Consider the following 57,671-nt stretch of genomic DNA (forward strand, 5'->3'; position numbering starts at 1 on the left):
TCCTTGAACATAACCGCTGCCATGATGAGGATCAGGATCACTGCACCTATCATGGTCACTACTCCCTCTTTTTCCTCGGGAATGGGCTTACCTCTTACAAGTTCAAGAAGGAGGAAGAGGAATCTGCCTCCGTCCAGTGCAGGGATAGGCAGCAGATTCATAATGCCCAGGTTAACTGACAAGAACATTGCCAGATTGAGCATTGTCAGTATCACATCCGGTACTCCGCCTGCATCCATAGCACTGGTATAGCTCTCATCAACCATCTGTGCCATACCTACAGGTCCTGACAGCTCCGCCTTATCGGTGCGCCCGGATACAAGGAGCCCTAAAGCTCTCCAGGTTGAAGAAGTCTGAAAGGCAAAATCATACCAGGCATATTTAAGTGTACTGATACCCTTTATCTTGCCCGGCTCGCCAATATAGATACCAATCACATAGCGGCCCCTTCCCATCTCCTCATCTTCATAATAGCTGGGAGTAACTGTAACGGTATGCTCCTGGCCATCCCTGATATAGCTTACTTCTACAGGCTCTCCATCTGTGAGATAGAGGTTCATGGTCACTTCCGCAGCCTGATGAACGGCTCTTCCATTTACAGAAGTGATAAGGTCACCCTCCATGATGCCTGCCTCCCTGGCAGGAGAATCCTCCAGTGAGAAGCCCTTGACTACAGGCATGGTCCATACTGCAAGTGATGTCACGATGACTGCAAGGAGATATCCCAAGATAAAATTAGCTACAGGTCCTGCCAGGACTGTGGCTATTCTCTTCCACACACCGGCATTCCTGAAACTGTGCTCATCATTCTCATCCCTGACGATCTCACCACCGTCCATGCCTTCAAATACACAGGCACCGCCAAAAGGAAGGAGTCTCACCGAATAAGTAGTATCTCCTTTTTTCTTCTTAAAAAGGACAGGCCCCATACCCACTGTAAACTCATGGACCCTTATGCCATTGGCCTTAGCGATAAGGAAATGTCCGCCCTCATGGAATATTACCAGCAGAGCAAAAATCAAAAGGAAAATAATAAACTCGATTATATATTGCATCTTTATCCTCTTTTATCCTCGGCTTTCAAGGAATTCATAGGTTTCCTTCTCAGCTTCAAGAATATCCTCCACAGTGGGATCTGCCACTATCCTGTGATGATCCATTGCAGAGCTGATCATGTCATAGATATCAAGGAAACGGATCTGTCTCTTCAAGAACTTCTTCACTGCCATCTCATTGGCTGCGTTAAATACTGTGGGCATGCTGCCGCCCTCATGAGCAGCTCTGTAGGCCAGAGGCAGCCCCTTAAATACGTCTGTGCGTGGCTCTTCAAAGGTCAGGCTGGCCATAGCAGCCAGATCAAGCCTCTTCTCGCTCATAGGCAGTCTGTCAGGATAAAAGAGCGCATACTGAATAGGCAGCTTCATATCAGGAACGCCCATCTGACCCATAACTGCGCCGTCTACAAACTGAACTGCTGAGTGAAGGATAGACTGAGGCTGGACCACAACCTTGATATCATCTACGTCTACGCCAAAGAGCCACTTGGCTTCTATTACTTCCAGTCCCTTATTGACCAGCGACGCTGAATCAATAGTAACCTTTGCTCCCATATCCCAATTGGGATTCTTAAGGGCATCATCTACAGTGACCTCCTGTAGCTGTTCATAAGTCTTGGTCCTGAAAGGGCCTCCGGAAGCTGTGAGCAGGATCTTCTCTATCTTGGACACAGGCTCGCCGTTTAGAGACTGGAAAATAGCACTGTGCTCAGAATCCACGGGAAGAATGGATACTCCCATCTCCCTGGCAAGAGGCATGATGATATGTCCTGCACAAACAAGGGTTTCTTTATTGGCAAGAGCAATATCCTTACCTGCCTTTATAGCTTCTATAGTAGGTCTGATGCCTATCATACCTACCACTGCGGTAAGCACTGTATCAGCTTCTTCGTCCCTGACCAGCTCCAGGATACCATCCATGCCTGAATATACTGTAACATCCAGGTCACTGACTCTCTGCCTGAGAGCTGCCGCAGCAGCCTCATCAAACATGCAGGCTTTAGAAGGTCCAAACTCCCTGATCTGAGCTTCGAGGAGCTCCACGTTCCTGTTTGCCGCCAGAGCAGTTACTTTAAGCTCCTGTCTGTAATTTCTGACTACATCAAGTGTCTGTGTACCTATAGAGCCGGTAGAACCAAGTAATACAATCTTTCTCTTCATAATTACCTTCCTATAAAACAAATCAACTCATAAGAGTAAGATATCACATGAGAATATCAAATAAAATATACACAAAAGGTGTCACAAATATCACGCTGTCAAATCTGTCCATGATACCTCCGTGCCCTGGGATCAGGCTGCCATAATCCTTGATATTCCTGTCTCTCTTGATAGCCGATGCCGCAAGATCTCCTATTTGTGATATAAGAGATGCCGCAAATGTGATGATCACATATTGGGGAATGGCATCATAGCTGCCGCCTGCAATCTTTACCATAAGAAGACCAAATATCACTCCTGCGATCATGGAGAATACCACTCCGCCCACAGCGCCTTCAATGGTCTTATTGGGGCTAAGGACCGGAGTCATCTTATGCTTACCAAGAGCTCTTCCTGTAAAGTAGGCAAAGGTATCGGATATCCATGCCACAAAAGGCACCCATACGTAATACCTGCCCATCTCACCATTCCTTATAAGGAGCAGAAAAGAGAGCATAAAAGGACAATATACAAAAGCAAATACAGCACTTATGGCCTGTTCTGCCTTAAATCTCGGAAATGTAAGTACATATACTGACATAATAGCAATGAATGCAATCAGTAAAGTAGATAAAAAGCCTCCTGTGGTCTTAAAGTAAATGATAATAAGATAGTGGATAAATACCATCACCATTCCGGTAACAGTTAGTGCACTTATCTTATCGGACTTGTCATTTACAGAAAGAGCCCTTGTCAGCTCATAATAACCAATCTCAGATACAATGAGGCCGATGCCGCCCAATACATAGCCTCCCATAAGGAGAGCAGCCACCAGTATGATCCCCATTACAACACCGCTAATAATCCTAGTCTTCACTTTTATCTCCAAACTTTGCAGCCAGCAACTATACTAGCAAAAATACCTGCCCACCCTTAAAGTGAGCAGGTAACATTATTATAGATACGCTGTCTTATTCTTCACCCTTTACAAGACCACCAAATCTTCTGGTACGCTTATTATAGGCATCAATAGCTTTCTCAAGCTCGGCTCTGTTAAAATCCGGCCATGCTATATCAGTATAATAGAATTCTGTGTAAGCCAGCTGCCATACCAGGAAATTGGATATCCTCTGCTCACCGCAGGTCCTGATCATAAGATCGGGATCGGGAAGTCCTGCCGTATCCAGATTAGATGATATCATAGCCTCGCTTATTGCTTCAGGCTCCAAATTGCCCGTTTTAACATCCTCAGCAATCTTCCTGACTGCTCTGACTATTTCATCTCTTCCGCCATAGTTGATGGCTATGGTGAAGGTCAGTCCGGTATTATCCTTAGTTGCTTCCTCCAGATCATCAATAGCCTTGTTGATGGTGGCATTGAGCCTGGTTCTCTCTCCTATGATCCTGCACCTGACATTATTCTTCATAGACTTCTTAAGAGAAGACTTAAGATACTTGGCCAGGATCTCCATAAGAGCAGTCACTTCCCCATCAGGTCTATTCCAGTTTTCTGTGGAGAAAGCATATACAGTAAGGTATTTAATTCCCAGCTCGTCAGCATCATAAAGGATAGCTTCCACAGCCTTGGCACCCTGAAGGTGGCCGTAATTCCTGGGCATGCCCTTCTGCTTGGCCCATCTGCCGTTTCCATCCAATATTATAGCTACGTGAGCGGGTATCTTTCTTTCATCACTCATATACAATCCTAAACAATCATACTGTCATGATCTCTTTGGTCTTTGCATCAACCATAGAATCAATATTCTTAACAACTGAATCAGTAAGCTTCTGAAGCTCATCCTCAAGATCTGCTATCTCATCCTCAGAAACCTCTGTTCCCTTAAGCTTCTTGAATGCCTCATTGCCGTCTCTTCTGATATTACGTACAGCAACCTTGGCATCCTCGCCCTTCTTCTTAACATCCTTGGAAAGCTGCTTACGACGTTCCTCGGTAAGTTCTGGGAAGATCAGGCGGATAACGCTTCCGTCATTAGTGGGATTGATACCCAGATCTGAAGTCATGATAGCCTTCTCGATCTCCTTAAGCATAGTCTTCTCCCAGGGAGCTATCTGGATGATCCTGGCTTCGGGAACGGATACGTTACCGATCTGCTGGATAGGGGTAGGTGAACCATAATAATCTACACGAATCTTATCAAGAACATGGGGATTGGCTCTTCCTGCTCTGATCGAAGCCAGCTCTTCAGCTAAAAAGTCAACAGCTTTGGTCATTTTCTCATCATAATGTTTGATTCTCTCGTTCATATTCTTCTCCTTACATTACCCCTGTAATCAGGCATCTACTATTGTTCCGTTAAAACTATCTCCTGCAGCCTTAACAATACTGTTTTCTTCCTGCAGAGCAAATACACGCATAGAGATGTGATTGTCCCTGGCAAGGATAGATGCAGTCATATCAACGACCTGAAGGTTCTGAGCAATGACGTCGTCAATGGAGATCCTGTCATAACGCTTGGCATCAGGATTGATGGCGGGATCGGAATCATATACACCATCGATGGCTTTGGCCAGCAGTATAACATCTGCATCGATCTCTGCAGCTCTAAGGAGTGCTCCTGTATCTGTAGAAAAGAAGGGATGTCCTGTTCCTCCTGCAAAGAATACTACCATCTTTTTGGAGAAATACTTATTGGTCCTGTCCTTGGAAAAGAGCTTGGTAAATGATCCGCACTCAAAAGGTGTAAGTACAGCTGTACCCATGCCTGTGCTCCTGAAGATCTCAGAAACATAAATACAGTTCATCACAGTAGCCAGCATGCCGATCTGATCAGCCTTGGTACGATCGATATTCTCGCTGGTCCTTCCTCGCCAGAAGTTACCGCCTCCAATCACTATTCCGATCTCGTTGCCTTTATCAAGGAGTTCCTTGACCTGAACTGCAACCTTTCTGACTGTAGCTTCATCAAAGCCTGTTTTCTTGTCGCCCGCAAGGGCTTCTCCACTGAGTTTTAATAAGATTCGCATTTAACTTTTTCCTTTACGCTTTCATTACGTTCATAATGCCGGGAAGAGTACCCCCCTCCCGGCATCTGATGATAATATACCACAAATATCAATCTCTGTCCTTAAGTCCTTCAAAGAAAGCAGAAGGATTGACATCTGCATATGTCTGAGAGCACATACCTTCAATAACTGCACCATTATTGATCTGTACTGACTGGGACTTGATATTGCCCATTACAATGGCTGTAGTATCAAGGATAACAGGGCCGTGAACATCAATATCGCCCTTTACTGCACCTGCTATAACAGCTGATGTAGCATAGAGGTTACCTATGATAACTGAGCTCTGGCCGATCTTGACGCTGCCCTGTGAATGAACATCGCCGTTGATCCTTGCTGCTTCTGCAAAAACTTCAGCTGCATTGGAGCTGCCTTCGATCTCTCCTGTGATATTGAGCTTGCCATAGCATGTTACGTTGCCTACTACCTTACCGATCAGGTCAAGAGAACCTGTTGTCTGAATATCTCCGTTTACTACCATTCCTTCGGTGATTGATGCTGTCTCGTCTGTTGCAATGCGTTCTGCTTCCATTATTCCATACCCCCCGTCTTCGTAATTGTTGTCATTTATATATGCAGCAGTATCATTCTGTATTGATGTGAAATCATTTACAGATGAGAAATCTACTGCTGGTACACTGATGTCTTCCGAGTCTGATATAGGCTCATAGTTTTCTGTAAAAGTACTGTTGCCAAAGAATGGCTCATTAAACTCAGGCGTGTCTCCTGAAGGCTCTTCTGTCGCAGCAGCCTCAGGTTCAGGCTCAGAGACAGGCTCGAATGATGGTTCAAATGAAGGTTCAAATGATGGCTTCTCATCAAAAGCATCCTGAGCAGCCGGTGTTTCTTCAAACTTCGGAAGGAAAGGATCCTCAGCCGAAAAGCTCCTGTTCTCCTCAGTCTCCGCAGATGCAGCAGGCTCTCCTACGAATGCTGCAACTCCTGTATCCTCTTCCGGCTCTTCAAAACCATTAGAATCATTCGCCTGATTACCGTTACCTGAAAAATCAAATGAAAGTGATGAGAGGTCTGATGCGGGAGCCGTTACAGTATCTTCCGTTCCAAGAGAAGAAAAAACTGTTCCGGTCTTTGTCTCATCCGCAAGATCTACCTTGCTCATACCGCCTTCCATACTTCCAAAACTCAAACCACCCTCCTTAGGGCCGTCTGATACACTCATCCCTGATAGCTGTGAATTATCTGCAGCAGCTTCTGCCTCTTCCTTCCTGACTTCCGGTGCGTGAGCAGCCGGCATCCTGACTCTGTCAAGGTTGCTCAGCATGCTGTCAAGATCGACTTCTTCGACCTCCGAACCTGTCAGTCCGGAATTCTTCTCCGCTCCTTCTCCCTCGCTGATTTCGTCAACCGCAGACGTTATGTCTTTTTTCAGCCCTGAGAAAAATCCCATCTTCATTTCCTCCGTTCTTATTCATGACTTAAATTGCTGCTATGTTGAACCGGTACAGTATCTTCTGTTACCGGGACAAGCTCCGTATCGGGAAGATCTTGTATATATTCCAGTATCTTTGGCAGGGCCTGTGTGACCGCCGCCTTGTCAGATGCATCATGCATCAGGATCATGCAGGTATCATATTCATCTATTCCTGCTATCACATTGGAGACCATTATATCAGAGGAAACCTTATCTCCTGAATAAACATTCCAGTCAAAATATACTATACCGTCTCTGTCAAGATAGTCCTCAAGCTCTTTCATATCCACATTGCTGCGGGTATTGGAACTACCTCCCGGGAACCTGTAATATTTGGTCCAGACACCGGTGACATCGTATATATAGTTCTGCAGCTTGTGCATATCTGCCTGGAAGCTGTCCAGTGATTCATAGAGGCTGTCATAATCATGACTGTAGCTGTGCATTGCTATGGTGTGGCCTTCATCCACGATCCTGCGCAGCACATCCTCATAGCCCTCTCTGCCACATACAAAGAATGTAGCCTTGGCATCATATTCCTTAAGGATATCCAGTATCTCTGATGTCCTGGAGGAAGGACCATCATCAAAGGTCAGGTATATCTTCTTCTTGTCAGGGACAAGGGCAGCTGGTGCTTCCTGCTCTGCATCAGTTTCTGACACCTCATCTGAGAGAACCGTCTCTCCTTCAGCCTGTGACTCATAAGCTCCTGTGATCTCCATCTCATCAAGGCGAGCCTGCAAATGAGATATCCGCTCATTGATCCGGTCATAGCTCAGCTTCATCATAATGCACTGGCTGGCCATAGCTATGATAAATAAAATAAGGGAAAAAGCAATAATAAACTTAAGGACAAAAGCAGGATCGTCCTTTTTGATATCGCCAAGACGTTCATACAAGGGCTTGTACTCCACCCATTTGCCTGATTCATTCTCGGCTTTAAGAGCATCCAGATCGATCTTATCTGTAACAGAAACTTCGCCCCTGGTCACAATAGAGCCTTCAATATAAGTCTCTTCGCGGGATGCAGAACGGTCTCTGTGGGGAGTCTGTGATCTGGCGGCAACAGTGGAAGGAGCTTTCCAGCTCCCTTTAGTCTCATTTCTTGAGTTGTTGCGTCCCCGGCGCACCTCTGCTCTTGATGACATAGCTCTCCCCCATCCATGTACTACCCTAGTATACCATAGTTCCGCATTCATCAAAAGAGCAAATTAGCTACGAAAGAACGTTCATTATTGACTTTACTTTTCTTTATCAGTCTTTAGAGCCTTGTCATTTGTCTCTTTCCTCTTGTTAGTCAGCCAGATCAGGAAGTACTCCCTATAGATAAAATCAACTATTGCTGCAAAAGGAATAGCAAGAAGCACCCCTATAATACCTGCCATCCTGCCCAGGACTATGATGGACATAAGGATCCATACAGATGATATGCCAAGTGCATTACCAAAGAGCTTGGGCTTGATGATATAGCCGTCTACAGTCTGGAGCACTATGGTAAAGATTATGAACCAGAGTGCATGCCAGGGATTATTCAGTACCAGGATAAAACCGCCTATGACAGCACCTGCGATGGGTCCAAAGGTAGGGGCCAGATTTGTCACTGCCACTATCACGGATATGAGCACTGAATAGGGCATCCCGACTATTGTCATAAAGGCAAAATTAATGATACCTACCACAAGGGCATCCATAAGGTCTCCCCAGATATATCCAAGGAGAATGGTATTGCACTTATCAAAAAAGCTTGCTATTTTGTCATATCTTTTTTGTGAAAAAGATAGTTTAGCCAGTTTTCTGACACCGCCCAGGAGATGCTCTTTGTCCCCAAGAAAATAAATAGCCAGTATAAACGAAAGGATAAAACTGAATATTGAAGAACCAATATTGATGGACTTGCCTACAATATTGCCCAGAGAGTCAGGTACAGCCTTGATGACATTGCCGATCATCTCTGTACCGTAGCCCATCACAGTGTCCAGATCAATATTAAATCTGTGAGCATATTCGCTGAAATCTTCATAGAGCCTGCCCGCATGAAAATCACTTTCCGTAAGTGTAGTATAGATGCTCATGACTGAACTCATGAGCTGAGGTATAAGGGATACCAACAGAACCGTAATGATCAGAAGTATAAATAGTACAGTCAGCATAAGAGAGAGTATCCTCCTAAGGCCTTCTCTTCCCAGTTTCCCAAAGACTCTGGCCTCAAAAAACTTCATCAGAGGATTCATCATATACGCCAATATCACTCCCAGTACTACAGGCGCTATATAGTGATAAAACGAAGCGAAAAACCCAAATATCCCACGTATATGCCCCAAAAGCATATAGAAAGTCACGCCTATACAAATGGCAATCGCAGTCTGAGCCCATCTTTCCTTCATCCAGTCTTTGTTAAACTTCATATCTCCCTCCGTTATCCCAGCACACACTATTCTTTGTCAAAAAATCCCAAAAGATCAGTAAGGCTATCCTTGATGCACTCGCATTTGTCTCTGATCTCATCTGTTGCTTCCAAAAGATCGGGCACCATGATCACCTTAAGCCCTGCATCATGAGCAGAGGCCACTCCGTTGTAAGAATCCTCAATAGCCACGCCTTTCTCAGGACTGATGCCCAGCTCTTCAATAGCCTTTAGATAAATATCCGGAGCAGGCTTACTCCTTTTAAGCATATCACCACTGACCACAATGTCAAAGATATCATATAAACCAAGATCCCCCAGCTCCCATTTTATGACATGACCTTTGGTAGAGGATGCAAGGGCCAGCTTTATGCCTTTGGCCTTGATCTCATCAAGGAGCTCTCTTGCACCGGCTTTGACAGGAAGGGTATTGTTCCTTGCATAATCCATAAATACACCCATGACAATATCCTCATAATGATCATAATCAAAGTCTATAAGCGCCCCGGTGGTCATGATCTCTCTGGTCTTTTGTGCGGTAGTACCGATGCATTTCTTATAATTCTCAAGAACATTCCTGTCAAGCTCATACTTATTTACTACTTCTTCCCAGCAGTCCAGGAACAATCTCTCTGAATCCAGGATTACTCCGTCCATATCAAAAATAACAGCTTTTAGCTTCATTGTGTAAACCTCGTTTCATATGTGATATTATGTATTATGTCCTGTAACAGGCAATTTACTTATGCCTGCACAAGACTATTCTACACCAAACAGATCACTACTCCATAGATAGGAAGTATTATGCGTCATAAGAAAATAGCCCTTTTTGTATCCCATATTTATGGTGAATACCAGAAAAACCTTAGCCAAGGCGTCATAGACAGGGCACTGGAATACGGATATCGTACCGAAGTATATGCCACCAACGACGGCGAGAATCTGGGAAGCTTCTCAGCTACAGAAGACTCTGTACTTAGTCTTCCCTCCTATAACGATCTGGAAGGCATCATATTTGCTTCAGGCACCTATGCCAAAAAAGAGCTGCGCGAAAGGATAAGGAACAGACTCTCTGCACTCAGGGATATCCCTGTAATAGAGCTGGGCGAGAGCGAATATACCTTTCCTCATATCTATCTGGAAAATAATGCTACTGCAGGAATACTCACAGAGCATATGATCACTGTGCACGGAGCAGCAAGGCTCTGCTTTTTGGGTGACCAAAAAACAAAAGAAATATCCCTAAAAAGACAGGCTGCTTTTGAAGACGCACTGCTTCGCAACAATATCAGAATATCAGAAAATGATATTTATATCATTCCATCAGATCCAATTTCTGAAGATTTTGATGATGCATTAAAACACTTTACCGTTGGCGGCAAAGAGCTTCCCGATGCCATAATATGCTATAACGATGAATACGCGCTGGCAATCTGGAGAGCTGCCCTTGCTGCAGGATATAATATTCCCACGGATTTTGCAATTACCGGCTGTGACTGCCTGGAATCCGGCCAAAATATGGATCCGCCCCTTACCACAGTCTCATTCCCCATCTATAAGCTGGGAACCGCAGCTGTAGACAGCCTGGTGGACCTTATAAAGGGCAGGGAATTTACTCCTCAGACTGTATTTGCAGAGCCCGTTTACGGTGGTTCCTGCGGCTGCAGCTATCGCAAAAAGAAGCATACCCACGTCTACCCTCACGACCTGGAGCAGCGCATTGCTTCACTTGAGAGTTCAATACTGATATCAGCCAGGATGTCATCCGCCTTTTCCCATGCTGTGGAAATGGATGATGGTCTGGAATATATTGCCAACTTTGCTTCACAGATAGACAAGTGTACAGGCTTTTATCTCTGTCTGACAGAGGGCTGGGATGCTCTCTCCGGCAGGACCAGGCAGCTCACAGAAGGCTCCTCAGAGCCTGCTCCGGAAGGTAGTCTTATGGAGCTTGCTCTGGCCATCCAGAATGGCAAGCGCCTGCCTGTATGCACTTTTCCTTCAGGCACACTGCTTCCGGATTATCTCACAGATGACGGCGATACAGCAAGGATAGTATCTCCTATCTATGCCCACAAGTCGTCCTACGGATATATTGTCATGACCTTTGATGATAATCATATCCAGTACCCCTTCCAGCTTATCCAGTGGCTGGTGAATATATCACAGCTCCTGTATAACCTGAGAAACCGCAAGAATACAGAAGCCCTCAGTGAACGTCTCGAAGAAATCTACATGAAGGATTCTCTGACAGGCCTCTATAACAAGAACGGCTTTGATTATTATTCCGGAGCATTTCTGAGCAGTCTGAGAAAAAATGATGTGATCTCTGCCCTATTTATAGACATGAACGGGCTCAAGCAGATCAATGACACCTACGGCCACAGTGAAGGCGATTTTGCACTTCAGGTTATAAGCCAGGCCATACGTCAGGCCCTGTCTCCTTCCGATCTTGCAGCCAGGATCGGCGGTGATGAGTTTAATATCCTGATCAATGGTGACAGCGAAGATGCGGAGCTCTTTATAGACAGGCTCCATAAATACCTGAGCAACTACAACAAACTCAGCACCAAGCTCTATGATATATCTGCAGGCAGCGGCTATGCCAGCGGAATGTGCAGAAACAAAAATGACATGGAGGATCTCTTCAAGCTGGCAGATCAGGCCATGTACAAGAATAAGAACAAAAAAGCAGGAAGAGAGCAGTAAAAGCTGATCTCTTCCTGTTTTTTTACGTTATCAGCTCATAGGCCGGAGCTCATCTTCCATTATCTGGTCATATTCTTTCTGTATTCTCCGGGAGATACTCCGCATACCGATTTAAAGGTCTTCATGAAATGCTTGTCATTATCATATCCCACGCATTTACTGATCTCTACAATCTTCATATCAGTGTCTGACAAAAGCTTTTTGGCTTCATTTATCCTGATCTCTTTCAAAAAGTTAACAAAATTGCTTCCCGCATATTGCTTAAACGAGAATGAAAAAAGAGAATAGTTCATGGATACATAATTGGATACAACAGCCATATTCAGATCGCTCTGATAATTCTCCCTGATATATTGCATTGCAGTGGCTATCTTTTGTCTGATGCCATTATCATCAGGTCTGGACAAAAGTCTTGAATTCAGATCAAGGACCCAATCGGTAAGCCTGCTCTCATAGTCTTCTATATCAGGTGAGGACAGGGGATCCATCAGTCCTTCCAGGGTTTTCATATCCTCAGGTGTGATATTCTCCCTGTATACATGAGGAATGCCTGACAGAGTATTACGGAGCTCCAGACTAAGTTCATCCACGCTTAGCTGCATGGATGCTGCAGCCTTCACAAGATTGCGCCATCTGGATATGACTTCTTCTGTCTTATCCGTTCCCATCACCTGTATCCTGCCGGTCCTGGCATCTTCGGTAAGAAGATTCCTCGCGCTTTCCTTAAGCTGGTTGGGTACCGCTCTTGCATGATCCTTTTCGCTGCTGACACTCTTCCCCAGAACAAAGGCATATTTCCTTGCATCTACCGCTTCGTCATATGCTTCTTCAAGTTCTTCAAGGCCATGGTGTTCATTGCTGACACCGGGGCAGCAATCTGATAATTCATTTCTAAGGTAGCCTCCCACCCTGTCTGATGGCAGTATCTTGATAGCTCCAAAGGGCAGATCCTTTATAGTGATCTCTTCGCCGTCTTCAACATCCTCCATTGGCGGATAGCAGGCGATCATATAGTCATAATCAGGGAACAGATCTCTGTATCTCTCTATTATCAGTTTCTTGTCAGCTTCAGGCATATTGCCCTCGGCAAGCAGTGACCTGAGCTGCTGCAGCGAAAGCTCTTTTTCCTGTTCCTTGGCCTCTTCTCTGCTGCTTAGCTCCTCTTCAAGCCTCATGAGTACTTCCGTGATCTTGTCTCTGTCAACAGGCTTTAAGAGATAATCTCTGACACCGTTTCTGAGCATCTCAACTGCATATGTAAAGTCGTCATAGCCGCTTATAGCAACCATAAGAGGTGGATGAGGAAGCTGGGAGGCTCTCCTTGCCAGCTCTATTCCATCCATCTTCTGCATCCTGATATCCGTAAAGACAACATCTATACTGCGGCTGGAAATAATATTCAAGGCCTCTTCACCGTTAGAGCATTCAAGTATCATCTCCACAGGCACACCACTTCTTTTGACCATTGTACTGATTCCGTGACGTATCAATTTTTCGTCTTCAACTATAAGTAATGTCTTCATCACTTCCTCCTGTTTACTAGTAATAGGGCCCATATCTCTGCTGGCAGCAGCAAAAGTCCATTAATGGTTACTGACAATTATCTGTCAGCTTATTGGCAGCAAGAATTCGTTACCTGCTTCCGCTCCCTCCACTCCTTCTTGGGAGCTTGATCCTCACTTTGGTATATTTACCATATTCGGAGAATATTTCAAGGCCGTAATCCTGACCAAAGCTAAGTCTGATCCTGTCTTCTACATTCTTAAGGCCTATGCCTGTTCCCTTGCCGCCCTGAAGAGCTACTCCTTCGCCCATAGCTTTCCTTAGTCCATCTAGCTCCTCAGCTGTCATTCCTCTTCCTGAATCAGTCACCTCAACCCAGAAGAGACTTCCTTCCTTGCCGCCCTTGATATAGATGGAGGAGTTTTCGGACAGAGGTTCAATGCCGTGGAGAACGGCATTTTCTACCACAGGCTGTAGAGACATCTTGGGGATCTCCTGGTCCATAAGCTCTTCAGGTATCTTGACCTGCAGATTGATATCAAAATCATACCTTAGATTCATGAGCTTGAGGTAATTTCTGATATAAGCCAGCTCATCTGATAATACCACATTACCGGACACCCACTTCATACTGTATCTCATCATCTTGCCCAGAGCTGTTATGGCATCCGAGAGTTCATATTCTTCATCTATCTCTGCCATCATCTTGATAGATTCCAGAACATTATATATAAAGTGCGCATTGATCTGATTCTGGAGTGATCTGATCTCTGAATTCTTGACCAGAACCTCTCTCTGGACATTCTCCTTCATCAGGCGGTCAATGGTATCCAGCATCTTGTTAAGCTGTTCTCCCAGCTCTGCCATCTCATCATTGCCGCTTTCGTTTGCTCTGACAGAGAGATTACCCTTCTGTACCTGTCTGATAGCCTGCAGATTATCATAGAATCTCTTAAGCATCCTGGATACTATCTGGTTGATAAAAAGTCCTGCAACTACCATCATGGCACTCATCACCAGCACGTACTCCAGCTCTGCTCTTCTAAGCCCCACTATGTCACCGGTCATGTCCCTGACTCCATAGAGATAACCGCCCAGGGGCTTGACTCTGTACCTGGTAATGGTGCAGTATTTATCACCAACCTCGCGATAAAAAACCTCCACATTATCTTCAAGAAGGTCTGCTTCTGCAGAGGGAGCCTTACTTACCTCTTCCAGGATATCCGAAGCATGTTCCCTGCTTTCTCCGCCTGTAAAGAACCTACCATCATCTGCCGCAAAGAATCCCCATTCACCTTCTACAGACTCATAAATAGAAGGGAACATGGTCTCCATGGTCATGGCAGCCTCTATATATCCCAGGTCCTCTTCTTTGCTATCTCTGATCCTTGTCACAAAGCCTATAAGTCTGTCCTTTTGCCTATTGCCAACTGTAACTGTCAATGGATCTATATAACCCATATGCCAGCCTGTTGGATCATCATACTTGGCCCAGGACATATTTCTAAGCTTGTCATTACTGTAGAATATAGGGAGTGACTCCTGCACATTTACACAGGAAAACACTCTTACAAAATACATGAGAGGGATGTTATCCACCATCCTGCCCAGAAAAGCCAGATCAGAATTATAGAAATAATCTGTATCCTCCTTGGAGCTTCCTCTTTTCTTTTTGGCATTTTCAAGGAAATCCGATAGAGTATCATCTGAGCTAAAGAGCTTGGTGGACATTACAACAGAGTCAATATTGGTAGCAATCTGTGCTGCATTGCGCTCCATCTTGTATTTCATGTATGTCCTGCTCTCTTCAATAGCTGTTGTCTGCCTGCGTGCAAAGAGTATGGCGGACATGATAGCTATAGGAATGATAGTAAAGAGAAGGATAACCAGTGTGAACTTGTGATTAAGTTTGATTCGTCTGCTGATCTTCATATGTTCATGATATCACAAAAGGCAGTGTGACCACTGCCTTTTGCTGATAGAGATATATTTGTAATCAAATAAGAGGAACGAAGTAATTACTCCTTTACAGCACCTGCTGATACACTGCTGATGATGTACTTGGAGAATGTGATAAATACCAGGATGATCGGGATCATGGAGATCGCGATACAAAGGTAAATAGCACCGTAGTTCTCTGTTATATCTGTTGAAGCCCTAAGTGATACAACCTGTACGGGAAGTGTGTACTTCTTGGGATCGTTCAGGATGATCATAGGCAGAAGGTAGCTGTTCCAGTTACCGATGAATCCCATGATTGAGAATGTAGCAATAGCAGGGAATACAATCGGAATAGCGATCCTGTGGAACATATACATCTCAGAAGCTCCGTCAATCCTTGCTGCCTCAAGCAGAGAAGGAGACAGTGATGAGATGATATACTGTCTCAGGAAGAATACAGTACCGGTTCCGGCAATAGCAGGAAGTATCAACGGATAATATGTATTGGTCATGTGAAGCGCGCTACAGAGCTGATAGAAACCGATCAGAGACAGTGTACCGGGAATCATCATGAATATCAGTATTACCCAGAAAATTGTGTTGTTGCCCTTGAACTTATAGCATGCAAGGCCAAAAGCTGCCATTGCAGGGAAATAAGCACCAAGTAGTGTTGCAGGAGCTGCAACTATAAGGCTGTTAAGCATTCCCTTAAAGAGGTTGAAATAATCAAATACTACTGCCCAGTTGTGAGCAAGCGCTGTTCCGGGAATCAGTGTAAAGCCCTTTACGATCTCATCTGATGTTCTGGTTGCATTGACTACCATCATCAGGAAAGGCAACAGACAGATCACAGCCAGTATAGTCAGTAGTACATATAATATAGTCTTGACAACATTATATCCAAATGTATGCTTTGCTTTTAACATATTAATCCTCCTTCCTATTGAACAATCTGTACTGAATTACAGATACGATGAGGATTATCAGGAAGAGTGTATATGCTATAGCAGATGCATAACCTACCTGAGTAGTCTTAGCGCCGAAAGCAAATCTGTACAGATACATCATAGCTGTCTGAGAATGCTTATAAGTCTGTGATGTAACAGGAATCATCAGGTAAGGCATATCGAAGAGCTGCAGACCACCGATCAGGGATGTGATGGCTACGTACATCATGATGGGCTTGATCAGAGGAAGTGTGATCTTGCCGAAGATTGTCCATCTGCCTGCACCATCTATAGATGCAGCTTCAAGATAGTCTCTTGATACACCCTGAACACCGGCCATAAGCATCAGGAAAGAGTTACCAAACCACATCCATGTCTGGATGAAGGATATGGACAGTCTGGCCGGCCATTTGGTTCCCAGGAAATCAATAGGTGTAAACTTGGTTCCGAAAGTGTTTGAAAGCTGCTTTAAAATAACATTTACAGTACCATAGTGTGCATCCAAAAGGTTTGAGAACAGCAGCGCTATGGATGTAGCAGCTATAAGGTTGGGCAGATAATAGATAAGTCTGTATACAGACAAACCTCTCATTCTATACTTGACATCACTGAATACCATCATCAGCAAAAATGCAAGTCCTAACTGGGTAACAATATTTACACCCCAGATAATGATCGTATTAAGAAGTGCGCTCCAGAAGAATTTATCCTGGACTACACGAATATAGTTCTTTAAGCCAATAAAATTGATAGTACCGTTCAGCTTCATGATCTTGAGATCCGTGAAACTGAGATATAAAGTCCTGATTACAGGGTAAACACTAAATATAAGAAAAGCTATAACAAAAGGTGCTACAAATACATATCCCCAATTATTATACGCAGTAAGCTTACTGCTCTTTCTCTTTATTGTTTTGCTCTCTTCCATATCTCTCTTCTCCGCAGGTTTGTTTTTCATCGAAGAATTACCGCTTCGATATTACTCGAGGTCACTTAAGAAGTGTACTCTTTACAAAAGATGGGGGACGCATTTACTACGTCCCCACATCTGATTATGTTACATTACAAGTCGGAATGATTATCTCTTTACTTCGATCTCGCCGGCATATGTAGACTCTACATTGTCGTAGAAGTAGTTGATAGCTTCTTCCTTAGTCATCTCGCCTGTCTTGTAAGAAGAGATAGCCTCGCCCCACTTGTCATTCAGGTCAGAGTCATACTTTGTCTCTTTGCTGAAGTCGATGTCCTTAGCGATCTCCATCCACTCTTTGTACAGAGCCTGTCCGCCGAATGCTTCGTTTGTATCATCAGCGTGCTTCTCAAGAAGAGATACCATGGATACAGCGTCACCGCCGAGTCCAAGGTCACCACCTGATGTGTACCACCACTCAAGTGTATCCTCATCAAGGGTCATCCACTTAATGAACTCCCAAGCAGCTTCCTTCTTCTCAGAGTTCTCTGAGATACCGAAGTAAGAACCACCGCCCCAGCCGGGTGTAGGTCCGGGAACGAAGCCCCAGTTACCGAATGTATCACCTGCATGGTTCTGAAGGATCAGGTTACCCCATGTAGGAAGACCAAATGCCATAACTTCTGTTGTCTCTGTGAAACCAAGTGCAGCAGCCTGCTCCATGAAGTCTTCAGTTGCTTCTTCGGAGTCACCGCCCCATACTGCGAGGTCATCAGTACCCCAACGAGTTTCCTCGGAAAGGATCGGAACCTCACCAGCCATTGACTGATACCAAGGTGTTGTCCACTGAGATGCATAAGCTGTAAGGCCTTCGTTGTAAAGAGCACTTGTCAGTTCCATCTTCTCAAGTCTCTCGTCGTTGAGGTTAAGTACACCATCAACAACCCAAGGCTCGTTGTATGCGCAATATCCAAGTTCGGAATCGGAAGCGAACAGTCTGTAGCCCTTGTCCTTAGCTGTTCTAGCTGCATCCATGATGGACTCGTAGCTTGAGAAGAGCTTTGCAACAGATTCAGGATCTGAGTAACCGAAGATTTTCTCAGCTACGTCCTTTCTGTAATAGAAACCTGCAGGAGTGATCTGGTAAGAGATTGCTCTCTGGATACCCTCTTCATCCTGACCCTCTTTCCAAACGTAATCAACAAGTTTTCCGTCATAGTCCTTAGCGCCGAACTGATCAAGATCAGCGAAGAAACCAGCTTCCATGAACATGTTGATCCATCCGGGCTCAGCACCGATGATATCAGGCTCTGTCTCACCGCCAAGCAGTGCTGTCTGAACCTTTGTCTCGTACTCACCTGATGAAGCTACGTTGATAGCTTCAACCTGGATGTCTGTGTGTGTCTCGTTGAACTTCTCTGCAAATGTGATAGCGTCGTTGTTCCATGTCCAAAGAACAAGGTTAGTAACGTCGCCTGAAGCCTCTGCTGCATCACCAGCATCTTCTGCTGTGTCTTCTGCTGTGTCTTCTGCTGCGTCAGATGAAGCCTCTTCCTTAACTTCCTCCTTAGCTGAATCAGCTGCAGGAGCCTCGTTTGATCCGGAGTTTCCGCAAGCTGCCAGTGAGCCAACCATAGCGCCGGCCATCAGAAGTGCGGTTAACTTCTTCAGTTTCATAATTTTACCCTCCTAATAGTTGTTTGCAGGCATTACTGCCTTACCTATATGCCCATTATAGTTTTGCCTTGTCTTATAAAAAATGCACATATTTTTAAAAAGGTGTCATTTTTTTATTAGTTATTTAACCATATATCCAGGGTCTTCACCTTGCCATCTCTCAGCAGTTTGACTTCCTCTCCGGAAAGTGTCGTTTTTTCAGAAATCTCTGCACCGTCTTCATAAATTCCGGACACCTTGCTGATCTTATAACTGCCGGGAATGTATGTTTTCTTGCTATCCAGATGGTATGTGACCATACATTTGCCCATAAATCTTGCAGACACCTTAAGGTCGTCTCCTATAAGGTAATCAGGGATAAGAGGTGTAAACGCCAGCTTAAGCTCGCCATCTGCTGCCCCAAAAGGATCATTACCAAACATCATCCTTTTCCAGATGCTGAGGAACTCTGCTGTAGATCCGCTGAGCCTTGATACAAAGCCCTTGCCTCTTACGGATTCGTTGGGATTGACGCTGCTGGCGATAAATGAAGAATTCTCCAGGATACTTCTGCCGTATACATCAGGATCAAGGAAAGGAACTGCAGCATTCTTAAAGTCCTCTGCAAATTCTTCATAAAGCCCACTCCTTAAGAGCTCCAGGAAGTACTTGTATTCCATATGCAGCCAAATTGACTCATTTTCAAGCCATCCTGGGGTAAAACTTGTGCATCTTCCCAGTTCGAAGGAGGCCTTTTCCAGCGACTCGTTGATCTTGTACATCTTCAGTACGCCATCATAGAGATTACCTGATCTTACATTCTTATACAGAGCTTTCTTTTCCTCTACAGGAATATCCAGCTTAAGGTATCTAACAGGGCCTTCCAGGAACTTAGGAACCTGTACCTGCTCTATGGATGTAGGGATGATGCCCTTCTCATTCTCTACATATTCCTTAACATCATATGCAAAATATGTAGGACATACTCCATTTCCTTCGCTGACAGCTCTTCCAATACCTGCTCTAAGTACATCTGCCAAAACGCTGAGCTTATCAAGAAGCTCGGCTGATGAGAGTGAATTTTCACTGCCGGAGATACCTGCATATACCTTGCTGCGATAATCTTCCTTGATATCATTCATCAGATTCCATACATCTGTATGCTGGCAGATATCTGTAGCAAGCAGCTGATCCTTCTTGTCTGTCATAAGAGCGCTGAGCCTATCGAGAAGGTCAGAGAGCTCTGCAAAAAGATCAGTCTTTACATCATATTTCCTAAGAACCTTCAGAGTATAATCAAAGGTCCTCATAAGTTCATAGCTCTCTGCCATGGATGAGCCCAGAAGTCCCGGAAGACCGTTAAGAGCATCGTACCAACCAGGCTTGCCGCCTTCCATCTCCACGCCCATGAAGTAAGGATCAAGAGCTGCAAACTTGACAGTACACAGAAGAATGAGCTTCTCCAGAAGGCTTACTGCCCTGTCAGGACTTACAGCTGGCATAGTCTCATCAAGAGCATGATACTGACGGATACCTACCTTGGCCTTCTCATATCTCTTTCCTCTGGGATTGACTTTGACCTTGCAAGGGAAGTAGCTGTAGGTCTTCTCTGTGAGCATCTCTTCTTCAGCTTCAGGGAAGAGCCTGAGGTACTCTTCAATAAGATCCAGGTTATATGTCCAGTGATCTGACCAATATCCCTCACCAAAGGATGCATTAACATCTTCCGTAGACAGATCCATAAGATCACCAAAGCTGTCCCCAAGTCCTGCATCCTCAAGAGCCTCAAGGAGCTGACCGGGAGTAAAGGACTTCTCGAACATATAAGAGAGAGCAGGAGCTATGCTAAGAGCCTTTGCCTTGACATCATCCTGGAAATGATAGGTCTTTCTCTCTACGCTGAGAGGATTGTAGCCATCCATCTGGATCAGGTTATAGAAGGTATGGATATTCTTGGTAGCCACAAAAGGAGTAAAGAAGTTATCTTCTCTCCTATTCTGATTGACATCACGGAAGTTACCATTTCCCTGAGAATAATACTCAGGAGACATTGAGAAGTAATTGTACTCACGCTCCAGATCACCGTGCTTTCTGGAATATACATAGAATACCTTGTTGGTACCTACGCGCACAGGAAGTCCTCCTCTGAGCACATTGTCCATGTAGGTATATCTGGTATAGGAATCAAACTCATCACTGCCTGTGTGAGTATCAATGCAATCTGTGAGCTCTTTGGTAAGAGCCTTGGCAGCTTCAAGCTTGACAGCAAAATAATCCGGAGTAAGCTCGTGGCTATTCAGATATGCATCAAGCTTTTCATGATGCTCTACCTGTCCGATCATCTGGAAGAAGCACTTCTTCTCACCTGCAGCAAGTGTAAATGCACTGCCAAAGAAGCTTCCGGGGAAGATATTGGAAGTGTTCTGCTTGCCTGTGAGGATCTCTTCTACAGACTTTTCTTCAAATACTATAGGTCTTGCAAGGGAATTATCATAAGCAAAGATAGCGTCCATATCTACTACGGGACGGAGCATCTCGCCCTTGTCATCAATACACAGAGAGAAATTACCGCCCTCTACCATGGTAACGCAAGCGGAATCTTCTGTGCTGGCCCTTACGCGGAAGAAAGGCACACGGCTCATAAGATCCTCTGCCTGCATCCATGCCTTGGAGAGCTGGGTCATGTTCTTGATGCTGTCCTGGCCGATACCATAAGGGATCAGAGCCGGAAAGCCGTCAAGCATCTCGATATCAGCTGACGCATCTGCTGTATTCTCAAATTCCACCTTACGTACAAGGGCACCAATGTTCTCCTGGGGAAGGATGAAATATGAAACTGATGTATTAATGCCTGTCTTGTCATTCTCTTCAGATATACTGAGAGTATTCATGCCGATATCCATGTGATGACTTACTCTCTCGTCTGAGAAGGGCTCTGTTACTACTCCGTTTACTTTCAGGAATGTGCGAAAGCCTGTCCTCTTCACGTTCTGATATGCAACGTGTGCAGGATAGAACTCCATAATGGCATGATCCTTGTTATCTACGCCAAAGGATACCACTGCCTGGCCTCTGTTAACGTAGTAGCACCATATGGGCTTGCCGTTAACGCCTGCAATTCCGGGAAGGAAACTGGAAAAATCAGATTTCTGTCCGTAATTATCAATACGATAAGTCTGCATAATATACCTCACCTTAAAAATATTAGTCTGTTTCTATATTTTCAATGAAAACAGGGACTTCACGGTGTTCTTTTCCCCTCTTTTCATTTATCTTTCTTTCAGCCAAGGATAATATCAATCTTGTGGACTCTCTCATCATCCATAGCGCCAAGTTCATCCATGCTGATCCTAAGCTCATTATCCTTCAGCTCCATCTCTTTGCCATCGCACATTGCAGAGGTCAGCTTGTAGCTGCCAAAGTCCTTGCCTCCCTGATTGAGAAGCTCTATTCTGAACATCCTGTCAGCAAAAGGCAGGTCGATGATAGCCATTTTGTCCTTGTCAAACTGCTCAGCTGTAAGACGGGGCCTGATCACCAGATCGCCTCCATCTCCGCATACGCCAAATACTTCTGTTACTTCTGTAAGGAAGAACCAGCTGCCTGCACCTGTAAGATAATGGTAGAGACCTCTTCCGCCCCTGCCAAAGTATTCAGGGATACCGGGATAGATCCTGGAAGTCTCAAAGTCAGCTGCTGTATCCAAAAGGCTCTTTAATACCTTGTGACCTTCCGCAGCAAAGCCTCTCTTATAGAGGGCGTTGGCATACATGACTGCCATGTGTGAAAATACAGCGCCATTTTCCTTTTCACCGTATGCAAAACCAAACATACGGCCCATATTCATCTTAACTTCCTTAAAATCCGTGTTGAGTCTGTAACCACCGCAATGAGGATCGTAGAGATACTTATCAGCTGCCCTTGTGATCTTCCTGACCTTGTCCTCATCAGCAGTGCCGGAGGAAATGGTAAATACCTGGCCTGTGATCATCATCATGTCACTCTTTGAAGCATCATCCAGAGGCTGGGCATCATTGTCATAATAAGAATTGAACCAGCCCATATCAGAAGACTTGTCATGCCATTCCTGGCCTGAGATCCTGTCCATGAGCCATTTGCCCTTTTTCCTAAGGTTCAGAGCAAGGCTGGCAGCATCCATACGGATGATATCGCCTGACACTGGCCCTGATACAGCCTTACAATAGTCACTAAGCAGCGCGTTCTTGGCTTCAACTGACTCAAATATGCCATCCTCATCCTTTAAGAGAACGGAAATCTCTTTCAGGAGATTTATCTGTCTGTTCTTAAGTTCGGGTCGCTCCAGTACAGACGCAATAGAGAGAAGGTTGCCTGCATATGCAGCAGAGAAGGCTACGCTCTCACCCTTTACCGGTGCCAGATCCAGAGCGTCATTCCAGTCGGCATCACGGAGCATCATGACATTGTGCTCGCCAACCTCCCAAAAAGCTGACAGGTTCTGTACCAGGATATGCTCCAGGTTGCTGCCCATGTAGGTCTCTTTATTAGCAGCAAGGTGGCGAAGCTCGCCTCCCTGTGCCTTCTTCTTTTCACGGCCTCTCATCACCTGGCCGTCTTCAAAATAAGGTGACTCTTCAAAGAGGAAGTCAAAATCACCTGTCTGATCCAGATAAAGCTTAACTGTACCCCAAGGCCAGAAGCCATGATCCATCCATACTCTGGTGATAGAATTGCGGTCTGCCTTGAACTGTCCCTGTCTCTCTCCGATAATGGTGGCATTGGTACCATCCAGCCTTACTCCGTGAAGGTTGGAATGAAGAAGCTGTCTCACAGATGAAGGGTTCATGAGAAGCAGCGCCAGGCAGTCCTGCCAAAGGTCTCTCCACCCCCTGCCGCCTCTGCCATAGTCGTGATGAGGCAGGAAGGAGCATCCAAATATCCTTCTAAGCTCCGGCTGGAAGCTCACCCACTTGGTGATGCCATCCACCTTGCTGTCTCCTGTATAAAGATTGATATCTATCTTGCCAAGCCAGTAGTTCTGAGTCCTCTCAAGCTCACTCTCAGCCTTCGCATAGCTTCTAAATCTGTCGCGGATACGCAGCCACTGATCGTCGCAGGAAGCTATACCTGCCAGAACAACATATCTGGCACTTTCTCCTGGAGCAAGGCTAACTGCTTCAAATCTGAAAGCGCCCATAGCCTCCTGGCCGTTGCACTCATATCCGGAAGCCTGTCCCTTGATATCAAGGCTTACAGATACAGGCCATGCCAGATCTCCGCTGTCTCCTGTGTAATCATCAACTACAGGGAAGAACTCTATGGGAGCCTGTCCGCTTTCTGTGACACCTTCTACTATATAGAGCGCATCACAAGGTCTGTGACCTCTCTCATCAAAAGAAAGAGTAGGTCTGTTCCATACACCATATTCAGAAGCTGTGATCCTGTTGAGAAGACTGGTCACATGGCGGTGATCTCTGAGATTATCTGCGCTTCTGCCGTAAATATAAAGAGCAGGCATAAAGGTCAGTTTCCTCTCATGATCAGCCTTATTGGTAATAGTGACCATATGTACTTCGGTATTGGCATCAAAGGGAACAAAGCTTGTTATTGTAGCCTCCAGGCCCCTAACATCAGAAGTCCTGGTCATCTTGTGCCACATGATACCGGCTTCCACTGTGACCTTCTCACAAGCTTTCTTATATTCATCCGCTCTCTGAAGAGGAGATGAGCCGCAAAGGCTCCATGCCTCTTCGCCTTCGATCAGAGCCCAGAAATTCCTGTTTGCCCTGTTCTCCTTCAGGTTCTGTATGCTGGCAGGCTCAAAGAGGAAATGATTCTGATCCAGCTTGGCATCTCCTGCCAGTGTAGGAGTCACACAGCTCTTAAAACCGCAGTCACTTGCAAGGGGAAAATACAGGTCCTTGTACTTCTGGGCATGCTCAAGCCTGAAGCTCCCATCCTTATTCAGAAATTCATATCCGCTCATTTCAAATCTCCCATCTTCTATTCTAAGCAGTGTTTATGCGCAAACATAAAATGTTAAGTCTAGCATAAAAAAAAGGAGCCTTAATTTTAAGGTTCCTTTTATCGTTTTGGTGTGATTTTTTTAGGTGCTTGTAAGGGGTAAAGTGAGAGCTTATGCCGCCTTTTTGTCAATGATCACTCTGACAGAATCGGTCAGATGCTGGTGATGGACATGGGTAGCGTCAAATCTCACGGACCTGAATGCCAACTGCATGATAGGTCCTGTGGCAAAAGCACATATAAGTGTACCTATACCTACAGACCCTCCCAGAAGCCATCCAATAAATGTGGCAAGACTAAGAAGTGCAATACTGACAGCTCCTATGGGGATCCTGCCAGCACGCTTTGTCAGGGCTACCAAAAGGGTGTCTCTGGGTCCGCAGCCCAGTGAAGCTCTCATATATGTATATTGGGTATAAGCCATGATGGTGAGTCCTATGAGCATCACTATGATGCCACTTACAAGGTTATGCCTTACAGGAACAAGGTCCAGCCTGTTAAAAAGGTCCACTGCCTTGCCTACTACAAAAGCGTCTATGAACATGGCGATACCTATGGGCTCTCTTAGTGCAATATCTATCCCCAGTATCCCATAGGATACAGCAACAGAAGCTGTACCATATAGTATTCCCAGACTTTTGGACAAGCCCAGATTCAGGACATCCCAGGGACCTGCGCCAATACCTGCCTGTATGGTCAGATATACTCCAAATCCGTTTATAAAAAGGCTGACCGTCGCAATGAGCACATTCAGCGCTATAGCACCTATTGATGAATTATCTTTAAGTTTTCCTTTGGTAAACATTTTTTATAACTGTTACTCCCACTTCTTCCAGACGTCGGGCTGATAGCCCAGCGTAGCCTGCTTGCCGTTTCTCACCACAGGCGTCTTTATAAGCTGCTGATTCTCCAAAAGCTTGTCCAGCTTGTCTTCATCCGCAATATAACTGATAAGCGCCAGCGCATCCTTATCTTTGGCATCCGGATCTATCATGTTCATAAGGCCGCCTACTGCAGAGGCTACAGAGGTCATCTCGCCCTTACTCATGCTCTTCTCCCTCAGGTCTATGTACTGGAATTTGATTCCGCGCTCCTTAAAGAAACGCTCCGCCTTCTTGCTATCATTGCACTTCTTGGTTCCAAATATCTGTATATTCATTTCCTTCTCATTTCTGCAAAAATAGTAGTATTTTTCTTCACGCTATAATTATATTAACAGGATAATATCTGTCAAATCTGCATCTCCTTTATAAATCTGTAAATCTACTGAATATACCAAATATATAAAATATGCAAAAGCTCACCGGCATGATAAATTGCTGGAGGGGGCCTCATCCCAGGGTCGTTACTTGCTTTTGAAGCGTCCATAGACGCGTACAAAAGCTTAGTAACGTGACGCTGGGATGCGGAGGCGAAAGCCGTCCCCCGAAAGCAATTATCATTCCGGTGAGCTTAACTTCCCCCGAAAGCAATTATCATCCCGGTGAGCTTAACTTCCCCCGGAAACAATTATCATGCCGGTGAGCCAAATATTTTTATGCCAGTATGATCTCGCTAAGGACTCGCATGATCTCGGGCTTCATGTCAGGCAGGGCCGCAAATTCACTAAGGACAATGGGATCTGTGCCCTTCTCTTTAAGTATGCCTAGGAGCTGCTGCTTGAAGTAGAAGGGAGCCTGCATCCTCTCGATGGCTGTATAGAGCGCACCAAAGAGATCATTATCTGCATCGGCCATATCCTTGCAGATGATCTCCAAATCGGAGGAGGTATCTGCTCCTTTTACTGAAATGGTGAGGATATGCTTTTGGCTGTCATAGGAGCTTGTCAGATCATCCGTGCCGGACACTGATAGTATTTTGGAAGCAGGAGTCACGCCATATATCCTGAAAGTGTAATCACGCTTTGCAGGAAGAGCGCTCCTGTCTCCCTCTGCTGCAGCCACTACTATCCTGCCTTTGACATGATCATAGCTGATAAGGGTCCTTGCCATATCTTCTTCTGCCGGCTCAGCCTTAAGTCCATCATCCTCATAGAGGGTAAAGCTGCCGTCTTTGCCACCGCCGATCACTATCTCAAGTCCGACAGGCAGGGGCAGATCCCCTTTTGGACAATCGTCCATATCAAGAGGCAGTATGCCTCCCTCTTTAATAAAGAGCGCATATTCAGTAAGGGGCCTTGACAGTACTGCTCTCCTGCCGCCTCTGTATCTGATGCCGCTTGTAAGGTCATAGAAGGCTCCCTTAGGGATCCATGCTGAGAAAGGAGCTGTGAGAGTAACACTGTCAGCCTTGACTGTAATAGGACATGCCAGAAGCTCAGTGCCAAAATAATACTCATTGCGCACATCATAGGCTTCAGATCTCTCAGGCTCTTCAAAATAAAGAGGTGTGACAATGGGCATACCCTCTTTGTAGGTCAGGTAGTTCATGCTGTAGAGATAAGGTACCATCCTGGCCCTAAGGCGCAGGACCTCCTTCATGGCTGAGCATACAGGCTCAGGATACTTCCAGGGTTCCTTGCCCAGGAACTCCATATCACAGGAATGAAGCCTGAGGATAGGTGACATCATGCCAAACTGATACCATCTCATCTCCAGCTCGTCATCACGATAGCCAAAAGTATGTCCGCCTATATCATGACTCCACCAGCTGTAACCCACATTGGAGGCTCTCACTGTGAAATAGGGCTGGAAATCAAGGGACTCCCAGGTAACATGAGTATCTCCCGAAAAACCGATGGGATATCTGTGGGAACCCGGGCCAAAATAGCGGGAAAAGATGATATTCCTCTCACCATTTCTGATAGCATCCAGGAAATAATAATGATTAAGGAGCCAAAGGGGATCCAGACCTTCCATACGTGACACAGTACCCTGCTGCCAGTCGATCCACTGAAAGTCCACACCCTCCTCTTCCATCTTGTGGTTGATGTATTTAAAATAGTTCTCTGTAAAGAGAGGATCAGACATATCAAATTCAATATCATCCTCTTTAACAGGATCCATCCCCATAGCCCTGGCAAAATCTTCATAACAGTCTTCAAATCCCCTGACACCATCAGCGGGATGGATATTAAGGGAAGTCTTTAGGCCATGCTCATGGAGCCATTTCAAAAAGCCCACATGATCCGGGAAAAATTTCTTATTCCAGGTATATCCCGTCCAGCCTGAGCCGTATCTGGCAGGAACATCATCCACCAGATGCCAGTCCATATCTATGACAGCCACAGACATAGGTACCTTTTCTTCTTCCATCCTGGTGATGAGCTCCTGATACTCTTCCTGAGTATATCTGTGATATCTGCTCCACCAGTTGCCCAGAGCAAACCTTGGAAGAAGGGGTGTTTCCCCTGTTAGCTTATAAAAATCACGTATGCAATCCAGGTATCTGTGACCATGAGCAAAGAAATAGTAGTCCATCTCAGCCTGCTCTCTCATCGCCACAGAGCCGTCCTCTTTGATTACAAGGGATGACGAGTCATCAAGAACAGACCAGCCAAGCCTGGACAAAAGGCCTGTCCCTATCTCTGTCTCCCCATCTACAGAATCCAGTGTCCTGGCGGTACCGCCAAGGTTATTCATGACCTCATAATCATTATTCTCGCAGCCAAAATGCCAGAGAGATCCGGTCTCCTTGGCACGGATACTAAGGCCGTAGGGTGTAAAAGCCTTTTTGTCATATTTGATCAGCATGCTGTCGGTTTCTATAAAGAGAAAGCCGTTTCTCTCAGCTGTGATAAAAGCAGGCGGATCAAAGGACCTGTTGAGCACAACCTGGGTGGGCTCATCCATAAATATTCCGCTTTCTGAGTATTCCAGCCTTACCAGCGAGGGGGTCAGGATGGTGATCCTGAACTTCTCTCCTTTTACTATTGCAGCATCTGCTGCCACAGGATCATATTTGTTTTGTCTGTACTTGAGCATTATCAGTTATTTCCCTTTCTTTTTGCATAGATTGTAATGACTATATATGTAACCGAGGATAATACTATGGTCACAAGTCCCATGATGATAAATGCAGGCCTGATACCTGCCAGATCGCTGAGCCTGCCGCCTATTACAGAGCCTATCATGGAAGCAAAGCCTGCCTGTACCATATACAGGACAGCCTGGCCTTCAGAGGACTTACCCTTAAGGACATGGCTGGCGATAAATGTAGCGCAGCTGTAGTATACCACCATAGAGGTCATACCCTGCATACACTCTACGATGATAAATACCGGATAAAGGCCGGTGCTGGTGAGAAGGAGCCTTACGCCTATGAGAACGGTAGCCCCCGCCAAAAGGGTCAGAGGCTTAAACCTCTTCTCCAGCTTCCTAATGAGCAGGAGTATGGGGGCCTCGGAAAAGGCTGATATACAGCTCATGATACCAAGCTGGCCCTGTGAATAGCCCTGCTGTGAAAAAAACACACCAAAGAAGGTATAGAAAAAGCAGTATCCGATCTGGAATACAAAAGCAAAGAAGAGAACAAGGTAGATAGTCTTGTCTGTAAAAATCTCTGCCATGGTCTTCCTGATGCCCTTAAAAGACAGCTGCCTGGAAGCCGCAGTAGGTATGCGGTTTTCCCTTGCAGGGAGCATCAAAAGAAGGAGGAAGAGAATAAAATATCCCCCTGCTCCAAGAGCAAAAAGGTGATCGGGATGGTGTTTGAGGTACTGTCCCGCTATGACTACTACCACCATATATCCCAGACTTCCGCCCATCCTGATCCAGGCAAAGTTCATCAGCTGCCTGTCCGCTGACCTGATAACTATGGCGTCTATAAGCGGTATGATCGCAGGAGTAAAGAGGGCCAGCAGGATACTGGCAATATAGAAATTGACGATACTCATATTTATATAATAGGTGCAAAGAGCAAGGGACGCTCCAAACGCCACAATTGCCGCATATTTTTTGGCCTTGCCTGACTTATCCGACATCCGGGCCCATAGGGGCTGTATCAGTACAGAGGCAATAGGAGAAAACACAGATAATATACCTATCTGCGTCATATCTGCACCATGGGCTTCAAACCAGGGGTTCAGATAGGGAATAAAGAGTGCCTGTGGTATATACACAAACGAATTAATTAATAGTAACAGTAAAAATGAAGAATCTTTCTCTTCTCTTGTAGATGCCATAATACTCCCTCTGACAAGGTAGGGATAGGAAGCAGTATATGCCAGGTACCCGCATACACTGTGATGCCCCCTACCCCTTGTTGAAAGTAATGATTTCTTTATAGCCTTAAATATTTTACTTTCCAAGCCTCAAAGTCTTTACTTCGAAAGCTCTGAAATCAAGTGCCACGCAGTTTTTGCCGTTTTCGGTCGATAGTTTAAGTTCCTTTGTCACATTTTCCAGCATATCACATTCAGATACCTTGCCGAATGTAAGACAGCTGCTAAGTACTGCCCTTCCTGCTGCCTTCTTGGAATCATAGAGTCTCAGGATCAGGTCACCGGATCCGTCTTCAGCCAGCTTAATGGTATCCAGGATGATATTCTCCTTGTCCAGTTCAAAGAATGAACCTTCGCTTCCTGTGCCCTCTGTGATCACAGGCTCATAGTTGAGATCCAGTCCTTCCCTGACAACAGGACTGCTGCCAAAATCGCCTTCGTATGCCACAAATGCATATGTGAAATGATTGATACCTCTGTCAGCTGTAGGATCGGGAGACTCAGGCGCTCTAAGCAGGGTCAGCGACAAGGTATTATCCAGCATAGAGATACCGTACTTGCAATCATTAAGCACAGCCACACCATGGGAAGCATCAGACAGAGCTGTATATCTGTGGTTGCATACTTCAAATCTGTCCTTCTCATGCTGAGTGGATCTCTTTGTAGGTCTCTCTACAAAGCCAAACTGCATCTCATTTTTGGCATTCTCAGCATATACATCAGCTGAGAAATCCACCTTGAGGAGCCTGTGGAGCTCATTCCAGTCTACAATTGTATCAAATTCCAGTCTGTCTGCCTCAGCAGTCAGAGATATGGTCTGATCCACTGTGGAATTGCCGATCTTAAAGCTGATCTTAAGGGCAGACCTCAAAGGACTTACAAGAAGCTCTTTGACAGCCACATCTCTTGCTCCTTCCATTTCCTGGTTCAGATAGTTCTCATCAATATCCCATGCATCAAATACTCTGGGCACATCCTTATAGATACGGAAGCGGTTAAGAGTACCCTTTACAAATTCTCTGCCGGATGCCTTTAATACAAATGAGCTTACTTCGCCCTTATCTGAAATACGTGCTTCAAGCTTGCTGTTGCCTAAAACATAGGAGCCGTTTTCTTCTCTCAGATATACGCCGTTTTCTATAACACTCTCATCAGCAGGCAGGATACTAACCATGCCACAGGCAGGCAGATCCACAAGGGCATATCTGCCATCTTCAAGTTCAGCTGTCATCACCTTACTGCCATCTGTATATGCTGCTCCCTTATAGCTATCAGGCAGCTTTATGAGAGACTTCCTTGCAAAGGACAGGCTGTTAAATACGCTGATACCCTCGCTGCCATCCGTCAGATCTGACAGGCCTTCTGCTCTCAGGGCGTTTGCCTTGTCAAAGAACTTCTCGAATTCTATGGCAGCATCCCTGTATATCTCGGCAATACCGGAACCCGGAAGGATATCGTGGAACTGATGGAAAAGTACTATCTTCCAGAGTTCTTCCATATCAGCCTGAGGATAAGCCTTAGCTCCTGTAAATGCAGCAATAGCATTTACACTTTCTGCCATCTGCATCAGGATCTCGCTCTTCCTGTTAAAATACTTTTCTCTGGCCTGGCTGGTGTATGTACCTCTGTGGCAGGAGAAGTAGAGCTCTCCGCTATAGGTATTCACAGGACCGCCCTGGGCATCAAGGTCATCAAACATGGTCACAGGGTCTGTCATCCTGACTCTTACTGCACCCTCCAGATCCTCCTGGCGCTTACAGTACTCGATCATATCACGTACCGGTCCGCCGCCGCCGTCACCATAGCCGTAAGGTATCAGGAAAGAGTCCAGATCCTCGGTCTGCGCCCTGTTATTCCAGGTCCTCATAAGCTCTGAAGGAATGGTGTTATAGGTGTAGCTGGTAGGAAGGAAGGCCTGTATGGAAGTTCCGTCCACTCCTTCCCAGTTAAAATAATGGTAAGGGAATTGCTCACCGCCGTTATACGTCCAGTATATTTTCTGAGTCACAAGGTATTTTACCCCGCAGCTCTTCAATATCTGGGGCAGGGCGCCGGTATAACCGAAGGTGTCGGGGAGCCACAATACTACAGAATCCACTCCGAAGACTTTTTTGTAGTACGCCTTACCATACAGGAGCTGACGGACAAGAGCTTCACCTGAAGCCATATTGGTATCAGGCTCAACCCACATTGCACCTTCAGCTATCCACTGGCCCTTTTTAACCTGGGCCACGATCCTGTCATACAGATCAGGGTAGTATTTCCTGCACATCTCATAAGATGCAGGAGTACTCTGGAGATATACATAGTCGGGATACTCTTCCATGAGACGAAGCTGTGCCGCAAAGGTCCTGGCAGTCTTTCTGTTGGTCTCATGTACGGGCCATAACCATGCCAGATCAATGTGAGAATTGCCCACACAATAAAAAGTCGGCATAGTCGAACCATTGCTTGCTTTGAGAAGGGGCTCTAATATCTTCCTGCCCTCTTCATAGGAACGGTCTCTTCCCTCTCTGTCCTGCTCAAAATCTACCGCATAGGTAAATTTCTCCAGTCCCCTGGCTACCTTGGCCGCTCTCAGAGACTTAGGATCCAGCACATCCCTGTAGAGATCAAGGAGGGTAGCAAAATCCATATATGCCTGATAGCAGCTCTCATCAAAGAGGCCTATGGAGCACTTTCCAAGGGTCCTTCTCTGACCTTCTATAGCGGGATCTTCATAAGTTCCCGGGATAACAGGGCCTGTAGCACAGCCGTGAGTGATGGCATTTTCGGGATAATAATGACCTGCATATACTTCCAGTACTATCTCGTATTCATCACCGGCCTTGGCAGCGCGGCTAAGCGTGTTGTCCACATAGAAATGATGCGCTTCCCTTACCCAGTCTGCCCTGTAGGTTCCAAATTCACGTCCGTTCACAAAGATAGTGGATTCTCCGCCGGGATGCAGGTTCATTACTACCCTCTTGCCATCAAGGCTCTCAGGTATGGTCACCTTGCCCCTCATCCACATATATTCATATTTCACGCCCCATGTGAAGCCTTCTTCAACAGCTGTATAATCAAGCTTCCTCGCCTCCTCATAGGATAGCTCTTCCATTGTCTTTGCTGCTTCAAACTTAATGGGAAGGACCTCTTCATAAAAGTCATCCTTAAGCTTGATCAGCCAGTGAGTCATTCTGTCTTTGAGCTCGTTATTCATCTCTCCCTTTCTACGCCGCTAGTACGTAAGATTACTGCGAAAAAAGAGCCCTTGTTTACTCCCTATAAGGAGGGATCACGAACACTATTATCCGGATAAAGATGTTCTTATAAACAAGGGCTCCGATCTAGGATCAAGCAAATACTATAAAGGACTGAGGACCAGCTTTGACGGAGCTTCCTTCAGCCTGACCATTACCGATCTGCCATACTACCTTACGGCCTGAGGCATCTACGGGAACGGTCTCTTCCTGTCCGGAAGGATTAATCACAATAATAAACCCTCCTCTCTTATAAGCAAAAGGTCTCTGGCCTTCCTTGGCATAGAGGCTCTCAAAGCTGCCATCAGACTGAAGGTCTTCATTATCAGCTCTGAGCTTTAATACAGACCTGACTGTATTAAGGAGCGAAGAGGGATCCTTTTCCTCTTCTTCAACTGTAGGAGCATCATCTCTCCAGTCAACAGGCAGATAGATATCAGAGGGGCTGGCATCTGAGAAGCCCAGATTCTTGCCCTTCTTCCACTGCATGGGTGTTCTGGAGCCTGTCCTGCCATAGCCGCCTTCCTTGGTAGGAAGGTTGAGATATCTCATACCTATCTCATCACCATAGTACATAAAAGGCACACCGGGCATGGTGAAGAGGAAGCTGTAATAGAGGCTCAGTTCTCTTGGAGTCATATTAAACCTGGGCCTTGTAGTATCATGGTTGCAGGTAAGAAGAGAAATATAACCCTTGCCCTTTGTCTTATCATACATTTCCTGATAATCCTTCAGGAAAGCTGTGATATCAGCTCCGTCATCCTTTCTGAAATAGGAATGATCTGTAAGACAGGGATCTTCACCGGTCTGTCCGGTAAAGAACTTGTCCATATCCTTATTGTCTTCAGGATGATTGTAATAGTCTCTTGCCAGCTTGCTATAGCCATGGCCGGGATGATTAAGGACAAAGTCCATATGATATCCGGCTCTGATAGCTCTTGGCGGATCTGACCACTCAGCAACCATACGTGCCTCAGGATAATCCTCATCCAACATCTTGCGGATATCCTGCCAGATCTTGCTGGTACCGGTCTTTTCCTCATCATCATTCTTAACAAGGGATGCAGCCATATCTACGCGGAAGCCGTCGCAGCCGTGGTCCAGCCAGAAACGCATTACATCCTTCATAGCTTCCCTGGTAGCAATAGCATTCGGAGAATCTATGCCGTCCTGCCAGTCTTCCTTGGGATTTAGCCATCCGTAGTTAAGAGCAGGCTGACACTTGAAGAAATTAAGGAAATATACTCCGTTTCTCTCTGATTCGCCGCCGATGTAGGGGTAATCATGGGAACCCCAGAATGCATGAGTAGACCAGATATATCTGCCGGAAAACTCATTGGGATCCTGTTTCTGGCTCTTAAGGAACCACTCATGCTCTTCAGAAGTATGACCGGGTACCAGATCCAGGAGAATGTGCATATCTCTTTTGTGTGCTTCGCCAAAGAGTCTGTAGAGATCCTCATTTGTACCGTATCTTGATGCAACCTTCTTGTAATCTCTTACATCATATCCAGCATCTTTCATGGGAGAATCATAGCAGGGGTTGATCCAGATGGCGTTGCAGCCCAGGCCCTTTATATAATCAAGCTTGGCAGTAATACCATTGATATCACCTATACCATCCTCATTAGTGTCATAGAAAGACTGGGGATATATCTCATAAAATACAGCGTTTTTTAACCAATCGCCCATTAAACACTCTCCTTTTCCGGAACCTTCTTAGTTGTGATCAGATCATGGAAGCACCATACTTTTCTCTCACCGTTTAGATCGATGCACTGAGGTCTTCCCTTGATACAAGTATCTGTTGCATAAGGACAACGAGGTGCAAATTTGCAATAGTCTATGGCAAACTCTCTATCCTCGAAGTCAGGCATTACGATGGCATCCTGCTCTTTCCACTTGTCTCCCACCTTGGGAACAGCATCCATAAGGAGCTGTGTGTAAGGATGAGCGGGATCGTCCATGATGGACTTGGCAGGACCATATTCGATCAGTGTGCCTCTGTAAAGTGTTGCAATATAGTCTGATACATAGTAAGCAGTAGACAGGTCGTGGGTAATATAGATAAAAGAAATACCAAACTTGTCTCTCAGATCTTTAAAGAGGTTTACTATGTTCATCTTCATGGAAGCGTCGATAGCTGCAACAGGCTCATCGGCTATGATCAGCTTGGGCCTTGTGATAAGCGCTCTTGCAATGGATATTCTCTGAAGCTCACCACCGGAGAACTGTGCAGAGTACTTACCCTTTACTACTTCCAGTGACATACCTACGCTCTTTAAGGCTTCATCAGCCTTTGCCTCAGCTTCTGCCTGGTTCTTGGCACCTGCCAGGGACTTGGCTGTGGAATAAAGGTATGTATCAACAGCTTTTCTTGCTGAAAATGACTCATAGGGGTTCTGGAATATAGGCTGAACCTCTTTCATGAAGGTCATCTTATCAAAGCCCTTCTTGTCAGCATAATCCTTGCCGTCAAGGATTATATGTCCTCCGTCAGGATTGTGGATCCTCAGGATCATCTTACACAGAGTGGACTTACCACAGCCGGACTCACCTACTATAGAGAGGATGACAGGCTTGTCTGCCTGAATAGACAGAGATACCTGATCAACCGCAGTCATTTTCTTACCACGGAGCATGCCGCCAATACGGAAATTCTTTACTACTCCGTCAATCTTTAATAATTCGCCCATTATTTACACCTCCTTTTTCAGCAGATGGCAGGCTGCAAAACGTCCGGGCTTTATCTCCTCGAACTTCGGTACTTCCTGCTTGCATCTGTCTGTTGCATGAGGACATCTGGGAGCGAAACGGCAGCCCTTAGGTGGATTCTTAAGTGCCGGCGGACGACCGGGGATACCTACTCTTGCAGATTTATCACCCACTCTGGGAAGAGCTCCTACCAGCATCTGGGTATAAGGATGTATAGGATCACCGAATATATCCTCAGTATTTCCAAGCTCAGCCACGCTTCCGGAATACATGATAGCCATACGGTTGGTGATCTGATAATGAACACCCATATCATGAGATACTATGACCATTGTATTCTTGAGCTTCTTTTGAAGATCCATGAGCATCATGAGGATACCCTTCTGAACTACAACGTCCAGAGCTGTGGTAGGCTCATCTGCAAGGACTACATTAGGAGACATGAAGGTAGCAAGTGCTATAATGGCACGCTGTCTCATACCACCGGAGAGCTGGAAGGGATAGGATTCCAGAATGTCTCTTGAGAGATTGAGCTGTTCCAGATAATCTGCTACTCTTTCAAGAGTCTCTTTTTCCGTCTCCTTCTTTCTGTCTTCTACCGGAATAGAATCAAGGAACTGGCTCTTAAGTCTGGATATGGGATCCAGAACTGACTGAGCTGCCTGAGGTACATAGGACATATTGTTCCACCAGGACTTCTTGATATTGCCGGTGTGATACTCAAAGTTCTTGCCATCCTTGACACCGGAGAGGACTACTTCGCCGTGATCCACCTTAAGAGGATACTCAATAAGGTCATAAAGAGTCCTAAGAAGTGTAGTCTTGCCGCATCCGGATTCACCGGCTATACCGAATATTTCATTATCATTGATAGTAAAGTTCAGATCATTAAGTACATGTACATCCCCGTCGATCGTTTCATAAGATGTCGAGAGATTATCTACTTTTATCATATGCTCACCTTCCTCTCTTCATCTGCAGATAGTCGTTGTAGCCTGTGATCAAAAGGAACAGGCCCACGAACAGGATAACGGTTGCAACTACAGGAGAACCGATCCAGAGCCACTGGCGGTTGAATATTGCATTCCTGTCTCTTGCCCACTGGATCATATTACCAAGGGATACCAGATCGGCAGGGGACAGACCCAGAACTGCCAGTGAAGACTCAGATGCGATAGCATTGAGTACTGCGTTCATAAAGTTGGACAGTGACCATGTCAGAGCATAAGGCAGGATCTCAAACACGATGATCTCTACGGTATTCTCACCGGAGAACTTAGCCACGTGTACGAAATCTCTTTCTCTCATAGTCAGTGACATAGATCTGATCTGACGGCTGGGCCATGCCCATGCAAACATTGCAAGAACAAGAGCCAGCAGTATAACTGTAGAAGTGCCCTTCATCAGGGATGTCATGAGAATCAGGATAGGGAGTGAAGGGATAACGATAAAGGTATCGGTTATTACCATCAGTACTCTGTCCAGGATTCCTCCTGCAAAACCTGCAAGAAGACCTACAAATACGCCCACAACAGTACCTATAGCTGCAACTATAAGACCGATGGACAGCGAGTTGTGGATACCTTCTACCAGCATCCACAGTACATCCTGACCCATACTGGTAGTACCAAGAGGATGCTCAATGGAAGCTCCCAGCTTATTTGCATAAGTATTATAGGTAAAAGGATCTGCATGCGGTATGAAATAGATAACAAAACCAATGAACAGGAATATAAGAGTAATTATGAGACCAATCCTGAACCTGGCATTAGAGTTTTTCCAGATTTTCTTCATAATCCCCCTCCATTAGCTGTATCTGATTCTGGGATCGATAAACGGATAGATTACGTCTACGATCAGAGTCAGAGTTGCGATAGCAACGATTGATATAGTAATACATCCAAGGATCATATTATAATCCGACTGGAGAATAGCTTTCTGAATCAAAGTACCTACGCCGGGATAACCAAAGATGATCTCAGTCATGATGGAACCTGAGAAAACACCACCTATGGAAAGAGCCAGTGCGGTAACCTGTGTCAAGATGGAGTTACGCAGAACATATGTACCACCGATCCTGCCTTCTGAAAGTCCACGCCATCTTGCATACTGTACGAAATCCTCTTCTGCCGTGGATGCAGACAGTGATTTCATGGAAATGATCCACCAACCGGTTCCAATAAGGAGCATTGAGATACCGGGCAGGATGGAAGCCTTTATCAGAGACTGAATAAAGACTGCAGTTCCGTTAAAGGAATTGATCGTAGTAGTCAAAGGGAACCATCCCAAAAGGAATGCAAAGACTATCTGAAGGATAAGTGCCACTATAAAGTAGGGTATAGGATAGATAAAGATTGCAATAGCTTCAAGGATCTTGGAGGATTTGGCCTTGGACCTGAATCCGGCAAGCAGACCTATGAAGTTACCTATCAGCCAGGCCAGTATTGTAGATATGCCTGACAGACCTACTGTATAAGGAAGATATGTGGATATGATCTCACCCGCAGGTGAAGGATAGTTCATCAATGAAGGGCCAAAATCGAAATGGAAAAGACCTCTCCACAAAAATGTTCCATATTGCTCAAGAAGTGAACCATCAAGACCAAACTGGATCTTGAGCTGTTGTCTCATGGCCTCTTTGGCCACGGGATCCATGGATCCTGAACGGGCTTCTATCTGTCCAAGCATGTTTTCAATAGGATCTGACGGGAACATACGAGGAATAAAGAATATGATCGTAACACCGATCCAGATAGTAACAGCCCATGTTAGAATTCGCTTTAAGATATATGTAGAAAACTTCATGCGCCCTGCCTTTCTGTTCTTTGATCTAGCGAACCAAACAAAGCGGGATGCCCGGGAGAGCCCGGACATCCCGCAGCTTAGCCTGTACTATTAAATCTAGTATCTACCAAACTACTCTCAAGTATTATGCAACGGGCTGAAGCTCGTTAACGATGTACTTGAAGCAGCTCCACCACCACCAAGGTCCGTTGTAAGGATTCTGGGATGAAGGATAGTTGGTCCAATATGTGGAGTTCGTAGGAACGAACTTGATTCCTGAATGGAATCCGATAAAAGGAAGATCCTCAATAGCTATCTTCATGAACTCTGTGCACAGCTCATAAGACTCGTCGGAGTCAGGGCTGATCTGAGCCAGCTTGTGGATGATGTCAGTAGCTTCCTTGTTGTTCCAACGGCAGCCCTGGCCCTTTGCGTTCTCACCTGTGGGAACGATCAGGTCAGCGTCATAACCCTGGATAACTGTGTAAAGGTCTCTTGTGATACCACCTGTAGGCCAGTAGCCGGCGATATCATAGTTACCTGTTGATCCGTTAGCATCCCATGTAGCAGAGGACTCGGAAGCGATTGTTACGTTGAGACCAAACTTCTTGAGCTGGTCATAAGCAGCCTGTGTTCCACGGCCTGCCTGAGCTTCTGTATCAGCAATGTATGTAAGGTTGCAAACGAACTCTTCGCCGCCAAAATACCACTTGCCATCCTTAAGCTCAAGTCCTGCCTTCTGAAGGAGCTTAGTAGCAGCTTCAGGATCATATCTCCAGCAGCCTGTACCGAACATGTCGATCAGCTGATCATGATCTGTAGGAATGTCATAGCCCTGATTTCTCAGATTCTCGCCCATTCTCTCAGCATAATCGGGATCCCATGGCTTAACAGTTGTGCCATCGCCAAGATCAAGCTCAAAGCTCTCAAGCCAATCTTCCATAGGCTTGTAGTAGAGATCCATCATAGCAGATGTGCCGGTAAGGATAGGCCATGCAGAAGCACGTCCGATGCCATCAAAGATGTTGGTGGAGATCTCATCGAAATTCATAGCAAGTGCGATACCCCAACGGAAGTCCTTGTTATCATAAGGAGCGCCCTTACCCATTGAGAAAGCCAGACCCTTGGAACAAGGATCGTCTGATGTAGCATAAGGGAACTGATCATACCATGCAGCAATGTTAGGGTTCTGAGCGATCATAGAAGTAAGGATCTCAGGTGTAACTTCGCAGAGGATATCTACTTCGTTGTTGACCATTGCCATCTGACGAGTTGTGTCATCGCCAAGATATCTGAACCATACATACTTTGCAGCAGGCTCCTTGCCGGTAACAACACCGGTTGTGGAGTGATCCCAGTCCTCACGGCGCTCATACAGTATCCACTTTCCAAGAGGATCGTAGCTCTTTACTGTATAAGGTCCTGCAACTACAGGATTCTCATCCTTAAATGTTGATACATCTTCTACCTGTGAATAGATATGCTCAGGTACTACTCTCATATCATTTCCCCAGATAGTAACACCGAACTTCTGAGCCAGACGAGGGAATGGTTCCTTTGTCTTAAGAACTACGGTGTAATCATCTGTAGCTTCAACGCTCTCAAATACTGAATTGTAGTATGTGCTGGCGCCGATAGCATCATTATTCATGATCATATTGAAGGTGAATGCTACGTCCTTAGCAGTAAGAGGCTCACCATCTGACCAGTTGATACCCTGACGGATATGTACTGTGTGCTCGGTGTAGTCTTCGTTCTGCTCAGGCATACCATCAGCAACTTCACCGTACTGTTCACCCTTTACAGTGTCCATTTCCCACAGCATTGCGGACATAAGCTGATGGATACCGAAACCTGCCTGAGTACCCTGCATGTAAGTATTGAACTGTCCGGGAACGTCTGTAGGTGTCTGAGTTTCTACTATAAGAGTCTCTTCTCTGGGTGTTCCAACTTCGGTCATCTGACCGGAAGCTGCAGGCTTAGCCTCTTCCTTTTCTCCCTCATCGGAAGTAGAATCAGCTGTCTCTGTAGAACCACTGTCTGTTGTTGTTTCTTCCGCGCCAGATCCGGAATCAGTACCGGTTGTGCCGGTGCTGCCTGAATTTCCGCATCCTGCTATAGTACCGGAAACCATAGCTGCAGCGAGGAGAACGCTAAGAATCTTTTTCTTCATCTTTCCTCCCTTCTGGAATGAAAAAAATATTTATAAAGAAACCATTACTTACCTCGTTGAACTTTTGCGCATAAGTTCTTTCAACAATTACAATCTATCACGTTTTTAATTATTAGACAAGGGTGTCGGATGATATTAGGGATTGTTTATAGGCATTTTGACCATTTTTGTGAAAATATGCAAAAGCTTTGTAGTACATTTTGTATATTTTGCTCTGTTGACTTTTTAACGTTTATAGAATAGCAAATCCTTATACTTATGATAAGAACAGTAACTGCATAAGTAATATAAAATATATAAACAAAAACCTTGTAAATAGCCGATCTGATCGTCATCAAATCCACCATTTACAAGGTTTTTGCTTTTTGGAAGGTGTAATAAACAACTATTATGGGCGTATATTTGCAAACGTTATATCGTGTTCGTTATAACGTAACTGCTAATGCAGATAAAATAATGCATACTTAAAGGCATAAGCTAGACATATCAATATATCAGTATATATTCATGTTCTCACGAAACACGCAGTAAATGCGTGTTTCTGAAATATCATCTAATAACATATAGTTTAATTGTGACATCACCCTAGCTGATAGATGCATTATAAAGTTTTAATCTATGGGTCTTAGGCTCTCTCTGTCCACGATCCAGGTCTTGAGCACTGTCTGGTGAATAGCGCTTCTGCCGCCTTTGATAATATCTATGAGCATATGAGCTGCAAGCTCGCCCTTCTCTCTGATATCCTGATGGATAGTGGTAATGCCGGGATTACAGAACCTGGCAAAATCATTATCGTCAAAGCCGGTCACAGATATGTCCTCAGGCACTCTGATCCCTTTCTGTATCAGGTTCTTGATCAGCTGCACCGCAAAATAATCCGAGGTGCACTCCACAGCTGTATATGCCCTCACCTGTTCGACAATTCTGTCCCACTGCTGACTGGTGCCGCCAAAGCCGTCTGTTACAAATAGTCTGTTAGAAGGTGAATCCTCAATGCCGGATTCCTTAAGAGCCTTTCTGTAGCCCTCATATCTCTTCATGTCTACGCCTCTCTCAGAATCACAGAGAAAGGCTATCTTCCTGTGTCCGTATTCTATGATATGGCGAGTCATCTCATAACTGGATTCCACGTCATCTATTCTCAGGCTCACCTGATTGTCCTTCTCAGGATCAAAGAAAGCATCCACAAAGACCACAGGTCCGTCGTATCTGTTGGAAATGATCTGGCCCTCCTCTTCAGGAGTACCCAGGATAATCACCCCATCGCAGTTCCAGGTCAGTATCTGATTCAAAAACTCTTCATCAGAATCTGCAGCAAATATCATTACCTGATAGCCCTTATCCTTGGCTTTCTTGTATATGCCATTTAGAAAACCGGAATTAAAGGGATCTGACAGTGCTCTCTCCAGGTAATCATGCCTGCAGCGAAGGGTAAATCCTATGATCCCAGACCTGCTCTTGGCCAGATTTACAGCTGTCGCATTGGGGATATACTTATATTTCTCCAGCCCCTTCTTTACAATCTCCAGGGTCTGCACTGACACTTCCGAAGTCTTACCATGTATAACATTGGAAACTGTGGTGGTGCTAACGCCCAGTTTCTGTGCGATTTCTTTGATAGTTGCCACTTTGTGACTTCCTCTCTTTATGCAAACTTAAACGCATAAGTAATCTATAATTGAACTTATCATATCAGGGAGAATTTGTAAAGGGGAGTCACCGGGGACGTTTCATTTTGACTCAAAAGTATGTGCGCAGCTGCAGAAGCTTTTTCCTCGTTCGCTGCACTCCAAATGGTGTTTTGCTGGATTCTTACGCAGCCTTCCTTTTAATGCGCCTCGCTCGAAATAAACTCACAGAGGCGAAGGTGGCAGTTTTTTACTCTCAATGGTCATTAAGTCCGCTTCGCGTCCTTAATCAAAGAGGATGTAATACCACTCTCTCAGGCAAGCCTGAGAATGGTATTACATCCTCTTTTTTTGGCATTACCACGCCAAATTGACCATTTATTTAAAAAATCATCCTTCGCCCCTGCTCAAACAAATTTCTCGCGGGCGCTTTGAAGGCTGCGTCTAAGAATCAGGCAAAACATACCATTTGAAGTGAAAGCTCTCTGCGGAAAAAATCTTCTGCAGCTGTGCTCTAAGATTCTAATTGAGAGTATAAAAACAGCTCCGCCACAATCTGTAGCGAAGCCGCTTTTATATATGCTGTAATAAGCTCTCTATCAGCGCTCTGTTATTCACTGGAATATCGGTTAAATTCCTTGGTATCGCAAGTTCAATAACAATATGCAAAATGCCTTTTCGTGATGAACTGTTATCAACCTTCTTTATCACGGCACGGGCATCAACCCTCATATCTTCCAAAAGAGGGAGCACTACATAATATAGCGCATCCTGATCAAAAGAGACACTTCCGACAATTTTCCCTGTTACAATCTCTTCTACAACTGCTCTGTCTTCTCTAAGGAAAATATTCATAGGTTCTCCAATAGCCGGTAGCGAAGATTTTATGTATTTGTGATCCATCCTGATAAATCCATTAAAACTGTATATCTCTTTATCCTTGTCAGCTTGGACAAGTTTTCCTATTTTCCTGGCAGAATCGGCAGGAAGTACATACTCCTGCATCATAAGATGAAACACATCTTTAACCAGGTCCGCAGAAGGCATAAGATCATAATCTGCCAGCATTTCCCTGCATGCTTCAAGAACGCTCTTGGCAAAGAGCCCAAACTCCTCCATATCCGGGTCCCAGACAAATCTGCCGCGAGCCATCTTGGAAAGAGGCAATTCTTCATCAAATATCTTAAACTGAAAATAGATATTTCTCAGAGCAAAAGCATCTTTGTTCTCAAAAGCATCCCAGGTAAATTCATAGGTCTCAAAAGATGTTTTGTCCTCTGATTCTCTGATTATCCTGTATGCTTCTATTATCTGTCTGAGCTTTTCATCATCTTCGCGGGATCTTTCTTTTCCGGGATCAGAATCCGGATGATAGATAATAAGAAGCTTCTTATATTTGCTCTTTATCTCCCTGTCGCTATCCGCTTTGGATACACCCAGGATCTTGCACGCTTGCTTAAGAGTCATAACAATCTATTTTCCTGCAATAATGAGTCATTTTGAAACGTCCCCAGTGACTCACGCCAGCTTCATATCTCCGTCCTTGACCCAGCCCAGCTTCTTTACAAAGAAGTGTACAAGAAGGCTGATAACTGCGGGAAGGACAAATGAGATCAGGACCAGTCCTGCCCAGTCAAAGCCTGTGATGGCAGCCTTGCTGCCAGCAGCCACATCATTTACCCAGCCTGTATATACGCCTATCTGGCCTACTAGGCCGCAGGTACCCATACCGGAAGAAACGGCAGCGCCGTTCATCTGGAGTTTGAATACGCAGGTTGCGATAGGACCGGTGATAGCAGAAGCTACAATGGGAGCGATCCAGATCCTGGGATTCTTTATGATATTGCCCATCTGAAGCATGGATGTACCGATCCCCTGGGATACCAGGCCTCCCCATTTATTATCCTTAAAGGAGATAACTGCAAAACCTACCATCTGAGCGCAGCAGCCTGCAACAGCGGCGCCGCCGGCAAGTCCGGTGAGGCCCAGTGCAGCGCATATGGCAGCTGAAGAGATAGGAAGTGTCAGTGCGATACCTACGATCACAGATACCAGGATACCCATGAGCAGCGGCTGAAGCTCTGTAGCCCACATGATGAGCTTGCCCACCTTCATGGCAGCTGCGCCAAGAGCAGGTGCTATAAGTGCAGACAGTGCTACGCCTACGCCTATGGTCACAAGGGGTGTTACCAGGATATCCACCTTGGTCTCCTTGGATACAGCCTTACCAATCTCTGCAGCAATGATAGCTACGAAGAGAACAGCCAGAGGGCCGCCTGCGCCGCCCAGTGCATTGGATGCAAAGCCTACAGTGATCAGTGAAAAGAGCACAAGAGGCGGACATTTAAGAGCATATCCGATAGCAACTGCCATAGCAGGTCCGCTCATGGCGCTTGCAAGGCCGCCTACTGTATATTCTGCACCTGCAACAGTGGCAACTGTCTGTGTCAGGCAGGCTATGTGAAACTGACTTCCAATGGTATTGATGATGGTACCGATCAGCAGCGAACAAAAAAGGCCCTGAGCCATAGCGCCAAGTGCATCAATGCCGTATCTCTTTAGTGAGATCTCGATATCCTTCCTTTTTAAAAACTTCTTGATTCCTTCCATTTTCTTTTCTCCCTTTATCTCGCCGAAGATAACCCTACCCTCCTTAATGCATGGATGCATTTTTGACATGTCAGCAAGTGCATGGATGCACTTCTATGTCATGAATACAAGGATGTATTTTGACATGCTTAGAAGTGCAGGGATGCACTTCTATGTCATGAATACGCCCTAATGACCAGGCTCCGCGGCGGTATTTAATCCACTTTTTTCTTTATCAAATAACATATACATACTACAAAACTACAGTTTTTTTCGCAATAATAATTATCAGAAAGTATATGTTATTAGACGTACCTTCAGAAACACGCATTTACTGCGTGTTTCGTGAGAACATGTTGCCGGCAAATAGGCCCAGAGGCCCTAGCCGCTCTCAAATGGCCTATTTGCATACATTCTTGGATTATTTATCCAAGAATGTATAAAAAAGCAAGAACTATAATGCTATAAGTCTGCAGACAACGGCAAAGCTCTGCCCCCTTGTCCTAATACTGCCATATCAGGTGTATAATAAGTAAATACAGGCAGCTATAAAGTTCAAATCCAAATAAGTCCGAAAACGATATAGCACAAATACAGGTTAAACTCGCAAACGCTTCGCTTTTTGCTCGTTATAAAATCACTGCTGACGCAGTTCTACGGGTACGGGGCTTATAACCCCGCACCCGTAATCAAGATATTCCCACCACCTAAATGTGGTGGGTTATCTTGATTATTTTATATACTCTAGATACAGATAACACATATACAGAAAGGATAATTCTGATATAAATGATAATAGATCTTATCACCGGCTTTCTGGGGTCCGGCAAGAGCACTTTCATCAGAGAATACGCTTCTTTTCTCATAGATCATGGATGCAGGATATGCATCCTGGAAAATGACCACGGTCCAGTCAATGTGGATATGACTCTCCTCTCAGGTCTAAGGAGCGATATGTGCGAGCTGGAGATGATCACAGGAGGCAGCGACAAAGAAACCCATATGCGGCGCTTTAGGACCAAGCTGATCCAGATGGCTATGATGGGCTACCAGAGAGTCATCGTGGAGCCCTCCGGCATATATGATATAGATGAATTCTTTGATACACTATGGGAAGAGCCCCTGGACAGGATGTATGAGATCGGAAATGTGATCACCGTAGTGGATGCCCTGCTGCCGGATACCTTATCTCGGGAATCCGATTACCTTTTGGCATCCCAGTGTGCCTGCGCCGGCAAAATATACTTTTCCCGTACCGACCTGGCTACACCTGAGGATATAGACTCCTGCATTAGTCATATCAACAGAGCGCTTATGGCAGTCTCCTGCAAGAGAGTCATAGGCAGAAACGACATCGAGACCCGCTCTGCAACCCTCTTATTCTCCGAGGAAGATTATCCCTTAAACTGGGGCTATGAGCTTAGGAGCTTTGTAAAGTACCAGATAGCAGACCATAATGAATACGGCAGTCTCTTCTATATGAATATCAAACTTGACGAGAAAGTTTATAAAAACTTCCTGATGAATTTATTGCACAATGAAGATCTGGGCCATATCATCAGAGTCAAAGGCTTTGTCGAGCTGACAGACTCATCATATATGTCGATCAATCTCAGCCGCGAGAGCAGCTCTTTTGCCCCCTGCGATCCCATGCCCACTATCCTGATCGTCATAGGTGAAGGCCTTCATAAGGACAAGATTGACAAGCTCTTTGAGGGCAAATATCATAATGGATAATTAATTAGATGACATTTCAGAAACACGCATTTACTGCGGGTTTCGTGAGAATAAAGAGAGGACAGATCAAATGGACATCAAAAATGCAAAGATCAACAGACAAAGAATAATCGTACAGACCAGTGTGATAGGTATCATGGCAAATGTAGCCCTGGCCGCATTCAAGGCGACAGTAGGCATCCTGTCCAACTCAATCTCTGTACTTCTGGATGCAGTAAACAACTTAAGTGATGCTCTTTCATCAGTCATTACCATCATAGGGACCAAGCTGGCAGACAAAAAGCCTGACAAGAAGCACCCTCTGGGACATGGAAGAATAGAATACCTGACTGCAATGATAGTGGCTGCCATCATCCTCTATGCAGGTCTTACTTCATTTATAGAATCTGTGAAAAAGATCATGGATCCTGCTCTTCCTGATTACAAGCCTGTGTCACTGATCATCATCGCTGTTGCCGTAGTGGTAAAGATCGTACTGGGTTATTATGTCAAGAAAAAAGGCCAGGAAGTCAACAGCTCATCCCTCATCGCATCAGGCTCCGATGCATCCTTTGATGCTATCATCTCTGCATCAGTCCTGGCATCAGCTATCATCTATCTGATCACAGGCATCCCCCTGGAAGCCTATGTGGGTATCATGATCTCCTGCTTTATCATCAAAGCCGGTTATGAGATGATGTCTGAGACTGTCAGCGACATCCTGGGCAACCGCCCTGATGCAGCCTTTGCAAAAGCCATCAAAGCCACAGTATGCGAAGATCCTCAGGTACATGGTGCCTTTGACCTCTTCCTCTACAACTACGGTCCCGACAGAAACTATGGTTCCATCCATATAGAAGTAGACGACACATTGACAGCAGCTGAGCTGGATGCCATAGAGCGCAGAGTCCAGGCAAGTGTATTTCTAAAGCACGGCGTGATCCTCACCGGCGTGGGCATCTATTCCAGAAATACTCAGAACAACGAGATAGCCGAAGTCAGAAACAAGGTTCTGGAGAAAGTCATGTCCCATGACTATTCCATGCAGTTCCACGGCTTCTATGTAGACTTCGAGAATAAGTACATGAGTTTCGACGTAGTCCTCTCCTTTGACTGTGACAGAGACAGGGCACTATCACAGATCATGGGCGAGATTGAGGATATGTTCCCCGGATATACCGTAGATGTACAGGGCGATCTGGATATGTCTGATTAATACACGGATGCACCTTTGTTGTAAACTTTTTCATTGACGTTTACACTTTACATCGCAAACCCGTATTAACCATACACTTCAATGTTGGATGAATGCAAAACCCCGAAGCTGCTATAGGCTTCGGGGTTTTTGGTGCATATTAGTCCAGAGCATTAAATCCATTTTCGAGATCAGCGATGATATCATCAATATGCTCTGTACCAATGGAAAGTCTGATAGTACCGGGCTTGATACCCTGGTCCAGAAGCTCTTCCTCGGAAAGCTGTGAGTGAGTGGTGCTTGCAGGATGGATCACCAGACTCTTCACGTCAGCCACATTTGCAAGGAGAGAGAATATCTTCAGGTTATCAATAAACTTCCATGCTTCTTCCTGGCCGCCCTTGATATCAAAGGTAAATATGGAGCCGCCTCCGTTAGGGAAATACCTCTTATAAAGCTCGTGATCAGGATGATCCTCAAGAGAAGGATGGCTTACCTTTTCTACCTTGGGATTCTTTGACAGATACTCTACGACCTTCCTTGTATTCTCTGCATGTCTCTCAAGACGAAGTGACAATGTCTCAACGCCCTGAAGGAGCAGGAAAGCGTTAAAGGGTGAGATTGCAGCTCCTGTATCTCTAAGAAGGATAGCTCTGATGTATGTCACAAATGCTGCAGGTCCTACTGCGTCATAGAAGGAGATACCGTGATAGCTGGGATTAGGATCTGCAATCTGAGGATATCCGCCTGCTGCCTTAAAGTCAAACTTGCCGCCCTCTACTATGATGCCGCCAAGTGTAGTACCATGGCCGCCGATAAACTTGGTAGCGGAATGTACTACGATATCTGCTCCGTGCTCAATAGGACGGATAAGATAAGGTGTACCAAATGTATTATCTACTACAAGGGGAATATTGTGCTTGTGAGCAATCTCGCTAATAGCATCAATATCCGGGATGTCACTGCCGGGATTACCCAGAGTCTCAAGATATACAGCTCTTGTATTATCCTTTATAGCTCCCTCAAGCTCTGAAAGGTTATGAGCATCTACAAATGTAGTCTCTATACCGTACTGAGGAAGTGTGTGTGCCAGCAGGTTATAGCTGCCGCCGTAGATAGTCTTCTGTGCTACTATATGTCCACCATTTGCTGCAAGGGCCTGAATGGTATATGAGATTGCTGCTGCACCGGAAGCAACTGCCAGAGCTGCGCTGCCGCCTTCAAGTGCCGCAATTCTCTTTTCCAGTACTTCCTGAGTGGAATTTGTCAGTCTCCCATATATATTACCTGCATCTGCCAGTCCAAATCTGTCTGCAGCATGCTTGCTGTTATGAAATACATATGATGTTGTCTGATAGATCGGTACCGCCCTGGAATCTGTAGCGGGATCCGCCTCTTCCTGACCTACGTGTAACTGAAGTGTTTCAAATCTGTAATCGCTCATGATTATGATCTCCTTTCCATCGGATAATATGCATCGCTTGTTTTGTTGAAATCATATTATCATCCATAGGGCCCTTAGAAAATTACGCGCTTTTGATCATCAGTGATAAACGTTTCTTATCATGCAAAAAGCTCCGCTGATCATCACCAGCGGAGCTTTGGTTTTATGCTTGTTAATACTTAGCTTTAACTTTTCAACGAGACTCTGTCATAATTCCTTAAACTTAAGGAGCTCTTCCACGTATTCTTTGCCATATTCAGAGAGCTTGCTGCCTTTTCTAGTGATATAGCCTATGGTAAGGGTATCTTCTTCCTTTAGCTTAATAGATACCATACCCTTCAGGATAGCCTCATCATCAGCCAGCATGCCGCTTCCTATGGAATAGCCGTGTAGATCTGCTATGATCTCCATACTGGTGGCTCTATCATCAGACTTTATCAGCTTGCCAAAGTCATAATCTGCCAGAGCTTCCTCTGTCAAATAGAAATTGCTGTCATCAGTCTGGTCAAATAATACGCAGGGATAAGCAGACAGTTCTTCTATGGAAATCTCTTCTCTTCCTGCAAATTCGTGATCTTTCCAGACATAAATATAGGTTTCCCTTTTCATAAGAGGCTCAAAAAGGAGATTATATTCCTTAAAAAGCTTCTTTATTAGCTTCTCGCTTCCTGCTGAAAAGGACACGATACCAACTTCACTCTTTAGGCTGCTCACATCCTCTAATACATTTCTGGTCTTGGTCTCATGAATGGAAAAGACAAATTTCTCAGGATCCCTTGATCTGATAACATTGGTAAAGGCTCTGATAGCAAAATTATAGTGCTGGGTTGACACAGAAAAGCGCTCCTTGCCGCTATCTCTGGACAGATACCTGTCCTCAAGGATATCATACTGGGCTACCGCCCTCTTGGCATAGCCTATAAACTCTCTTCCCTCATCAGTCAGACTGATACCCTTATTGGTCCTCTCAAACAGGAGTATCCCCAGCTCTTCTTCCAATTCCCTGATACTGGCTGATAAGGCAGGCTGAGATACGTAGAGTCTGGCAGCAGCTTCACGCATAGAGCTGGAATTTGACAGCTCAAGTACATATTTGATCTGAGTAATATTCATTATCAGTTCCTTTACTTTGTCAAATGTCAGATAGCTTTTCTTTTGACCTTTTCTTTTTTGATAGTTCCGTCTACCTCTTATCTCTTGGAAAGTGTCACAATAGTCTCTATCGACCTTGTGTGACAGAACATATCCACAGGAACGCAGTGATCCACCTTATAACCTCCGGCAGTCAGGAATTTAAGATCCCTGGCAAGAGAGTCGGGGCCACAGGATATGTATACAACCTTGGAAGGTAACAGTGCAAAAAGAGCTGTGAGGAATTCCTCGGTTGAACCATTTCTGGGCGGATCCATAAAGACCACATCTGCCTTATCACCGGCTGCAGCCATTTGCTGCATAAAGCGTGTAGCATCATTTTTATAAAAGGTGACATTTTCTATCTTATTGTTCTTGGCATTCCAGATGGCGTCCTTGACCGCATCGCCATTGATCTCCACACTGATGACTTCCCTTACATGAGAGGAAGCTATAAGGCCAATAGTACCCACTCCGCTATAGCAGTCCAGAGCAAGCTCGTCTCCTGTCAGCCCTGCAAGCTCAATGGCCTTGCTGTACATCTTCTGGGTCTGAACGGGATTGACCTGATAGAAGGAAGCAGGTGACATCTTAAACTCCAGCCCGCAGACAGTATCCAAAATATATCCCTTGCCGTAAAGGGTCTTGAATCTGTCTCCCAGTATCATAGAAGTGTGTCTGTCATTGATATTAAGTACTACAGTAGTGATCTCCGGATGCTTCTCCAAAAGAGCCTTCACAAAATTCTTGGAGGATGGGAAGATGGGGCTGGTCACCACAAGAACTACCATGATCTGCCCTGAATTCTTGCCAACCCTGATAAGGATATGCCTGAAAAGGCCCTGTCCGTAATCTTCATCATAGGTCCTGATCTTAAATGACTTTAAAAGTCCTCTGATAGTAGCGATGATCTCGTCAGCCTTTTGATCCTCGAGAAGGCAATATTCAACAGGCACCACCTTATGACTGCTCTCCTGGTATATACCGGAGAGGGGATTGCCCTTCCTGTCATGGGTAAATACCGCATGTACCTTGCACCTGTAATGGTCAGGATCCTCCATAGCTATGAAGTCCTCAACCTTGCAGTAAGGAGACAACAGCCCCTGAAGATGCTTCTTCTTGAGCTTCAGCTGCTCTTTGTAAGGAGTGTCAATATAGTGACAGCCTCCGCATTTCTTAAAATAAGGACAGCGACTGCCCTTTTTCTTCGGTGCTGCGCTGTCCCCTTCAGCTATACTGTTCTTTTCAGTACTCTTCTTAGCTGCATTATTTTTTGCTGCTTTGTTCTTTGAAGCGCTATTCTTTGCAAAACTGCTCTTTGCTGCAGTATTCTTTTCTTTAGCGCCTGCTGTTTTTTCTTTTTTAATAATCGTCTTCTTCATCATAATCCTGATCCTGGTCCATCAAAGTGCGCTTGGTCACTGCCCTGTGCTCTTTGTCACCGCTGATCTCCCTGAATTTAAGCCCCGGCATATCCTTGACCAGAGCATATGCTCTCTCTACATCCACCCTGTTGATACGGATCAGACAGTTGATACGATCAGATCCTCTCTTTCCTCCCAGGAGCTTCTGCCAGATAGACTGCTTCTGCCAGTCAACATAGTATGAAATACGCTGTTTCAAAAAGAGACGCTCAAGCTCTTTCTTCTCTCTCTGAGAATAGATGTTACAAAAAGGCACCTCGTTGTTAAAGGACTGTGAGTCAGTGTTGATTCCCGCCATTACCAATTACTCTCCTTAATTACTTATCATTTTCCCCGAACTTAACACTCAGGATACGCTTCATGGACAAGTCTATCCTGTCCTTGGAAACAGAACCGTTTTGTACAGCTTCCAAGAGACCATTATACGCCAAATCAAAATCTTCGGGAAGATAGATCATATCCGCTCCTGCATTAATAGCTGCAACAGCCGCTGCATCTGCAGTATACTGACTGGTTATACAGGGCATGTTCAGAGCATCTGTGATCACTATTCCCTTATAGCCCATTGAAGTCCTTAGTGTATCACTAATTGCTCCTTCAGACAAGCTGCAAGGTGTCTGACCATCCCCTGTAAGAGCAGGGCATATCACATTGCCCATCATGATCATATCAGCACCAGCATCTATAGCTGAGTAGAAAGGTCCAAATCTGCTCTCCAGGTCCTCTTTGCTCAGATTGCAGCCAGTAACCGTTTCACTGACCTTGTCTGCTTCTGAGGGGAAGCTGCCTACACATGCACTGACACCTGACTGCTCCAAGGATATTACATAAGAAGACAGCCTTCCGGATACCTCCTGGGGATCTATTCCAAAGGCTTCCGGTCTCTCGGATAGGATAGCCGAAGGCGCAAGATTCAGATTAAAGCCATATGTTGTAAGATAAGATGCAATAGCTGATGCACCGGCAGCTGCATCATCATCCGATGCATACTCAGAAGGAAGAGCTGTCTCTTCAAGGCCAAGTGCAGGAGCTACAACGCCGGAAGCTCCGCCTGCTTCACTTACTGCAAAGAAAAGGGGATATTTGCATATCTTGCTGGTCTCCGAGAGCATATCAGTGATCTGTACCGAGTCAATTATATTATTTGAAGAATATACAAGTCCACCAACGGGAGTCTGCTCCAGTGCTTCCCTGGTCTTATCTCCTGCCTTGACAGCATTATCTGTAGCTGTGAGCTGCTCAGGAGTGATGATAAAGAGACCTGCAATTTCTTCCTCCAGGGTCATGTTGTCGATCACATTCTGCAGCTCCTCTGATACAGGAACATCAGCCACGGGACTACTCTCATCCTCTATATCTTCTACAGGTGACATGATCACCTTGTCTTCTTCAGGACTGACTTCCTCCTCCTGAACAGTCTCTGCGGCGAATACTCCGGCTTCCTTGATCCTCTCGCCTACAGTCTTGACCAGAAAGCCCGCTCCTGCTATCAACAGTCCTGCCATCACAAATAGTATGAGATAAGCAGCAATCTGGACTCTCACTCTTCTCTGATGCCTGATAGCCCTTCTGTATGCTTCGCTATCCCTATCTGACTCATCAGAAGACTCTCTGTAGCCCTCCTTACTATCTTCATCAGCTTCATAGCCATCATTGCCATCTTCAGAGGCTTCTGCCTCTGCATCGCCTGCTACCTCATCAGGAGTTGCCTCTTCGCCAGCTGCAGCCTCCATGTCATCAGAACCAGCTTCTGAATCATGACCATTATCATTATCTTCAAAGTCTCTTGCATCTGCGCTATCTGCCTCTGCTTCAGCCTGCTTTGAAGCATCCGCTTCAGAAGCTGCCTCCTCCAAGCTGTCTGCCTTAACGCTTTCTTCCTCAGAGCTTACTGCTTCTTCACCCTCTGCAAGCGCTGTCACTTCTTCATTATCTATATTTTCAACTACTTTATCTTCTGTCTTATTCTCTACTTTGGGGCTAATGTTCTTTGCTCTGCGTTTCCTATTTTTTCCCATTATTATTCCCCCTCCCAAACATTAAAATTACCTTATAAAGTATACCATGAATACCCCTACCATCAAAGACCAAAAAGAACTACATTATTGCTCAATATAAGTCAGCACAAGGAATGCACGGCTGCTTCCAAACACAATAAAAAGCGGCGACCTTTTTCTTCTTCAAGTCGCCGCCTTTTATATCTTTAATTCTTTCTTTCCGATCTGCGTCGGTTCTTTTGCATCCAAGGGACTGTACCTCCGTTTTCTCAACCTGCTTTTTCCATTCACTTTCGCTTTTCTAAGCTGTGGTGGCCAATCCTATTTCTTCTTGAGCTTTCACCACTTTTCCATGTACTAAAGCCGTTGTAATGATATAACACTGTTTCTCAATCGAAAATCTAACTTAAGTTTCCGGTGGACTGTACCTCCATTTCCAGCGATTATAGTAAACTAATTAAATCTTTGGACTGTACCTTCCTTTCTTTCGGTCCCCCGAAGTATTTCCTTCTCTCTAACTCTCTTGGATTGATTTTATTATATGAAAAGGCCTTCTATTTGTCAAGTCAATTTTGCTATTTTTATTAATTTTATCTGTATTTAATAGTCCGAATAGTGTTTTTTCTGTTTATTGTTTGTGTTTTATATTATTTTCTGACAGTTTGACAAGTGAGTCTCTATCTCCCTCAGCCGATTACAAATGCCCTGTTTATGGTAAAATAAATGTTAGTAAAATTTCCAAAGCCGCATACAATGAGGATAAAAGGGCATAGCCATGAAGAAGATCAAAGAGCTCTACAGTCATCTGTCAATTACAGTCAGGTTTACTCTTATAATAGTACTGGCCTTTATCCTTCTGGCTTCATCCATACTCTTTTCCGCAGGCCTCTATACCAAAGAGAAGCTGGCCAGCTACAGAGATATCGTAGAGAGCAACAATAATCAGCTCCTGGACAAGGCTGACAGCTATATCTCAGACATTGCAAATGTCACCAAGATTCCCCTCACCTATAAAGAAAACGACATGACCTATATGTCCCTGCTCTCCGACTTCAATAAAAGCGGCAATGCCAGCTATGAATTTCAGAGGCAAAACGAGCAGATCTTCGAGCAGATCATGATGTACAAGAGCGATGTTAATTCCTGCTTTATCTTTAATAATGAGGGCAATGGAGACTATAAGGTCAAGTATGCAATATATACGCCCTTTGATCCCACCGGGGAAGAATGGTTCCTCAAAGCGGTAGAAGGCTTTGGCAAGCCCGTATTTGTAAAGACCTATGAGCTTCCGGAAGTTGTCAATGAGAAGCTCCGCCCTCTATATGTATTCGGCATTGCCAGAGGCATAGTGATGCTGCGAAGCGGCTCAGTGATAGGGATACTACTGGTCAATACTGATGTCAGCTTCTTCAGAAAGCTCTGTGATGATGTCAAGCTCAGTGACGGACACCGCTTCCTGATCATGAAGGATGACTATTGTATATACGATTCCGCAGAGCTGTTAACAGCCAGTGATATCCCGGAGCAAAGCGTCATCAGCACCATTGCTGACAAGAGCGGTGCAGAGCTCTACAAATGCAGTATAGACGGTATCACCTCTTACGCAGGTAGTGTCAGTTCCGATACCTTTGGCCTCAGGATCATCAGTATCATACCTTCAGATGAACTCCTGGGGGGGATCAGCAGGATCAGGATCTCAGGCTTCATACAGCTCCTGCTCATCATCTTCGCAGTACTTATGCTGACCTACATCGCTATCCGCAAAGTGGTAAAGCCCATAACCCTTCTCAGCTCTATGATGAAGGTAGCAGAAAGCGGCGATTATACTGCCCATGTAAAGATAGACGGGTCAGATGAGATAGCCCGACTGGCAGATAGCTACAACTCCCTTATAGACAAGACAGACTCTCTGATCAACGAAGTGTACCTGGAAAAGATAGCTGCCAATGAGATGGAGCTGCAGATGCTCCAGGCCCAGATCAATCCTCATTTTCTCTATAATACTCTTGAATCCATCTCCATGATGGCCATAATCAACGATGATGATACTACCGCAGACATGGCTGCAACTCTCGGCTCCATCCTCAGATACAGTATCAGTGACCTCAACAAGCCTGTAAGTCTGGGAGATGAAGTATCTCATATAAAGAGCTACATACAGCTTTTGGAATACCGCTTCAAGAAGCAATACAGCTTTGAACTGGATATTCCTGCCATGCTCTATTCAGTTCCCACGCCGAGGCTCATACTCCAGCCCGTTGTAGAGAACGCCATATACCACGGTATGAACTCTGTCCGCGAAGGGGGACTGGTAAAAGTCTCAGCGGTAAGGACCGGGGAAAACGCTCTTGATATCACAGTCACTGATAACGGCATAGGAATGGACCGGGATATGCTGGATAATCTCAATGATTATATCAATGAGAAAAACGACCTCTTTAAGAGCATCGGCCTTAGAAACGTAAACCGCAGGATCAAGCTCTTTTGCGGCAAGGATGCAGGTCTCTTTGTATATAATGCAGAGGGCGGCGGCACAAAGGTAGTGATAAGGTTAACATGATGCGGATAGAGCGGTTCATAATAACATAACAAGATCACCTCATAGAAGCTCAAAAAATATAGCCGTAACAAAAACAGTCAGCTGACACAGACCGGTATATCTGTATCAGCTGACTTATTTTAATGAGGTAGGTGTCAAAAGTTCCTTTTGACACCTTATGACTAACGGATTGTTCCGTTTCTTCGAAACTCTCACAATCCTAAAACATTCGCAAATCCGCACTACGTGCTACTTTGCTCATGTTTTGCGGGTCATAAATTCATATTCGATTTCGAGCAAGCTCGAATCGAAATGACTTTTGACCCTTACGTCATGTAATTATCTGAATAAAAAACCAAATATAGACTTGATCACTCTTGCTATAGTCCTTACCACCTTTACTACTATCCTGGTCACGATCTTTACTACAACTGCTGCGCCGTGGTCCTCATGATCATGTCCGGGATCCTCTGCGCCGCCGTTTCCGGGATCTGCAGGATCTGTGGGATCTGTAGGATCTGTAATCTCGCCCTGACCGGGATCTTCAGGATCTGTAGGATCTGTGATCTCGCCCTGACCGGGATCTTCAGGATCTGTAGGATCTGTGATCTCGCCCTGGCCCGGATCTTCAGGATCTTCAGGCTCAGCCACTGCTGTCTGATAGAGCTTCAGATCACCTGCTGCAAAGGTAGTACCATTGGAATCTGTAGGTGAAGAGAGGCGATAGATGATAGTCAGTTCGCCATTTGCCACTTCTATCTTCCTGTCAATGAATCTGTCGTCAACAACCACGTCTGCAGTATCAATAGGATCAGATACTACTTCAGTCTCTCCGCTCTTTAGAGCCACCTGCACATTCTTCATGTTGCTCTTGACTTTGATATCGTTACTAAGTGTATATGTGCCATTCTCAAGGCCTGTGATGGTCTTGGAGAATACAGCATCATATCCTGTCTGGCTCCATGCTACCAAAAGACTGTTCTCAACCCAGGGATCAAAGCCTTCAAAGGTCCAGCCTTCCTTGCCATCTGTAGCAAAATCCCATGTCCATACCGGGTCTTCATACTTTTCTTCATAAGGAGGATCATTACCTTCAACATTGATACTGATCTTCTCCCCTGACGTCTCTGTGATCACATCACCATTGGGATAGTATACACCGGCCTTTACTGCGATATCTTCACCGTTGAGTATGCCTAAAGCGCTGTC

At 45.2% G+C, this 57,671-nt stretch carries 41 protein-coding genes (2 of these 41 cut by a window edge); 4 read left to right on the forward strand and 37 right to left on the reverse strand.

Features of this window, described 5'->3' with window-relative positions:
- From G636_RS0108075 to G636_RS0108120, 10 genes are all read right to left on the reverse strand, one after another.
- Positions 1–1,055: the 5' portion of a M50 family metallopeptidase gene (locus G636_RS0108075; protein ID WP_051226737.1), read on the reverse strand. Its footprint begins 19 nt before the window's first position; 1,055 of the gene's 1,074 nt are visible here — the first part of the coding sequence; the start codon lies at positions 1,053–1,055; its stop codon lies beyond the left edge, outside the window.
- Between the two features lie 12 nt (positions 1,056–1,067).
- On the reverse strand, positions 1,068–2,216 hold the full coding sequence (locus tag G636_RS0108080; protein WP_035779222.1) for a 1-deoxy-D-xylulose-5-phosphate reductoisomerase: 1,149 nt from the start codon (positions 2,214–2,216) through the stop codon (positions 1,068–1,070).
- A 43-nt stretch (positions 2,217–2,259) separates the two neighbouring features.
- Positions 2,260–3,072 (reverse strand): phosphatidate cytidylyltransferase, encoded by an 813-nt coding sequence (locus tag G636_RS0108085; RefSeq protein WP_026507631.1) that lies wholly within the window; start codon positions 3,070–3,072, stop codon positions 2,260–2,262.
- Between the two features lie 94 nt (positions 3,073–3,166).
- Entirely contained in the window at positions 3,167–3,892 is a 726-nt protein-coding gene (locus tag G636_RS0108090; protein ID WP_026507632.1) for an isoprenyl transferase, read from the reverse strand.
- A 16-nt stretch (positions 3,893–3,908) separates the two neighbouring features.
- Complete coding sequence (frr, locus tag G636_RS0108095) at positions 3,909–4,460, reverse strand: ribosome recycling factor (protein WP_026507633.1); 552 nt, start codon at positions 4,458–4,460, stop codon at positions 3,909–3,911.
- Between the two features lie 27 nt (positions 4,461–4,487).
- Complete coding sequence (gene pyrH, locus G636_RS0108100; RefSeq protein WP_026507634.1) at positions 4,488–5,180, reverse strand: UMP kinase; 693 nt, start codon at positions 5,178–5,180, stop codon at positions 4,488–4,490.
- 88 nt (positions 5,181–5,268) lie between these two features.
- Positions 5,269–6,633 (reverse strand): polymer-forming cytoskeletal protein, encoded by a 1,365-nt coding sequence (locus tag G636_RS21060; protein ID WP_330363935.1) that lies wholly within the window; start codon positions 6,631–6,633, stop codon positions 5,269–5,271.
- Positions 6,634–6,644: 11 nt separating this feature from the next.
- Positions 6,645–7,799, reverse strand: coding sequence for a polysaccharide deacetylase family protein (locus G636_RS19515; RefSeq protein ID WP_051226740.1), 1,155 nt, complete (start codon positions 7,797–7,799; stop codon positions 6,645–6,647).
- 93 nt (positions 7,800–7,892) lie between these two features.
- Complete coding sequence (locus G636_RS0108115; RefSeq protein ID WP_026507635.1) at positions 7,893–9,056, reverse strand: AI-2E family transporter; 1,164 nt, start codon at positions 9,054–9,056, stop codon at positions 7,893–7,895.
- Positions 9,057–9,082: 26 nt separating this feature from the next.
- On the reverse strand, positions 9,083–9,739 hold the full coding sequence (locus G636_RS0108120; RefSeq protein ID WP_026507636.1) for an HAD family hydrolase: 657 nt from the start codon (positions 9,737–9,739) through the stop codon (positions 9,083–9,085).
- A gap of 120 nt (positions 9,740–9,859) precedes the next feature.
- On the opposite strand from G636_RS0108120, the gene G636_RS0108125 reads away from it, so the two are divergent.
- On the forward strand, positions 9,860–11,764 hold the full coding sequence (locus tag G636_RS0108125) for a diguanylate cyclase domain-containing protein (RefSeq protein ID WP_026507637.1): 1,905 nt from the start codon (positions 9,860–9,862) through the stop codon (positions 11,762–11,764).
- A gap of 59 nt (positions 11,765–11,823) precedes the next feature.
- On the opposite strand, the gene G636_RS0108130 is transcribed toward G636_RS0108125, so the two are convergent.
- The 21 genes from G636_RS0108130 to G636_RS0108230 form a co-directional block, all read right to left on the reverse strand.
- Positions 11,824–13,287, reverse strand: coding sequence for a response regulator transcription factor (locus G636_RS0108130; RefSeq protein WP_026507638.1), 1,464 nt, complete (start codon positions 13,285–13,287; stop codon positions 11,824–11,826).
- A gap of 109 nt (positions 13,288–13,396) precedes the next feature.
- Positions 13,397–15,199 (reverse strand): sensor histidine kinase, encoded by a 1,803-nt coding sequence (locus G636_RS0108135; RefSeq protein ID WP_026507639.1) that lies wholly within the window; start codon positions 15,197–15,199, stop codon positions 13,397–13,399.
- 86 nt (positions 15,200–15,285) lie between these two features.
- Entirely contained in the window at positions 15,286–16,134 is an 849-nt protein-coding gene (locus G636_RS0108140) for a carbohydrate ABC transporter permease (protein ID WP_051226742.1), read from the reverse strand.
- Between the two features lies 1 nt (position 16,135).
- Positions 16,136–17,113 carry a carbohydrate ABC transporter permease gene (locus G636_RS0108145; RefSeq protein WP_242826939.1) on the reverse strand — a complete coding sequence of 326 codons (978 nt, stop codon included), beginning with the start codon at positions 17,111–17,113 and terminating at the stop codon, positions 16,136–16,138.
- A gap of 120 nt (positions 17,114–17,233) precedes the next feature.
- Positions 17,234–18,742, reverse strand: a complete 1,509-nt coding sequence (locus tag G636_RS0108150; RefSeq protein WP_026507642.1) for an ABC transporter substrate-binding protein — start codon at positions 18,740–18,742, stop codon at positions 17,234–17,236.
- Between the two features lie 116 nt (positions 18,743–18,858).
- Positions 18,859–21,903, reverse strand: a complete 3,045-nt coding sequence (locus G636_RS0108155; protein WP_035779225.1) for a hypothetical protein — start codon at positions 21,901–21,903, stop codon at positions 18,859–18,861.
- Positions 21,904–22,001: 98 nt separating this feature from the next.
- The gene (locus tag G636_RS0108160; protein ID WP_026507644.1) at positions 22,002–24,686 is read right to left on the reverse strand and encodes a GH36-type glycosyl hydrolase domain-containing protein; all 2,685 of its coding nucleotides are present in this window, start codon (positions 24,684–24,686) and stop codon (positions 22,002–22,004) included.
- 150 nt (positions 24,687–24,836) lie between these two features.
- Entirely contained in the window at positions 24,837–25,529 is a 693-nt protein-coding gene (locus G636_RS0108165; protein WP_026507645.1) for a YczE/YyaS/YitT family protein, read from the reverse strand.
- A 12-nt stretch (positions 25,530–25,541) separates the two neighbouring features.
- On the reverse strand, positions 25,542–25,883 hold the full coding sequence (locus tag G636_RS0108170) for an arsenate reductase family protein (RefSeq protein ID WP_026507646.1): 342 nt from the start codon (positions 25,881–25,883) through the stop codon (positions 25,542–25,544).
- Positions 25,884–26,259: 376 nt separating this feature from the next.
- Positions 26,260–28,647: a glycoside hydrolase family 31 protein gene (locus G636_RS0108175; protein ID WP_026507647.1), complete on the reverse strand. Its 2,388-nt coding sequence runs from the start codon at positions 28,645–28,647 to the stop codon at positions 26,260–26,262.
- Positions 28,648–28,649: 2 nt separating this feature from the next.
- Positions 28,650–29,846, reverse strand: coding sequence for an MFS transporter (locus G636_RS0108180; RefSeq protein WP_026507648.1), 1,197 nt, complete (start codon positions 29,844–29,846; stop codon positions 28,650–28,652).
- A gap of 115 nt (positions 29,847–29,961) precedes the next feature.
- Positions 29,962–33,087 carry an alpha-mannosidase gene (locus tag G636_RS0108185; protein ID WP_026507649.1) on the reverse strand — a complete coding sequence of 1,042 codons (3,126 nt, stop codon included), beginning with the start codon at positions 33,085–33,087 and terminating at the stop codon, positions 29,962–29,964.
- A gap of 133 nt (positions 33,088–33,220) precedes the next feature.
- Complete coding sequence (locus tag G636_RS0108190) at positions 33,221–34,819, reverse strand: alpha-amylase family glycosyl hydrolase (protein WP_026507650.1); 1,599 nt, start codon at positions 34,817–34,819, stop codon at positions 33,221–33,223.
- The gene (locus tag G636_RS0108195; RefSeq protein WP_026507651.1) at positions 34,819–35,823 is read right to left on the reverse strand and encodes an ABC transporter ATP-binding protein; all 1,005 of its coding nucleotides are present in this window, start codon (positions 35,821–35,823) and stop codon (positions 34,819–34,821) included. Before G636_RS0108195 ends, G636_RS0108190 begins: the two co-directional genes overlap by 1 nt.
- 3 nt (positions 35,824–35,826) lie before the next feature.
- A complete protein-coding gene (locus tag G636_RS0108200) occupies positions 35,827–36,795 on the reverse strand; it encodes an ABC transporter ATP-binding protein (protein ID WP_026507652.1) in 969 nt (322 codons plus the stop codon).
- A gap of 4 nt (positions 36,796–36,799) precedes the next feature.
- Complete coding sequence (locus G636_RS0108205) at positions 36,800–37,636, reverse strand: ABC transporter permease (RefSeq protein WP_026507653.1); 837 nt, start codon at positions 37,634–37,636, stop codon at positions 36,800–36,802.
- A gap of 12 nt (positions 37,637–37,648) precedes the next feature.
- Positions 37,649–38,647 (reverse strand): ABC transporter permease, encoded by a 999-nt coding sequence (locus tag G636_RS0108210; protein WP_026507654.1) that lies wholly within the window; start codon positions 38,645–38,647, stop codon positions 37,649–37,651.
- 124 nt (positions 38,648–38,771) lie between these two features.
- Positions 38,772–40,799 carry an ABC transporter substrate-binding protein gene (locus tag G636_RS17850; protein WP_051226743.1) on the reverse strand — a complete coding sequence of 676 codons (2,028 nt, stop codon included), beginning with the start codon at positions 40,797–40,799 and terminating at the stop codon, positions 38,772–38,774.
- A gap of 611 nt (positions 40,800–41,410) precedes the next feature.
- Complete coding sequence (locus G636_RS17855; RefSeq protein ID WP_035779228.1) at positions 41,411–42,427, reverse strand: LacI family DNA-binding transcriptional regulator; 1,017 nt, start codon at positions 42,425–42,427, stop codon at positions 41,411–41,413.
- A gap of 573 nt (positions 42,428–43,000) precedes the next feature.
- Positions 43,001–43,894, reverse strand: coding sequence for a J domain-containing protein (locus tag G636_RS0108225; RefSeq protein WP_026507655.1), 894 nt, complete (start codon positions 43,892–43,894; stop codon positions 43,001–43,003).
- 51 nt (positions 43,895–43,945) lie between these two features.
- Positions 43,946–45,037, reverse strand: coding sequence for a PTS transporter subunit IIC (locus G636_RS0108230; RefSeq protein ID WP_026507656.1), 1,092 nt, complete (start codon positions 45,035–45,037; stop codon positions 43,946–43,948).
- A gap of 768 nt (positions 45,038–45,805) precedes the next feature.
- Between G636_RS0108230 and G636_RS0108235 the strand changes: the two genes are divergently transcribed.
- Together G636_RS0108235 and G636_RS0108240 are read left to right on the forward strand one after the other, a co-directional pair.
- A complete protein-coding gene (locus tag G636_RS0108235) occupies positions 45,806–46,753 on the forward strand; it encodes a GTP-binding protein (RefSeq protein ID WP_026507657.1) in 948 nt (315 codons plus the stop codon).
- Positions 46,754–46,823: 70 nt separating this feature from the next.
- Positions 46,824–47,948 carry a cation diffusion facilitator family transporter gene (locus G636_RS0108240; protein ID WP_026507658.1) on the forward strand — a complete coding sequence of 375 codons (1,125 nt, stop codon included), beginning with the start codon at positions 46,824–46,826 and terminating at the stop codon, positions 47,946–47,948.
- Between the two features lie 139 nt (positions 47,949–48,087).
- On the opposite strand, the gene G636_RS0108245 is transcribed toward G636_RS0108240, so the two are convergent.
- The 5 genes from G636_RS0108245 to G636_RS0108265 form a co-directional block, all read right to left on the reverse strand.
- Positions 48,088–49,371 carry an O-acetylhomoserine aminocarboxypropyltransferase/cysteine synthase family protein gene (locus G636_RS0108245; RefSeq protein ID WP_026507659.1) on the reverse strand — a complete coding sequence of 428 codons (1,284 nt, stop codon included), beginning with the start codon at positions 49,369–49,371 and terminating at the stop codon, positions 48,088–48,090.
- 207 nt (positions 49,372–49,578) lie between these two features.
- Positions 49,579–50,484, reverse strand: coding sequence for a LysR family transcriptional regulator (locus G636_RS0108250; protein WP_026507660.1), 906 nt, complete (start codon positions 50,482–50,484; stop codon positions 49,579–49,581).
- 77 nt (positions 50,485–50,561) lie between these two features.
- The gene (rlmD, locus tag G636_RS17860) at positions 50,562–51,887 is read right to left on the reverse strand and encodes a 23S rRNA (uracil(1939)-C(5))-methyltransferase RlmD (protein WP_081668329.1); all 1,326 of its coding nucleotides are present in this window, start codon (positions 51,885–51,887) and stop codon (positions 50,562–50,564) included.
- Positions 51,865–52,224 (reverse strand): hypothetical protein, encoded by a 360-nt coding sequence (locus tag G636_RS0108260; RefSeq protein WP_026507661.1) that lies wholly within the window; start codon positions 52,222–52,224, stop codon positions 51,865–51,867. Before G636_RS0108260 ends, rlmD begins: the two co-directional genes overlap by 23 nt.
- Before the next feature lie 19 nt (positions 52,225–52,243).
- Complete coding sequence (locus G636_RS0108265; protein ID WP_026507662.1) at positions 52,244–53,944, reverse strand: glycoside hydrolase family 3 N-terminal domain-containing protein; 1,701 nt, start codon at positions 53,942–53,944, stop codon at positions 52,244–52,246.
- Positions 53,945–54,698: 754 nt separating this feature from the next.
- On the opposite strand from G636_RS0108265, the gene G636_RS0108270 reads away from it, so the two are divergent.
- Complete coding sequence (locus tag G636_RS0108270) at positions 54,699–56,483, forward strand: cache domain-containing sensor histidine kinase (RefSeq protein ID WP_026507663.1); 1,785 nt, start codon at positions 54,699–54,701, stop codon at positions 56,481–56,483.
- A 318-nt stretch (positions 56,484–56,801) separates the two neighbouring features.
- Here the strand turns inward: G636_RS0108270 and G636_RS0108275 are convergent, their stop codons facing one another.
- Positions 56,802–57,671, reverse strand: the 3' portion of a protein-coding gene (locus G636_RS0108275) for a cellulase family glycosylhydrolase (RefSeq protein ID WP_026507664.1). Its footprint extends 3,591 nt past the window's final position; only the last 870 of its 4,461 coding nucleotides appear in the window; its start codon lies beyond the right edge, outside the window; the stop codon is at positions 56,802–56,804.

Origin of the sequence: Butyrivibrio sp. MC2013 (genome assembly GCF_000424585.1) — a bacterium.
In the GTDB taxonomy this organism is placed as follows: domain Bacteria; phylum Bacillota; class Clostridia; order Lachnospirales; family Lachnospiraceae; genus Butyrivibrio.

Bases quoted from the DNA above. Each gene is read 5' to 3' on its own strand.
- G636_RS0108080 (WP_035779222.1), bottom strand. From the start codon at position 2,216: ATGAAGAGAAAGATTGTATTACTTGGTTCTACCGGCTCTATAGGTACA.
- G636_RS0108090 (WP_026507632.1), bottom strand. From the start codon at position 3,892: ATGAGTGATGAAAGAAAGATACCCGCTCACGTAGCTATAATATTGGAT.
- frr (WP_026507633.1), bottom strand. From the start codon at position 4,460: ATGAACGAGAGAATCAAACATTATGATGAGAAAATGACCAAAGCTGTT.
- pyrH (WP_026507634.1), bottom strand. From the start codon at position 5,180: ATGCGAATCTTATTAAAACTCAGTGGAGAAGCCCTTGCGGGCGACAAG.
- G636_RS21060 (WP_330363935.1), bottom strand. From the start codon at position 6,633: ATGAAGATGGGATTTTTCTCAGGGCTGAAAAAAGACATAACGTCTGCG.
- G636_RS19515 (WP_051226740.1), bottom strand. From the start codon at position 7,799: ATGTCATCAAGAGCAGAGGTGCGCCGGGGACGCAACAACTCAAGAAAT.
- G636_RS0108115 (WP_026507635.1), bottom strand. From the start codon at position 9,056: ATGAAGTTTAACAAAGACTGGATGAAGGAAAGATGGGCTCAGACTGCG.
- G636_RS0108120 (WP_026507636.1), bottom strand. From the start codon at position 9,739: ATGAAGCTAAAAGCTGTTATTTTTGATATGGACGGAGTAATCCTGGAT.
- G636_RS0108125 (WP_026507637.1), top strand. From the start codon at position 9,860: ATGCGTCATAAGAAAATAGCCCTTTTTGTATCCCATATTTATGGTGAA.
- G636_RS0108130 (WP_026507638.1), bottom strand. From the start codon at position 13,287: ATGAAGACATTACTTATAGTTGAAGACGAAAAATTGATACGTCACGGA.
- G636_RS0108135 (WP_026507639.1), bottom strand. From the start codon at position 15,199: ATGAAGATCAGCAGACGAATCAAACTTAATCACAAGTTCACACTGGTT.
- G636_RS0108140 (WP_051226742.1), bottom strand. From the start codon at position 16,134: ATGTTAAAAGCAAAGCATACATTTGGATATAATGTTGTCAAGACTATA.
- G636_RS0108145 (WP_242826939.1), bottom strand. From the start codon at position 17,113: ATGAAAAACAAACCTGCGGAGAAGAGAGATATGGAAGAGAGCAAAACA.
- G636_RS0108150 (WP_026507642.1), bottom strand. From the start codon at position 18,742: ATGAAACTGAAGAAGTTAACCGCACTTCTGATGGCCGGCGCTATGGTT.
- G636_RS0108155 (WP_035779225.1), bottom strand. From the start codon at position 21,903: ATGCAGACTTATCGTATTGATAATTACGGACAGAAATCTGATTTTTCC.
- G636_RS0108160 (WP_026507644.1), bottom strand. From the start codon at position 24,686: ATGAGCGGATATGAATTTCTGAATAAGGATGGGAGCTTCAGGCTTGAG.
- G636_RS0108165 (WP_026507645.1), bottom strand. From the start codon at position 25,529: ATGTTTACCAAAGGAAAACTTAAAGATAATTCATCAATAGGTGCTATA.
- G636_RS0108170 (WP_026507646.1), bottom strand. From the start codon at position 25,883: ATGAATATACAGATATTTGGAACCAAGAAGTGCAATGATAGCAAGAAG.
- G636_RS0108175 (WP_026507647.1), bottom strand. From the start codon at position 28,647: ATGCTCAAGTACAGACAAAACAAATATGATCCTGTGGCAGCAGATGCT.
- G636_RS0108180 (WP_026507648.1), bottom strand. From the start codon at position 29,846: ATGGCATCTACAAGAGAAGAGAAAGATTCTTCATTTTTACTGTTACTA.
- G636_RS0108185 (WP_026507649.1), bottom strand. From the start codon at position 33,087: ATGAATAACGAGCTCAAAGACAGAATGACTCACTGGCTGATCAAGCTT.
- G636_RS0108190 (WP_026507650.1), bottom strand. From the start codon at position 34,819: ATGGGCGATTGGTTAAAAAACGCTGTATTTTATGAGATATATCCCCAG.
- G636_RS0108195 (WP_026507651.1), bottom strand. From the start codon at position 35,823: ATGGGCGAATTATTAAAGATTGACGGAGTAGTAAAGAATTTCCGTATT.
- G636_RS0108200 (WP_026507652.1), bottom strand. From the start codon at position 36,795: ATGATAAAAGTAGATAATCTCTCGACATCTTATGAAACGATCGACGGG.
- G636_RS0108205 (WP_026507653.1), bottom strand. From the start codon at position 37,636: ATGAAGAAAATCTGGAAAAACTCTAATGCCAGGTTCAGGATTGGTCTC.
- G636_RS0108210 (WP_026507654.1), bottom strand. From the start codon at position 38,647: ATGAAGTTTTCTACATATATCTTAAAGCGAATTCTAACATGGGCTGTT.
- G636_RS17850 (WP_051226743.1), bottom strand. From the start codon at position 40,799: ATGAAGAAAAAGATTCTTAGCGTTCTCCTCGCTGCAGCTATGGTTTCC.
- G636_RS0108225 (WP_026507655.1), bottom strand. From the start codon at position 43,894: ATGACTCTTAAGCAAGCGTGCAAGATCCTGGGTGTATCCAAAGCGGAT.
- G636_RS0108230 (WP_026507656.1), bottom strand. From the start codon at position 45,037: ATGGAAGGAATCAAGAAGTTTTTAAAAAGGAAGGATATCGAGATCTCA.
- G636_RS0108235 (WP_026507657.1), top strand. From the start codon at position 45,806: ATGATAATAGATCTTATCACCGGCTTTCTGGGGTCCGGCAAGAGCACT.
- G636_RS0108240 (WP_026507658.1), top strand. From the start codon at position 46,824: ATGGACATCAAAAATGCAAAGATCAACAGACAAAGAATAATCGTACAG.
- G636_RS0108245 (WP_026507659.1), bottom strand. From the start codon at position 49,371: ATGAGCGATTACAGATTTGAAACACTTCAGTTACACGTAGGTCAGGAA.
- G636_RS0108250 (WP_026507660.1), bottom strand. From the start codon at position 50,484: ATGAATATTACTCAGATCAAATATGTACTTGAGCTGTCAAATTCCAGC.
- rlmD (WP_081668329.1), bottom strand. From the start codon at position 51,887: ATGATGAAGAAGACGATTATTAAAAAAGAAAAAACAGCAGGCGCTAAA.
- G636_RS0108260 (WP_026507661.1), bottom strand. From the start codon at position 52,224: ATGGCGGGAATCAACACTGACTCACAGTCCTTTAACAACGAGGTGCCT.
- G636_RS0108265 (WP_026507662.1), bottom strand. From the start codon at position 53,944: ATGGGAAAAAATAGGAAACGCAGAGCAAAGAACATTAGCCCCAAAGTA.
- G636_RS0108270 (WP_026507663.1), top strand. From the start codon at position 54,699: ATGAAGAAGATCAAAGAGCTCTACAGTCATCTGTCAATTACAGTCAGG.